Source organism: Secundilactobacillus hailunensis (assembly GCF_005405185.1).
Classification (GTDB): domain Bacteria; phylum Bacillota; class Bacilli; order Lactobacillales; family Lactobacillaceae; genus Secundilactobacillus; species Secundilactobacillus hailunensis.
On sequence record NZ_BJDO01000018.1, the window covers coordinates 1 to 48026 of the forward strand.

The following is a 48026-nucleotide window of genomic DNA, read 5'->3' on the forward strand; positions in this document are numbered from 1 at the left end:
ATGTCATCAAGGTTCATAGCAATTTAATTCAAGGAAAAAGTGGGCTTAGAATAGATTAGTGAACTGCCTGAGCTATATTACGAAACTAGCACTACGCGTTACTTTAGTCTTTTTTATACAAATTAAGCTTTTAACTGTTCCGTATCGATCAACGTATAGGTGCCCGCATTAAATTGTGGCGTCCAGTAATCCACTTCGGGGAAAAAAAGTTGATTGATAATGCGCAGTGTCCCCCGATGTGCAACGATGAGCACAGCTTGTTGACTTTGATCATTGATAATTGGCTTGACAGTTTCAATCACCCGCTGTTTAAACGCCATAAATCCTTCTGCCTGCGTTGGCACGACCTTAAAGGGACTATCTAGCCAGGCTTGCCACTTAACCGGGAATTGCGCCTGAATTTCATTAGCATTCAGGCCTTCCCAAGCACCAAAGTCCATCTCGTTAAGCCCCGGTCTTCGAATCACCGGAACCGGCGCGTGCTGGCTTAAAATAATCGTTGCCGTTTCTAGCGATCGTTTCAGACCGCTGATATAAACGGTAGTAAATTGCTTATCAGCCAGCTGCTGAGCAACTGAGCGTGCCTGTTTAATTCCCGTATCATCTATTGAAACGTCCAAGGACCCATAGAATTTTCTTTCACGATTAAGGGTCGTTTCACCATGTCGTGTTAAATATAATTTCATCCGAATAGCCCCTGACACTTCAGCTGCAGACCGGCATACACCAGTAAAAAGATTGCTTGACTGAGTTCGGCGTAACAACCGACCGTGTCCCCGGTCAGGCCGCTGAAAAGCTTATAGAAAAAGTGACGGTACCCAACCGAAACGATGATCACTGCAGCGTAGCTCACAATGCCACTTAAACCAAGCAGCCAGCCGATGAGCAGCAACGCAATCACTTGGTTGACGATCAGTCGCCAAGTTTTAATGCCTTCCCAGATACTAGCGAGCCCACCGCTTTTCCCCGCATAGTGCATGTGGAAGAAAAGCAGTGAGATCCCGCATTTAGTCAGCATCACACAGATAATGGCTAATTTGGTAATGGCTAAAACATTGGGCTGATGGTTAATGATCGTCAGCCCAGCGCCAATGACGATCAAATAAAAGTAAACCAGCGCTAAGCTTCCCATGGTACCCAGCCGGCTATCCTTCATAATGGCCCGCATCTTATCCACCCGACGCGATGAAAACAGCGCGTCTGCGGTGTCCGCTAAGGCATCCAAGTGAAAGCCGCCAGTGATCAGACCGTCACCAATCCAAAAGAGCACCCAAGCGAACCACAATGGAAAGATCTGGGCCCACACAAAGAACAGTGCGCCTTCAAGCAGCCCCAGTAACGCGCCAAAAATAGAAAAAAACTGCATATTATTTTTAAACTGGTCACCAGGATTGTTAATCTCTACCGGAATTGGCAGTCGGGTAAAAAATTGCGCGTACAGTATTAATGCCTTGATCATAGAATAATCCCAGCTTTTTTAAATAGTTAATTAGGCTTTCAAATCAGTGACGTAGCCGGCATCGGAAAAGGCGTGAACAAACGCCTGACTGCCGCTTTTCTTAACGCCCACTAGGACGACCGTAGCTGGCCCAGCCGATTGGCGATAATAAGCATCCGCTAAGGCTTCTCGATCATAATTTAGTAGCTGATTTGTCTGCGCCATTTGGCCAACCTCGTAGGCAATGCCCTTGGAGCCCACCGGTAGCATATCAACCACGGCTGGCTGTTGGCGAATCCGCCGTACCTCATCGTATGAAATCAACGTTGCCAAGCTCGTTAAGCCAACGCGGGGTTCACCAAACCGATAGACACTTATAGCGCCATCAGTCTGGTGAGCAACATGTTCATTTTGCGCAATCGCGGTAATCCCCACCGACGTGGTTAACGTCGCCATGTTGTCCTCGGTACTGCCGTTTAACGGTACGTCCGCCAGACCGGCTGAAGTCAGCTCCGTCTTCAACGCTTGAATCACCTGAAGACCGGTTGGATCCATCTCATTACCTAAGGTATCCACCACGCAAAGCAGTTTAGCACCAAAGCAAATCAGTTCCAGTAGCACCACTCGTAGCGAGCCGGCAGCCACAACGTTAATCGGTGACACCACAGCATCGTCTTGCTTGACGCCAATCCCAGCACTGACATCACAGGCGATCACTAAGGCATCACCTGAGGGTAAATCAATGAGTGTTAAATCTCGGAAACTTTCCATTCCGCTCACCACTTTAAAAAACTAATTCATCTCTGATTGTTTTTCATCCAGGTACATCTGATGCAGTGACTGAACCAGCACACCTTGCCGTTTGACCGGGCAAAATACCTGGTTACCATCAGCCTGTATCACGTTGAGTGTACTTGGCCCCAGAGTATAGTAGCGCCGCACGTCAAAGTTTTGCGGTCGTTTTTGCATGATCTGCGTCAACCGCTGATAACTAGATGGGCTGGTCACTAGCACCCGGGTAATCCGATGCTGACCGATCAAAGCCATCACCTGTGCCATCAGGTCAGCATTCCATTCATTTCGATATACCTGAACCGTCTGAATGTCGGGAAAGCGCGTCAGCAAATTATGCTTCACGCTTAAATTACCCCTTAGCCAAACCACGTCATGACCGGATACCTGTGCCAATAGTGGTTGTAAGCCAGCCTGATTTTCAGTTTCAGCAACCCTGACCCGGTCAAAATGATGCTGTTTTAATTGGCCAGCCATCTTTTGACTTAGTACCAAAACGGTGCCGGTTATCGCATTCGCCGGGAATTGATCCAATAGACATTTCAACCCAAACGGACTGGTAACCACGACGTATGGGACGTGTTCGATCAGCTGTTGAGCTTCACTTGAAATTGTAACCGCCTGCAGATGACGCAGTGGCACATATAGTGGCCGCGTCACTTGAGCGAGCTCACGTCGCGTCGCCTCTGGTACTCTTTCTTCAGGATAAGTAATTAAAAAAGCCAACTTAACAACTCTCCTCTCCAGAAGATCACTTCAAACGTTGCGGTAACCCGCTGATCACAAAATAGACGCTGTCAGCAGCCTGTGCCAGCCACTGATTGACCTGACCATAAAGATCGCGGAGCACTCGCGTCTGCTTAGTCGCAGGCACGATGCCCAAGCCCACTTCGTTGGTGACAATGATCATGTTTTGATCCGTTTTTCGAAGTGCTACAACGATGTGCTGCCACTCCGCTTGCATCCGCGTGGTCACTGCGTTTAAGTCATCACGACTGAGCGATTCAATTAAGGCATCCAGTTCAACGTGCTGCTGTTTGGCCCGTGCCAACATATCATCATAGAACAGATTCGTGATCAGCATCGTTGCATCATCCAGTAAGAACCCATCGAAGTGATGTGCCGTGATAAAACCTGCCACATCACGGTAGCGTTCCTCTGTGTGCCAAGTATCTGGCCGGCGTTTTTGATGCGTCATAATACGTAGCTTCATTTCCGGATCGGGACGTTTCATCACACCGGTTGCCAAGTAGCAGATATGCTGACTCCTCGATAATTGCTTTTCGGCAAAGACCGACTTGCCGCTTTTAGCGCCACCCGTAACGACCATTAGCTGTGACATTTGTGAACCCCCTCTTAAATCCGTTTAGCCTTGTTTTTGGACCGCATCAAAAGCGTTGTTGAAGGCCTGAATCGTTTTATCAATTTCAACATCGGTATGCTTGCTGGACATGAAGTTCGTTTCAAACTGTGATGGTGCGGTGTAGATACCTTGTTGCAGCAACTGCTTGAAGAACTTAGCAAAGTAGTCGGTATCACTGGCTTTAACGTCATCAAAGTTATTGACTGGACCAGCGTTGAAGAAGTAGCTCCACATCGTCCCTACGCAATGAACGGTCATTGGTACCCCGTGATCATCCGCAGCCTGCTTAATGCCGGCCATCAAGCGTTTCGTGTTCGCCGTCATCTTAGTGTAAAGGCCTTCTGATAGCTGGTTCAGCGTGCTAAGTCCACCAGTCATCGCTAATGGGTTCCCTGACAACGTCCCAGCGTGGTAGATTTTACCGGCTGGGGTAATGTTTTCCATGAGGTCTCGGCGACCGCCAAAGACCCCAACGGGCAGTCCACCACCAACAACTTTACCCAAAGTCGTCAAGTCTGGTTTAATATGGTACAAACTCTGAGCACCATGGTAAGCAGCCCGGAAGCCGGACATCACTTCATCAAAGATCAAAAGTGAGCCAGATTTGGTGGTTTCATCTCTTAACGTCTGCAGGAATTCTTGGGTCCCTGGAATGACACCCATGTTCCCAGCAATGGGTTCAACGATCACACAGGCGATTTCTGAACCATGTTCCTTGAAGAGTGATTTAACCCCTTCAACGTCATTGTAAGCCACCGTTAAGGTATCGTAAGCCAAGGCATTCGGGACACCTGGCGACGTATTGATGTCAAAAGTCGCCATCCCAGAACCAGCATCCACTAGTAGTGAATCACTGTGACCGTGATAGTTCCCAATAAACTTGACAATCTTATCACGCTTCGTCACACCACGTGCTAAGCGAATCGCACTCATCGTGGCTTCAGTCCCAGAAGAAACCATCCGCATCTCTTCCAATGAAGGCACAATGGACTGAATCTTCTCGGCTAGTTCCGTTTCCAGCTCGGTTGGGGCACCATAACTGGTTCCGCGAGTGGTGGCGTCCTGTAAGTCCGCAACCACCTTGTCGTCAGCGTGACCTAAAATCAATGGTCCCCAAGACAGCACGTAGTCAATGTACTTATTGTGATCAATATCTTCAATGTAAGCACCCTTGCCCTTGGCGATGAACAGTGGGTCACCGCCGACATTCTTAAAGGCACGAACTGGGCTGTTGACACCACCCGGCATATATTTATTGGCTTCTGCAAAAGCCCGTTTGGAATTACTAAAATCTTTCACGTTTTTTTCCTCCAGCTAGTTCATTCGTTTAGCAACATCTTTGGCAAAGTAAGTAATAATCAGATCAGAGCCGGCACGCTTCAGGCCAACCAAAATTTCATTAACGATCTTTTCTTCGTCGATCCAGCCGTTTTGAGCTGCAGCCTTGACCATGGCATATTCACCGGAAACGTTGTAAGAAACTAATGGCAAATTAGTTGAGTTACGCACATCGCGAATAATATCAGAAAAGGCCATACCGGGCTTAACCATTACGAAGTCAGCACCCTCTTTTTCGTCACTGGCAACTTCACGCAAGGCCTCCAAGCGGTTAGCAGGATCCATCTGATAGCCCTTCCGATCACCAAAGGTTGGGGCACCATCCGCTGCGTCTCTGAATGGACCGTAGAAGCTAGAAGCATATTTAACCGCGTACGACATGATCGGCAGCGTCTTAAAGCCGGCTTTATCCAAGCCTTGGCGAATAGCAGCCACGAAACCGTCCATGGCGTTAGAAGGTGCGATAATATCAGCACCGGCCTTAGCTTGGCTAACCGCCGTCTTGGTCAGGTATTCAAGTGACTCATCGTTGATGACTTCGCCATCGCGAACAATACCGCAGTGACCAGTAGACGTGTATTCACACATGCAGGTATCGGCGATCACGATTAAATCTGGATAAGCCGCCTTGATCTTGCGGATGGCTTGTTGCACGATGCCATCGTCTTCCCAGGCACCGGTACCTTCGTCATCCTTGTGATCCGGAATACCGAAGATAATGATCGATTGAATGCCGAGGTCAACAATCGTTTTCACTTCGTCCAAGATCGTGTTTAGACTGAAGCGGTAAACGCCGGGCATAGACTTAATTTCTTCCTTGTCCGTAATGGTGGCATCAACGAAGACTGGCATGATCAAATCGGATTTCTCCAAGTGGGTCTCACGTACCAGATCCCGCATTGCTGCACTGCTTCTTAAACGACGGTGACGATCAAAAGTTAACATAGTTATATATCCTCTTTCTGAAAAATTATTTGATTAAATCTAAAGCGCCTTCATCAATTAACGTTTGCGCTACCTGTGATCCAACCGGACCGTCGATAACACCTTGCTGAGCCTTTTTAAACAGCTTGTGGCCGTTGGTCGAAGCCACTAAACCGGTAAACTGAATCTTCGCATCGGCCTCATAAGCGTAACTGCCGATGGGGTAGTTGCAGCTGCCGCCCAGCTTGCGCAGGAAGGCTCTTTCTACCGTAACACACTCGCGGGTCTGCTGATCATCAATTGTTGCCAATAAGGCTCTGGTGTCCGCATCCGCTTGACGGCATTCGATCGCAATGGCACCTTGACCAGCAGCCGGCAGGATCGTTTCCTTCAAACTCAATTGATAGAAGTCCGACAGGTCAACCCCTAACCGGTTAAGCCCGGCTTCAGCTAGGACCACACCGTTCAAATGCTCAGTTGCAATCTTCTTGAGCCGAGTATCGACGTTACCCCGAATTGGCACGATCTCTAGGTCCGGTCGCAAGTAGAGTAACTGCCCCTGCCGTCTCGAACTGTTCGTCCCGATCCGGGCGCCCTTTGGCAAGTCGTCCAAACTTTGATAGGGCTGCGCAGAAACCAGACAATCATACGGTGATTCCCGTTCTGGATAGGCACTGATCATCAGCCCATCTGGTAAGACGGGTGTAACATCCTTTAGGCTATGAACCGCAAAATCGATTTTTTGATCGATCATTTCCTGTTCAATTTCCTTAATGAAAACACCCTTACCAGCGATTTTTTGCAGACTGTCCTTGAGATTCCGGTCGCCTTCCGTCACGATTTTCTTAACCGAAAAGGAAGCTTTGGGAAACTTTTTTTTGAGCAGCTGAATCACAATCTGCGTTTGCCGCATCGCCAGTTTGCTTTGCCGCGTACCAACGATAAAATCAGTCTTCATGGACGCCAGCCTCCTCTTTTTTCTTCTCAACTTTTTTCTTCTCAACCGCCTTTAGCCCAAAGATCTGGCAGAAAAACGCCAGATCAACCTGGGCATCTTCCTGTGCGGAGAGTTCTTTCACTTCTTTGATGGGTTCTTTGATCATTTGGTTGATAATACTCTTCATATGCTTACTGATCACTTTACGTTGGTGGGCGTCCAGTTCCGGCAACTTATGCAGCAGACTGTCATAGACCTGTTTTTCGGTCGTCAGCGCTGATTCACGCAACTGTCGAATGACTGGCACCACGTTAAGCTGCCGCTGCCAAGCGTAAAAATCAGTCACTTCATTAGGCACGTGACTCGCCATTTGCCGCAACATTTGCTGGGTCAGCGCGTGATTGCTGGAAATGATCTCTGAGAGATGATCGATGTCGTAGTAATCAACGTTAACGGATAATTTCTTCGACGCCACGTTTCGTGGTACACCCAGGTCAGCAATGATCTGTAGACGGGCATCACTGAGATCACCGTCTTGCAGTAACGGCTGTTTAGCAGATGTTGCCATGATCACGGCATCCGCCTGGTTCACCGTCTCCTGCAGCGTTTGCCACGGCTGCATCTGAACGTTATCTTCGTACTGCTTAGCCAGTTCTGCAGCTTTTTCGTTGGTCCGATTCAAAATAATGATCTGCTTAAATTTCATCGTGCTGGCGTTTTTCAAAACGTGCTGACCCATTTGACCCATGCCGACAATAACCAACGTTTTATCTTCTAAGGCCTGCAGTTTAATTTTAATCTGGTGCAAAGCGGTCTGACCGGACGTTTTCGACAGTTCACTGACCCGGTATTGCGTATGCATCTTCTTGGAAAACGAAATGGCCTGCTGGAATAGGTGATCTAAAATCACACCCGTTGTGTGGAAGCTCTGTGCCGCAAAAAAGGCCTGTTTAACTTGGCCCAAGATTTGGGGTTCACCCCGATCAAGTGATTCCAGACCAGTTGATACCCGCATCAAATGCGCAACGGCGTCTTCTTTTAAGTCGATCACTGCCCAATCACTGATCTGATCGAGATCAATATGAAACCAGTTAGCTAAGAAGCGCTTAATGTAATAGCGACCGGTATGGATCTGGTCAACGACCGCGTACACTTCCGTTCGGTTACAAGTTGACAGAATAACTTCTTCCAGAATACTTTTTTCTGAGCTCAGTAATTTATTCGCTTTTTCAAGCTCTTTTTTGCTGAACACCAGCTGCTCCCTAACATCAATGGGTAGCTGCTGGTAGTTCAGGCTCACGCATACGACGTACATACTAACTTTCCTTTCCGTTAAACCAATCGTTTTGGTTTAGCCATTCTTTTAATTTGTTTTTGATGAGTTTAGCCTTTGAAGGTGAAGCGCCCTTGGTCGATACCGTTAGCAGCAAGTCTGGCGACTCCACTCTAGCAACGTTATAAAAGTTCGACCGCGATTTATCACTGGCATCATTGACCAGTTGAAAGTGCGTGGTGGCTGCCACCACCATCCGGTTAACGGCGCTATCTGACGTACAGATAATGATCATGTCCATCTCTTTGATGTCGGCCGGCTCAAACTTCTTGGCCTTCCAAGTCACAGCGTTCTGGTCAATGGCGGCATCAATTTGCGGGCTGATCACCGTTACGTTAGCGTGGGCCGCCAACAAACCCTTGACCTTACGGACTGCCACGTGGCCGCCACCGATGACTGCCACCTGTTTTTTAGATAAGTCGATCACCACCGGATAGGGGTGTTCCATTGCGCTCACTTCCTTACATCAGAATCAGAATCAGAATCTGCGATAATTTGCTGAATCTTTTGCATATCAACGTGCTGCTTGAAAACCTTAGCTAATTTCTCGTACTGCTGTTCCTTGTATTCCGCCATTGATTGATGAACCTCCGTCAGCGACTTCAGCCCCTTTTTATGGCGTAGCTGATCTAACAGCTGCCGGGCCCACACGGTGTTGTCAAAAATGCCGTGCAGATAAGTTCCCCAAACACTGCCATCTGCGTTAATAGCGCCATCTTCACGTTCAGTCGCCTGACCGTTGTTTTCAGTGATTACGGAAAATGGCTTGGCCTGACTGCCTAACGTGGTCTCACCCATATGGATCTCATAGCCATATAACACTTGATCATGGCGTTTAGCCACCGCTTGAGTCGTGGTTTTTTCTTGAGTAAAGACCGTCTTGGTATCCAGTAAATTCAGTCCTGACTGAACTTTCCGGTTAGATTCAACGTGGTGTTTATCGACCATTTCAGTACCCAGCATCTGATAACCGCCACAGATACCGACGATTTGCGTTCCTGCTTCGTGCAATTTTTGAATGGCTTCCACAAAACCGTGGCCTTTCAGATAGGCCATATCCTCATTGGTGTTCTTGCTGCCGGGTATGATCAATAGGTCTGGCTTCCCCAGTTCACTGGTGTTGAGAACATACCGCACCGAAACGTCCGGCTGAATCTCCAAACTATGAAAATCAGTAAAGTTGGACAATTTTTGTAACGCTAGCACGGCAACATCGAGGTCCTTGGTGTCATCTTTGACCCGCGATTTCCGCTCCAGTGCCACACTGTCCTCTTCATCCAGGTCAATGGTCGTCATCGGCAGAACGCCGATCACTGGCACACCGGTCAATTTTTCAATCATTTGATTGCCCGACTCCAGCAGCGATTCATCGCCACGGAACTTATTGATAATGATACCCTTGACCCGTTTCTGGTCTTCCGGCGGCAACAGTTTAATTGTACCGTAAATAGCAGCAAAGACGCCACCCTTATCGATATCAGCAACTAAAATAACTGGACTGTTTGACATTCTGGCCATACCCATATTGACGAGATCTTGGTCATTCAGATTAATTTCAGCGGGACTGCCGGCACCTTCCAGCACCATGACATCGTTTTCCGCTGCCAGATCATCATAAACCGCCTTCACTTTGTCTTTGAGCTGTGGCTTAAAGTTTTGATACTCGACTGCACTCATGTTTTTTAGAACGCGGCCCATAAAGACCACCTGAGATTCAGAATCAGTCGATGGCTTCAGCAATAGCGGGTTCATCCGCACGTCTGGCGCGACACCAGCCGCTTCAGCCTGAAAGACCTGCGCCCGGCCCATTTCCTTACCATCGTCAGTGATGTAAGAATTTAACGCCATGTTTTGTGATTTAAACGGCGCCACCTTTAAGCCCTGCTGTTTTAATATTCGGCAAAGTCCAGCAACGTTCCAGCTTTTACCAGAATCCGAAGCGGTTCCCTGAAACATAATCGATTTTGCACACATATCCGTACCTCCCATAACGCGAAATTCGCAGAGTGATCTGCTTCATTATGTAATGGCCAATACCCATAGCTACAGCTACGAGCACTGGTACGCCGCCTATTCCAACTTCGCTAATTTAGCTCTTAAAGCCTTGTCAGCAAACAGTTCTTCTTCATTGGAATAGAGCGGTAAATGCAGTTTTTGATGAACTTTAACCAGCCATGGCTGATCAAGCTTCGTCTCCAACAGCATTTTTTCATCGTCAAAGACGGTTTCTTTTTTACCTGATTTCACGAACTGACCATCTCGTAAAATGTAGAAGTAATCACAGACCTCATACATAAAGTCAATGTCATGACTCGAGAGAATAATCTTTTGACCACGGCTGACTAGATGCTTGATCAATTCGACCATGCGCCGTTTACCATCTGGATCAAGACCTGCAGTCGGCTCATCTAACAACAGCCATTCCGAGTTTAAAACTAAAATACCGGCAATGGCGACCCGCTTTTTTTGACCGCCACTGAGATATTGAATCGGCCGGTCTTTTAGTTCGCTAATATCGAGTTCCCTCAAGATCGTATTCACTCGGCGCTTGATCTCATCTTCAGGCACGTTTAGATTATGCAAAGCAAAGGCCACATCGTCTTTAACAATCGAGTAAAAGATCTGCTGGTCAGAGTTTTGAAAGACGATCCCAATTTTTTGGCGTAGCTGATTCAAACCTTTTTTGGAATAGTTGATTGGCTGATCATCTACCAGGATTTGACCGCCAGTGGGTTTTAACATTCCCACCAGGTTCAAAAACAGGGTCGATTTACCAGTCCCATTTGGCCCGATAACACCTACAACATTGGAACCTGTCTCACCGAATTTAGCTGAAATATCCTTTAAGATCGGATGATTTTTTTCATACGCAAAATCAAGGTGTTTGAGTTCAATCATCAGCTAATCATCCTCTCCAACTTTAAATTCGCCATCGTACAGCTTCGCATCCAGCGCATACACCATTTGTTGGTAATCGATCATGACTTGCTCAAACAGCATTTTGACTAACACGCCTACTGAATGCATGGATAAACGAAAGGTGCGGTAACCCAAGCGTAATTTTTGCGCCCGATAGATCTGTTCGCAGGCTTCAACAAAGATAAAAATAAACCGGTACATCAGCATGACCTCTTCGATCATCAATGATGGCATATGAATGGCCTTGAGGGTCAAAATAATCTGCTGGAACGGTGTGGTTAGGGCAAACCAGTACGTGCAGACAACCGCTGTGGATACTTGTACACCCAGTCGCAGCCCTTTAGGCAGCATCACTTTGGAAATACCAAAGTAATTACCAAATAGATGAATTGGATAATAGATCTGATTGGCCTTGGGTGCCATGGTGAACACAATGCCAATAATACTCAGCAAGAGGAAGGGCAATATCGCGTAGAACCAATGCAGATAAACTCGCCCAGACATTTTCGTCACGTAGAGGGTATGCCAGACGACTACCACGATCAAAACCAGCTTGATCGGAATAATTGGTTGAAAGGCTAAAATAATACCAAGTAGCCAAAGCAGCCCCTTTAATTTGGGTGACCACTTAACGATTCGATTTGAATAAGCATACTTATCAATCACTAACATTTTATCACCCTAATCTTAACGACCATTAGCTGCACTAGTTTCAGTATGCGCTTTACCAGCTTCATTTTGAGCGTGGATCTGACGTTCACGCTCTTTTTTACGTCCATGTGCACTGCCCAGAATATAGGCAATCACACCGGTACCAAGACTGCCTTGAACCGTGAACAGCAAACTTTCAATTTCGGCTGACGGCGGTGTCCATAGCGGATGGGCCCAGACTTTATAATGCGGATCATTCTTTTTGATTTGGGCAGTTCCTTCATCATCGCTACCAGCAAATGAACCGCCCTTAGCAACGAAGAATGGCGTTATGACAAGCACCAAGACTATCAACAACATAATCAGATTTTGTTTAGTCTTTTTTTTCATCCTAGCGCTGACTCCTTCCAAAGGTTGTTACTGATAACCAAGTTGTAGACGATAACGGTCAAGAAACCTTCTGCAATGGCCAATGGAATTTGGGTTATTGCGTAGATGCTTAAGAACTTGATCACCGCACCACCGACACCGTTGGTCGGGTCAGGGAAGACAACTGCTAACTGAAATGACGTGGTCACATACGTTGACCAATCAGCGAGTACCGCGCATAGGAATAAGGAAACTGAACGGTTCACCTTAAATGCCCGGCAGATCTTATAAACAGCAAAGCCAACAAATGGACCGACGATCGTCATTGAAAAACAATTGGCACCAAGGGTCGTTAACCCACCATGCGCCAGCAGCAAAGCTTGGAACAGTAAAATAATTACCCCAAGTACTGACATGACACCTGGTCCAAACATCACGGTGCCTAACCCCACACCAGTTGGATGGGAACACGAACCCGTGACGGAGGGCAGCTTGAGTGATGAAAGAACGAACACGAACGCCCCGCAAAGTGCCAGCATAATTTTGGCATTTTGGGTCGTTGACGTAACGATCTTCTTCATCCGGTATAACCCATAAATGAAGAACGGTGCGCTAACTGCAAACCAGAAGATGCACCATTTTGGCGGTAACATGCCTTCCATAATATGCATTGCGTAGGCATCGCGCGGATACAACGCAAAGAACAGTAATGAAGACAAACCAATAATAGTGCTGACCTTTGGTACCATATGTTTTTTAAAGACTTTTTTCATTTGTTTCACCCCATCTGATGTTAATCAAAATTGGTATTTTTTCTTCAATATCAACGTTGAAAAGTAAGGCAATTTGGTTTCTTTGGTCAGCTCAGCCACCTTAAACGATTGCTGATTGGCCATTGAAGCATTTGAAATCACAATTGCCTGACCCAATAATTTTTTTGATGCGAGCAACCCAAAGATTTCTGACCAATGCGTCGCCACTTTCATGAGGACCACATTGTCATTGATGTCGACTGCTTTTTCAATCAGCGACATATCCGCGGTTGCAGGAATAACTTCTAAAAGTTCGTCATCTAACACTAACGGGATTGATGTAGCTGCAGCAATCTGCTGAAACGATGAGATACCGGCAATCGTTTCTACTGGAATCTGATGATCGATCAAATCAAGCAAATAACTGTATGTGCTGTACACTGATGGATCTCCCAACGTAATAAAACCAACATTATGACCGGCTTTAACATCATCAATAATTTCCGAAACAATCACTTTCCAGCTTTTTTCCTTTTCGGTTAAATCCAAAGTCATTGGAAAATGGCGTCTCTTAATCACAAGGTCCGCCTTAAAGTACGGCGAGGCAATCTTCTCAGCCACACTTCGCTGACCCTTGTGCGCAAATGGCGTATAAATGATATCAAGGCTCTGTAGCGCCTTTACAGCCTTCATTGTTAGCAGTTCACTATCTCCAGGTCCCACCCCAATTCCATATAGTTTAGTCATCTGCTATCACTTCCTCTCAGCATTTTTTAGATGTTCAATAAACATATTTTGAATCGTCGGGTATGCGCCCATGCCCTGTAACTTGGCAGAAACACTGAAACCAGCTTGTTCCAGCTGCGATTGCCAGGAACCGGGACGCTCAGACGCCATGTCGCGATGGGCGTGATTACCGGCGACTAACATAAACGGGTGCAAGATCACTTTTTTGGCCCCGTCTTGCTTCAACCGGCCAATTTCAAACTGAATGTCAGGATAGCTTTCAACGGCGCCCATGTAGTGCTGACTGCCCATTAACATGTGGTCTAAACAAGCATAGGCGGTAAAGCTGGAATGCGCGGTACCGTGCCCCATAAACAGGACAGCTTCATCAGCTGATTGCGGCTGAACGACATCCTTTAGAAAAGCAACTACCCGCTGATAATCCTCAAAACTCGTTAGCAGCGGTTTCCCCACGGTGACCTGCTTAAATTGACTAGCCACTTTATCCACTTGATCCAGCAATTGGTTATATTCGATGCCTGGAATCAGGTGCAGCGATTGAACCAGTAACGTGTCATAGCCGGCTGCAATAATCTTGGCCAGTGCTTCCTTGGGGGTATCAATTGCGATCCCCTCATTTTTTTTGATCCGCGAGATCACGATCTTAGACGTAAACGCGCGGAAGAAATCGGCGTCTGGGAACGACTTTTTAAAGGCATTTTCTGTTGCTTCGATTGTTTCCTGACGCGTTTGCGGATAAGTTGTTCCGAAACTAACGATCAATAACGCTGTTCGACTCATCATCCAAAACCCCTTTTAACTTAGCGATAATTTCTTCGGGTTCAGCTGACGTCAGCTGAACCTTTTGCATCCCGTTTTGCTGGCATTGCTTGAGCACGTGACGGCCCATGGCAAGACATGGCAACGTCACTAACTGCTTTTTAGCTTCATCCGAAATACCGGCAAATAAATCTTGAACCGCCAGCGAACTCGGGAAGACCACACCATGGAAATCATTAAGATCAATCTCGTGGGTCACCGGTACCCGTTTATAGGTCACGATTTGCGTTTCATTTTCCGCAAATTTTTCACGGGCAAGCTGATTGGCTTCACCAATAACAATGATGGCGTCGGCCTTAGGCAATTGATTCCTAACGATCAAACCATCGGTAATGATGCCCAGCTGGCGAATCCGGCTTTGAGCAACGGTGTTGGTAACCAGTAGCCGCCACTTGTTTAACCGCCGTGAATCAATGTTATGGGCCAGTAAAACATCCAAGAAGACCTTAAACGCTTCTGCGTCTTCGATCACCAACGTCTCTGGTTTATCTAAGTCTGGAATATCAAAGGGCAATGGCTGTTTAGTGGACCGCTCAAAGTAGTCCACACTAGCGCCCTGATCCTTTAATAGTTCTGATAACTTAGAGTTGACCTTATACGGGATCAAGATGTGCTTACCGGATAATGGCAGACGCACGTTCAGCTCATCTCTCAGCTTCACGACTTCACCTACCACGATCAGTGCCGGCGCCCCAATTTGCGCTTGATTAGCAATTTCAACAATGTTACTCAAATTCCCCGTGACGGTTCGTTGCTGCCAGCGGGTCGCCCACTGAATAATAGCAACGGCTGAATCGGCAGGACGGCCGTTTTTAACAAGTTCGTCCACGATCACTGGTAGCTGCTTCATCCCCATTAAGAAGACTAAAGTGCCTTCCTGCTGAGCGACGTTTGCCCAATCTAACTGGCGGCCATTCGCCTTACGATGGCCCGTAATGATGTGAAAACTAGATGCCATATCACGGTGGGTAATGGGAATGCCCGCGGCAGCTAATCCGGCAATGGCACTGGTGATTCCTGGTACAACCTCATAGTCAATGTGGTGGGCGCACAAATACTGGGCTTCTTCACCGCCACGGCCAAAGACGTAGGGATCGCCGGCTTTAAGCCGGACTACTCGCTTACCCTGAGTCGCCAGTTCAACCAGCAGTTCATTGATCTTATACTGACTGAATTTATGGTGGTTCGGCATTTTACCCACGTCGACTTTATCGGCGCTGGACATCATAAACAATGAAGGATTGACCAGCCGATCATAAACGATCACATCGGCTTCCAGCAACCGTCTGCGGCCTAACACCGTTAACAGTTCTGGATCACCGGGTCCGGCCCCGACTAATGAAACAAATCCACTCATCTTAAGCCCTCCAATTCCTTGTCAAGCGCGGCAATCTCCGTTACCTTTTTCGGGTAGCTGATCTCTGGCCGCTTGATCACGACACAGGGAATGTTTAATTGCCGGCAGGCTTGAATTTTTTCCTGAACACCGCCCTGCTTGCCGCTTTCCTTGGTCACGACAGCAACTGCCTGGGCGTGTTTAAAGAGTTCAACGTTCAATTCAACTGAAAACGGTCCCTGAATGGCATCAATCTGGTTGGCTTGATACCCGGCCTCCGTCAGCAATTTCATAACCCGTTCCGTTGGTAAGACCCGGACATGCAGCCGACTGACATCGAGTCTTTCAGCGTACTCCGGTGCGGTCTTACTGCCCGTTGACAGATAGATATTCCCTTGAAATTTCAATAAGTATTGACAGGCTTCTGCGGTTGACCGAACTAATTTGAGCCCCTCTTCTTGACCTAGAAGACCAGTTCGTTCGTATCTAATGTATGGAATACCCTCTTTTTTGGCCGCTTCGATCACGGTCTGAGAAATGACCCGCGCAAACGGATGGGTCGCGTCTACGATAACGTTGATGTGATTTTCAACAAAGAAGTGATGAAACGTTTCTGGTGTTAACGTTTGTTTGCAAACGTTTTGGGCATGCTTTAAAGCCAATTCGGCACCGTAATCAGTTGTAACGGATAAAACGAATTGGTAGTGATGGGCATTTAAATCATCCGCAACCGCTAAACTTTCACTTGTGCCTCCGAGAAGCAAGATCATAGTGTATATCCCCTTGGTGTAATCATGTGACCATCCGCAACGTAAGTGTTCTTGTTACCAACGATGACGATTGATGTCATATTGATCTCAGTTTCATCCAGATCCTTAATGGTCGTGGTCTTGATAATTTCACGTTTTCTGGCAACGTCTTTACCAATGCCGACCACTGTGTTTTCATCCTTGTATTTCAGCATAATGTCGAGGGCTTCGCGCAAGTTATTTGGGCGGCCTTTACTGCGTGGATTATAGAGACAAATCACGAAATCAGCCTTAGCAGCAGCGTCAACCCGCTCCTTAATGACATCCCAAGGGGTCATTAAGTCGCTTAAACTAATGTGGCAAAAATCGTTCATCAAGGGTGCACCCAAGGCGGCAGCAGCACCGATACTTGCGGTCACTCCTGGTACGACCTTCACGTCAATGTGGACGTCTTCCTTAGCCGCTAACTCTAAGACTAGGCCGGCCATCCCATAGATACCGGCATCACCACTGGAAATAATGGCAACGTCTTCACCAGTCTGCGCAATTTCAATGGCCTTCTTAGACCGTTCGATTTCACCGCGCATCCCGGTAACCACTAACTTCTTGCCCTTAAGCATGTCTTCAACTAAATGAATATAAGTCACGTACCCAACGATCGTATGGGTATTTTTGATGACGTCAATGGCTTCTTGAGTCATTAATGCCTTGGAACCTGGTCCTAAACCAACAATGTATAACATACCGTTAACCCTCAATTTCTATATATTTTGACGACTTAATGCGATGGTAACTTCATGTGTTGAGAAGCGCGGTGTCAGGGTTTGTGTCCCAGCCAGTACCTCGGCCGAAGTGTTGGCAACGTTGCCGACCCCCACCGTTTGCTTCACAAACTTAGACTCTGGATAATGATCAGCAACTTTATTCAGCTCCGCAGCTGAATAAAAGGTCGCTGAAATGCCAAGCGTGTCCGCCAAATAATGAATGGCATTTTCATGCTGCTTGCGGTCGATGGAGCTGATCCCGCAAATCGAACGCCAAGACAGCTGATACTGCGTACAAAATTCCGTGAACGCCTGCTGCATCATGTCATAAGACACCGCTTTGCGACAGCCGATACCTAAAACGTTCACCCGTGGGACGACCTGGACACTGTTTACAAATTTATCGGTCAGTGCCTGATCAGAAACGATCACTAACGGCACCTGCGCATCACGCTGACTGAGATCAGCCAAAACGTGGAACCCGCGTAGATCTGAAAGCGTGGTCTTAAAAGCCGGTGCCACGTAAATTTCAACCGGTTCTCCAGCCGCCAGCAAACTATTGATCTGCTTCGTCCGGTATTTAAACTCGGGATAGTAGCCGTGAACCCGTTTCGCTAAATTATCTAGCGCTTGAACGTGCTCGGTATCCGTGGCCGTGGTGATCACCGGATCCGCACCCAGCAGTTTGGCAATCTTTAACGTCCACGCATTGGCACCGCCAACGTGACCGGATAACAGACTGATCACGTGATTGGCCTTTTCGTCAACGACTAGAACGGCCGGATCTTTAGTCTTGTCCACCAACAAGGTAGAAACCGTTCGCACCACGATGCCCGTAGCCATGATGCAAACTACACAGTCCATGGTTCGAAACAGTTCACGAAAGGTCGTTTTAAACCCACCGCGGGCAAATGACCGTTCGTGTGCCTGGGCATACTTTGCCGGTACCACCAACGTCAACTGCTCATTCTTAGCACATAGCTGACGGCCAAGTGCTGAACCGACTTTGGTTAAGGCAATGACCGCCACTGCGCCGTTTTCAGAATCACTTGTCATCCTTGATGCCCTTCCGATACGTGTGGGTAAAGTGGGCGTCGTATAACTTGGAATTGTTATAGTCCTTGCCTAAGAAATCACCCACCATGATCAAAGCCGTTCTGCTGATATTGGCTTCTTTAACCTTTTTAGCAATGTCGGCTAAGGTGCCACGAACAGACTTTTCATCGGCCCAAGTTGCTTTGTAGATCACTGCTGCCGGCGTCGTTTCTTTATAACCGCCTGCCAATAATTCACGAACCACCTTTTGAATCCGCGAGGTGGATAAGAAGATGACCATTGACGTATGGTGGCTGGCTAACGCTTGCAGGTTTTCACCTTCTGGCACTGGTGTCCGACCCGCGATTCGGGTAATAATGACACTTTGGGCAATCTCTGGCACGGTGTATTCAACACCCAGACTGGAAGCGGCACCTAAGAAGGCACTGACACCGGGAACGCATTCAAATTCAATGTTGCGCTTCTTCAGTTCCTCAACTTGTTCACGGATGGAACCGTAGATCGAGAAGTCCCCCGTTTGGAGCCGAACCACTTTTTTATTAGCCTTGATGCCCTTTTCCATGTTTTCAATAATGTCTTGCAGCGTCATGCTGGCACTGTCTAATTTTTCTGCTTCTGGTTTGCAGTAATCCAATAGTTCTGGATTAACTAATGAACCGGCATAGATCACAATGTCGGCATCCGCTAACCGCCGATACCCCTTTAACGTAATTAACTCCTTGTCGCCAGGACCTGCACCTACAAAACTTACAACTGTCATCTCGTTCATTCCTTCCTTGTTGCACTAATTATTAGCGTTGGATTCTGTGGCTTAAAGTAATGCCCTTTGCCTAATCCATGCCACTTTGAAACTCTGACCTCAGACATTTCTAGTGTCACTGACTGGTTTTGATCAAGGTAGCTGAATGCCTGCATGGCGTTTTCCTGAAGAATAAAGTTCAGTACTAAGGTGCCATCAGCGTTTAAATGACTCAGTGAAAAATCAATAATTTCTTCAAGATTTGACCCGCTGCCGCCAACAAAGATGGCATCGTAACGCTGATCTGGAATATCAACCGGTGCTTCACCCTTAACCAGGTCGATGTTGGCCGTCTTAAACTTATCCATGTTTTGCTGCATGATATCGATCGCATCATCATGGTGCTCAACGGACGTTACTTGCAGGTCAGGGAACTCTAGCGCGGCTTGAATGCTGACGCTGCCAGTACCCGATCCAATATCCAGCATTGAGTGCTTGCCTTGCAGCCGCAGTTTATCAATGCTTAATGCCCGTACCTCAGACTTCGTCATGGGTACTTTTGATCTTAAAAACACTTCATCCTTCATCTTTTATAATCACCACATTCATTTGATAATCGCGTTTTTCAACCGTTGCTTCGGTGTAACTCGAAATTCGTTCATCGGGATAGCTTAGCCGTTCACCCACCAAAATGGTGCGGTGCAGATGGCGCTTTTTAATCGCTTCACCAATCTCAAAGGGGCCAATCTGGCTATCAGTGACCATGCCCACTACCCGATGCGTCAGCAGGAAGTCAAAGTCCGGCACGCGCCCGTGGCTGCTGGTCAAGTAAACATCGTTCATCGACAGCCCCACCGTGTTAAACATGTACTGAATGGAACTGATTCCTGGCACTAACCGCACCGCGTCACGTCCAAATTGGGCAATGGTCCAGTTCCCGATACCGTACAGGATCGGGTCACCGGAAGCCAAGATCACGACGTTTTTACCGGCTGCCAGCCAGTCATCAATGGTCTGTTTCAGTTCACTTAACTTGGTAAATAATTTTTCGGTCGCCTGACTGGTATCAAAGGCATCAAGCTGCCGGCGTGAGCCAATTACGAGATCGGCCTGATCGACCCATTTTTGACTGCCATTGAGCCGCAGACTGGCCCGCCCTGGTCCAATTCCTAAAACGGTTATCATTTCCACTCAGCCTCAATTTCTTCAATCGGCTTGGTTGAAGCTAACAGCTTCGTTTTCTGGGAAAAGACCACGGCGTCAATATCCACGTGTGGCTGCCGGTGAGCCAATAATCTGGCAGCCCGCTTTTGAATCTTATCCACGATCACTTGATAGACCGCTTGGTAGCCTGCTTCATCGATCAGATCAACCATTTCAATAGTGGTAATCGAGTCATTGACCTTTTTCAGCAGATCAAGTGGTGCCCCTAGCAAGGCTAAATTGGCTACCATAATTTCTGCTCGGGCATCCGCGTCGCGACTATGCGTCGAGAAGATTCCGCCAGCAATTTTAATGAATTTACCCATATCACCAACTAATAATAGCTTGGTAAAGCCTAAACGCTGGACTTCTTTTAGCACGTAGCCCACGAAGTTGCTCATTTGAACTTGCTGAGTGTTCGGGATGTGCATCTGCTGCGTTAAGAAGTCTTCACCGTAATTACCGGGAGTCAAAATGATTCGGGTATCACCACGCTGTTTATGGATGTTCATTTCAATCGAAATCGACTTTTTCCAACTCTCCACGGACATTGGCGTCACGATACCGCTAGTGCCAAGAATTGAAATTCCGCCGACGATTCCCAGCTTAGGGTTATAGGTCATCTTAGCGACCCGTTCACCCTCCGGCGCTGAAATCACAATATCGGCCCCGGCTTTATCCCCCAGTACTTTGCGCACACTGGTTTTGATCATCTTGCGCGGTGTGGGGTTGATGGCCGGCATACCTGGCGCATTCGCCAGTCCTTTTTGAGTCACGCGACCGATTCCCTTACCGCCATCCAGCGTGATCTGGTCATCATCTCGTAAGGTCACGGTGGCGTAAATCAGCATGCCATCAGTCGCATCCTGATCATCACCGCCGTCCTTTTTGATTGCCACGCTAGCTGAATGCTTATCAAAGGTACAATCCACAATATCGAACTGAACTTTTTGACCATTGGCCGCCAGCACTTCAACGGTGACTTGATCAGCTTGATCTAAAATTGCTTTGGTTGCCGCTACCGAAGCCGCTGTCGCCGTGGTTCCGGTCGTATAGCCCTTTCTTAACTTTCGTCCATTGTAGAAGACGAAATCATTTGCTGTATCTGCTGTTTTTGGCACATCTTCCACCACCTATTACTTTAAATCTAAATTATAGAGCACCGCGTTGACTAACGCAGCGGCTAGGTTACTGCCACCCTTACGTCCTAGGGCCACGATTGCTGGAATCTTGCTGTCATAAAGCGCCTGTTTACTTTCAGCCGCTTCCACAAAGCCAACTGGAACACCGACAACCGCTGCCGGATCCAGCTTACCGGCCTTCGTCATTTCAATGATCTTGTACAGTGCAGTTGGTGCATTACCGACTACGAATAACTTTTCGGTATCGGCCTCAGCCGCCATTTCAATCGCTGCCATTGACCGGGTGATTTTCCGGTCTTCAGCGATCTTAAAGGTCTCAGGCTCACTGATGTAGCAGTGGTAATGACAGCCAATGGCGTTGAGCTTGCGTTTATTGATTCCTGACAAGGCCATGGTCGTATCGGTGAAGATGGTGCCGTGATGCGTTAAAACATGCTGCATTTTTTCAATGACGTCACCGGAGAACTTGAGGTTCTTCAAGTAGTCAAAGTCCGCGGTCGTATGAATGGCCCGCTTGATAATGGCTTCTTCAATGGGTGACTTAAACTGATAATCAGGATCAATCTTGTCAATTTCGTCTTGAATCATCTGAAAACTTTTTTCCGTTATTTTATTGGGAATCGTAATGTACTTTTCTGTCAAAAGAAATATCCTCCTAGCTGATACACACCTATCCAAATGAACGTGAAGATCAAAAAGCTTAACACTGCAGCGACGTACAGTAATCGCAAGGTACTGGCAATCGCCCCGACGTCAGCCGGATTACCATTGGCATTGCCAATATAGGGTTTATCGACCCGCTGACCAAAATAATTATGCGGCCCGCCCAGTCTCAAACTTAACGCGCCGGCGACCACTGCTTCAGAAAAGCCGCTGTTGGGGCTTTTATGGTGCTCCCGATCACGAAAACCAACGCTGACAGCCTGCCGGGTATCAAATCGTAACAGCACGGTTGACAGTACTAGAAACAGCCAGCTTAAACGTGCCGGAATGTAATTAAAAACGTCATCAATAATTGCTGATACCCGGCCGATTGCCCGGTACTTCTCGTTTTGATAGCCGACCATGGAATCCAGCGTGTTAACTGCTTTATAGGTCAGTCCGAGCACCGGACCGCCAATGAAGAGAAACATCATCGGCGCAATCACACCGTCACACGTATTTTCAGCCACCGTTTCAATGGTGGCCTTGCAGACCTCTTCATCCGTTAACTGAACGGTATCGCGGCCAACAATCATGCCGACTTGGTAGCGCGCCTTGATCAGATCGCCTTGTTTCAGGCTTTTCATGATCTTATGACTTTCAATCGCGAGCCCTTTGACCGAAAGGCACGTATAGCATAAATAACTCGCCACAATAAATTGCAGCCATTTATAGTCCTGTACCGCCCACATGATCAGGGCCGTTACGCCAGCGGTAATGCCGATCACCGCGATCCACATAACTGCTCCCAGCCACTGCTTCGCCTTATCGGAATAATTCTCCCGGTTAAACCATTTGGTGAACAGGGCAATCAGCTTACCGATCAGTTTTACCGGATGCGGCCAGGTTGGCGGGTCGCCCAGTATGAGATCGGCAACTAGCCCACAGCCTATCCAACTAATTAACATCAACGACATCAGCCCCTAAGTTACGCAGCAGTTTCGCAAAAAACTGCCGCTTTTGGTAAAAATGAACGTGCAGATAGCTGGCAAACGTTTGGCGAACCTGATACCCGCCGGTCCATTCGTCCACTACTTGGCCATCCCTGATCTTACGCATTTTTAAAACTGAAGTATCCTGCGCGTCATCTGGTGTAAAAATCGAATGGTGAAATTCATGGCCGCGGATCCGTTCACCCTTTGACCCTAAAATGACATCCTTGACCGGTACCGCTTCGCAGTAGCCAAATCGCTTCAGACGCGGTGTCATTTCACTGCTACCTTTAAAGATGCCGATCATGTCGTAGCTGCCAGTTTTCGTGATCAATTTTTCGCCCAGATACATCAGCCCGCCGCACTCGGCATAAATCGGTTTATTGGCTTTAGAAAAGGTCCGAATAGCGGCTTTCATTTCGTGATTATCAGCCAGCTCTTCTGCGAACTCTTCTGGATAGCCACCACCAAGATACAAAGCATCGACTGGTGGTAATTGCTTATCCTTTAAAGGACTGAAATAAACTAACTTAACGCCGGCTTCTTTTAGTAACGCCAGATTGTCTTGATAGTAAAAGTTAAAGGCTTCATCGGAGGCCACTCCCAATGTGAGTTTCACATGGTGTTGAACAAACGGTTTGATCGGCGCTGATTCGGTACTGGAGCCGGCCAGCGATAAGACCCGCTTTAAATCAATGTCTTCACTGGCAAGCTGACCCAATCCCGCGATTTTCTTATCGACACTGGGAATTTCATCATCGGGCACTAGTCCGAGCTGCCGCGATGGCAGTGACAGTTCCTTCTTATACGGTAGATACCCTAAAACGGGAATCCCGACGTAACGGTCAATGGCCGCCTTGATCAGGTTAAAATGATTCTGGCTCATCACGTTATTGATCACCACACCCACGATGGGAACTGCCGGATCAAACTCCACAAACCCCTTCACGATGGCAGCAACCGAAGTGGAAGCTGACCGGCCATTCACAACCAGGATCGTTGGAATCGACAACTTCTTAGCAATACTGGAAGTAGAATGGGCATCCTTGTCCGTTCCTAAACCGTCATAGAGTCCCATGACACCTTCGACTACGGCCAAATCAACACCCTGATTATTGCGTTCGAACAGGTATTTAAGAACTTGATCATCAGGTACCAGAAAACTGTCAAGGTTCCGCGAATTCCGGCCGGTGATCCTGGAATGAAACTTGGTATCAACGTAATCTGGTCCCACCTTATAAGGTTGAATCGTATACCGGTTGCTTAGCGCAGAAAGAATGCCCAGCGTCACACTGGTTTTTCCTGAACCACTCGTCGCACCAGCAATCAGAAGCTTCTTCACTTTCGTCATCCCTTTTCAACTAATTTTTATAACAGCGCTTTCAAACCCGCAATCAACTGCTGATTTTCTTCATGCGAGCGCACCGCTACCCGATAGTAATGACCATCTAGGCCCACATAATCGGAACAATCTCTGATCATGATGCCTGATTGCCATAATTTTTCTCTGAGATTCACGATGTCACTACGGAACAAATAGTAGTTGACCCGTGACGGAAAGACGGTAAGGTAGCTGATCTGCTGTAACGCATTAAATAGATACTGTTTTTCCTGACCTAACCACTGCTGCGTTTTAGTAATGTATTCGGTATCCTGATACATTTTTTCACCAAACCGCTGGGCAAAAATATTAACTGTCCACGGTTCTTCTTGTTCTGATAATTTCGTTCTTAAGACTGGATTCTTCGTCACTAGAAAGCCTAAGCGCAGCCCCGGAATGGCGAAGAACTTAGTTGCAGAACGGATCACGACAACCGGGTCTCGGTCGTCTAAGTGCGGGATCACGCTCAATCGATCCCCCTCCACAAAGTCCATGAACGCTTCATCAACAATCAACCAGATATGATGAGTCCGGCAATATTCCGCAATGGTCTTAACGTCTGCCGGCAGTAACATCTGTCCCGAAGGATTATTCGGGTTGCACAAACAAATCAAATCGACCTCTGAATGCGCATCTAAAAATGTTAATAACTTATCAACGTTAATTGCAAAATCATTTTCCGGTTTCAGCTTAAAATGGCTGACGTGGGCACCTGCGCGGGTCAATGAGCGTTCGTATTCACCAAACGTTGGTACTAGAACCAGCGCTTCACGGGCCTTCAGTGCTGTTGCAGCATCGAAGATCATCTGAACCGCACCGTTGCCAACGAAGACATTGTTGGCGGTTACATTAAAGTGCTGTCCAATGGCTTGTTTTAATTCCGGATAATCTGGATTGGGATAATAAACTACTTCGTCCAAGGCATCCGCTAAAACCTGTTTCATTTTTGGGGAAAGACCCAGCGGATTGATATTAGCGCTAAAATCCACTAATTTATCCGCAGCGATTCCCGTCTTTGCTGCAATTTGCTCACGGTTCCCACCGTGTTTTACTGTCATCATCTTTTATCACCCCAGAAATGCTGCGTGTGTTACACGATCTGACATTGCAACGTACAACAGCTCTTCCCATAACATAATGAGATAGAGGGAAACTGCTTCGATCAAACGGTAATGGCATAGCCAGCAACGTAATATTAGACCCAACGACATACAGCGCAATCAATATCGCCGTGAGTGCTAACCGTTTTAGCCAATCTGAATTATCCAAGGAAAGTCATCCTTTGTGAACTAACCACTTTGGTTCAAAGCTATTCCCAACGCAACATTCTTAACTAATTTCATTTTATCGTACAATTCTGAGCAAACTCGCAGTTTTGTAGTATTCAGCATATCTAAGGCAAAGTAAGGCGAACATGTGCTAAATTACTAATATAATTCGTCTCTTTCACAAGTTTTAGCATTATTTTGTCATTGCAAAATAATCATGACTAAAAAGAGCTAAATCCCCCTTAATTGTTTCCAGCAGACAAACAGCGTCCGGACTAGGTTTCTCACTTTAAAGAAACCTGTCCGGACGCTGTTTATATCATTAAAAACTCAGCGATGACGGTATTTGTTACCCAGTCTATTCTGCTTTCCCATCATCAAACATCGCAATGCCTAACGGTGTCACAAACTGCGGATAGTCAGGTTTATAAGCTGGCAGTTTAAGTGTCTTACTAAACGTTGGGATGAAATCCTTAAAATTAATGGCACCGCCAACGACGATTACTGGCTGCTTGACCCCAGTTTTCACCGCCGTTTTGGTAATAGTTGCCATCTTCTCGACTACTGGCCGAATCACGCCGAAGACTTCATCTTCATTGGCGGGGTCGCGCTTGATGAGTTCTGCCTTATCAGCCTTGATGTGCTGATTGCCCGCTAGTACCAGCGTCATATGAAAACCACCAGTGGCTTCATCCAGTACTTCAACCAGCTTACCGCGCTGAAACACACTAATACCAGTTGTCCCACCACCAATATCAACCACCGTACCGTCTTGCATCTGCAAAAACTTAGCAGCCGCCGTTGGTTCGTCAACAATTGCCGGACAGATGAAACCAGCAGCTTCAATGACGTTTTTAACGATCTTGGCACTGCCTTCACCAGTCTTCGGTGGAATCGCACCGCAAGCTGTCGTCAACGGTACACCTAACACGTCTTCGGCTTTCTGTTTTAATTTTTCCAAAATTCGAACGGATTCCATGTAGTTTACAACCAGACCATCACGAACGGCATGGTCGTACTCAAACGCCCCGTATATCGGCTTATCCTTGCTATCCAAAACGGTTAACACGATTGAGGAAGTCCCCAGATCGACGCCAGCCCGTAATTTTTCTTGAGGTGTGACCTTTCTCATCGCCTTTTCGCTGTTAACAACTTGATCAAATTGATCAAGCTGCTGGTTAACTGCATCGAGGTCCATCTTTTGTTTTTTAGTCATCTTTAATCCCAGCTTCCTAAAAGTATGTCAATCATTTGATATAGCGCTTACATTTATAAGTAATGCTTATTACGGCTAATTTCGATGACTTAAACCTTTGTGAATAGACCACTATCCCCTTTAATCATATAGGAAGTAAACGTGATTTTTAGACTTGAGCGATTCCCATTAGCCATTGTGAAATAGTATTCATTTAATATCTTATCATGAGAAGTTACATTCCGTAAGCGACATATATGTTCTATCTTGACGCCTTTGTATCAATTTAAGTTAGTTACTGGTAGAAATTAGACTACCCTTCGCAATAAAAAAGACTGCACATCACTGGGCAGTCCATCTTTAAGCTTTATAATTATCAATCAATTGCGTTAAAGTCTTGATATCCTGGTCAATATCAATGTTAGCCAATATATCCCGGTTCTTCACAAAGAAGTCTGGATCCAGTTTACTAAAATCAAGTTTCAGCAACGCTTCAATCGTTGCCGGTTTAAACCGATACTTGATCACCTTGGCCGGATTACCGCCCACAATGGCGTATGGTGGGACGTCCTTGGTCACAATACTGCCCGCAGCGACCACTGCGCCCTGACCAATGTTAACGTCAGAAACCACCGTCACGTTAGCGCCAATCCAAACGTCATCGCCTAAAGTGATTGGCCCCTTGGCCTGCACATCCGCCTGCTTGGTCACAAAGAACGCATCGTAGGGAAAGCTCAAGAAGCGTTTGTAGTCATGCTCCCCACCCATTAAGAAGGTCACGTTATCAGCGATAGAACAAAAGTTACCAATGGTCAGCCGTTCATTATCCGCATCCCAGGAGCGAATATCCAGGTTGCCGTAAGTAAAGCTGCCCACGGTCACTTTGTCGATTGGAAAAGTATAATCGGCCACCGTAGTCGTGTTGTGGCCGTTGCGCTCACGCCACTGTTTTCTAAAATCTGCCAATGAAAGTTCAGTGTTCATCAAAATCCCCCGTCTAAATCTATTTTAAGTCAATAAGCCGTTTATTTTCGAGATACTGCCACATCTGTTCTTCTGCGGTTTGAATCGTGGCCGCAATCTCACATTGCTCGCCCGCACCTTCCAGCGCGTCTTGGTAATCGGGCCGGCCATCCAGCGCCTCAATAATCATCGCAAAGGTAATCTTGTCGGGCTGCTGGGCAATGCGGTAGCCACCCTTCACACCGGGAACCGATGTGATCAAATTAGCCTTCGTTAGCCTAGTCAATATTTTGGATAAGTACGTTGGCGACACTTGAAAGCGGTCCGCCAACTCTTTAATACTGGTATTTTGCTGGGACTGCTTTTGAACTAAATAGGTCATTACGTGCAGTCCCATATTGGTTGCCTGTGTGAATTTCATTTAATCGCCTCTATTATAGATAACGTTTATCTACAATATCTTAATTTAGTTTAAATGTCAATCACTCAATCCAAAAAAATGCGTAAAAGTTGATTCTTAGTCTTACGAAAGTAAATGGTGTATTTTAAGTACAATATACTGTACTTAATCAACAAACATGATATACTCAACTTAAATATAAACGAGGTGATTAATATGGACACAGTCACTTACAGTAACTTTCGGCGCAATTTAAAAGCTTATATGCAAAAAGTAAATGACGACGCAGATAGTTTGATTGTTACCACTAAAGAACCGGATAATTCCATTGTCGTTATGAATAAAGATGATTATGATGCCATGCAGGAAACGATGTACGTTCTCAGTAATCACAAATTAATGGATCGAATCCGTGAAGGCGATGACCAGTTTGCTCAAAACGATGGTCATCAACACGAATTATTGGATGATGAGCAATGATTAAATCATGGACTGATAATGCCTGGGATGATTATATGTACTGGCACAATCAAAACGATAAAAAAACCATTCGTCAGATCAATAAGCTTATTCATGATATTGACCGACACCCATTTGAAGGAATTGGTAAACCAGAACCACTTAAACATGAGTTACGAGGTAAATGGTCTCGGCGAATCACGCAAGAACATCGACTAATCTATAGTATCGATAAACAAACGATTCGCATCTACGCCTGTCGTTATCATTATTGATGAATTTAAACTAAAAACACCCAATCTGTTGACTGGGTGTTTTTTGACTATTTATCGCTGAATGGAAGTAACGTGGTTAGCCTTACAATTCGTCGTTTTCCGTCCACTCATACTGGACATTTTCTGGATCTTTTTCAGAATCATAGTCCACAACCAGATCATAGCCGGCAAAGAACCATAGATCATCTTTTTCAATGTAGAAAGTAACACCATCTTTTACCACTTTAACACCAAAGTTATGCGGATTTAACTCCCTTGCCAGCGCAATTGAAAAGCCGTGATGCACTTTGGTACGTCCATATAACTTGCCGTAAAAACGAATCGCTGCGCTTTGATCCGCGCTCACGTTCATTTCATCTTCAAACCACTTCGCTGCAGCATCGGTAATTTGTAATTTCATAAAAGATATCCTCCTTGGATAACCTGTTTAACTGCCATTAAAGTACGCATCATTCTTGCGTCAGCTTCAATATACCATACCCTAACAGCGGGGTGAAAAATAATACTTGTGTTTTATTTAATTTGTGTACAATTGATTTTATCAAAGCTTTAAGCTACCGGTACCAAGTGGATGTGAGCATGAAAGACCTTCTGGAAAGCAGCTTGACCAACATGGCTAAACACTTGATAACCGCGGGGATGATACTGCTCATCTAAGTAATCTTTAGCCTGATCCAGTAAATCGATCATGGCGATCTGCACGTCTCGTGGCGCATCAAAGAAGGTTACGTAATGTTCCTTGGGGACAATTAAAAAGTGGCCCGGTGCCACCGGATGAATATCGTAGAAACCCTTCGCCAGCTTATTTTCGATAACGGCTGGTTTGCTGCAGAAAACACAGTTATCATCAATCATTTCAATCACCTATTCTCTCAACTGACCAGTCATTTACCCTAGTCAGAAACTATTATTCATACTTAATTGTACCACCGTTATTATTTCTGATAGAACTAAAGCAGATTGTTTGTAAAAACGCTTTCAATCACGTACAATTTGAAAGTACTCTATTAAAAATAACTTGGAGGTTTCCCGATTATGACAAAAGTTGCAATGGTTACAGGTGCTGCTCAAGGAATTGGTGCTGAAGTCAGTTTACACTTAGCAAAGGCAGGCTTCGATATCGCGGTGGCCGATTTACCGGCACAAGAGGAAAAAGCCCAAACGGTGATTGCTAGCGTTAAAGATGCTGGTCAAAAAGCCATCTTCGTTCCCGTTGACGTCACGGATCAAGCTGCGGTTGCCAAAGCCGTCGACCAAGCTGCTGATCAATTAAACGGCTTTGATGTGATGGTCAACAATGCCGGTGTTGCCAAAGTTGATAAGTTTGAAGATATCAAACCTAAAGATCTGGAATTCAGCTATAAGATCAACGTCTTTGGTGTCATCTACGGGATTCAGGCTGCGGCCAAGAAATTCAAGGAATTAAAGGTTCCGGGCCGAATCATCAACGCGTCCTCCATTGCTGGGATGCACGCCTTCCCAGTCTGGGCAACTTACTCATCAACGAAAGCCGCAGTTATCAGCATCACTCAAGACGCTGCCTTGGAATATGCTCCTGATCACATTAACATCAACGCCTATGCACCAGGTGTCGTTGGCACAACTGGTATGTGGGATGAGATTGATGCGAAAATGTCTGAAATTAACGGCAAACCATTGGGACAAAACAAGAAGGATTACGTGGGTACAATTCCGCTAGGCCGAACCGTTGAACCTAACGATATCGCCAACATGGTCACCTTCTTAGCCAGTCCAGAAGCTGAATTTATCACTGGTCAGACTTACGCCGTTGATGGCGGTGGCCTGCTTTAAAATAAACTTTAAACGACTAAAAAAACGTTCCTGCAAGCTAATTCTTGTAGGAACGTTTTTATATTTGCATCACCTTTAATCAATCAGAAATACCTTTTCTTGAATACTTCATTTAGTGTAAAATGAGTCTTATACAAATATTATTCAAAGGATGTCATACATATGAATCGTCACCGTGCTTTTTGGCTGATGCTACTGGTAACCGCCTCTTGGGGAGCGTCCTATATGTGGATGAAGATTGCCCTCGTCAGTGTCGCGCCCTTATTCTTGGTTGGTCTGCGCTTTACAGTAGCATTTCTAGCCACCATCATTATTTTCGCTAGAGTTTTAAAACGCCCTTCCCATCAGGAAGTAGCAGCCAGTTTTATTTTAGGAACCCTGTTATTTTGCGCCTTCACCCTTGTCATGATTGGTCTGCAGCATACCGATGCCTCAACTGCCGGTTTCTTGCTGAGTACTACCACGGTCTTTGTGGCGATTTTTGGAGCGATTCTTAAGAAACGCTTTCCACGGCTGAGTACGGTTATCGCCACCATCGTTGTCGTTATTGGTCTGTACCTGCTGGTGGCGAATGGTGCGGGATTAAAATTGAATTTCAACGCGCTGCTGTGCCTCGCCTGTGCTGCCATCTACGCAATCTACATTATCGCCTCTGATATCTTGTCAAAGAAACATTTAGTCACCTTCAGCGTCAGCATCTGGCAACTGGGCGTCGCTGGTGGTGAAGGGCTCATCTTCGGTGGTCTACTGGACGGCATTACACTGCCGCAAACCACTTCCCAATGGGGTGCGGTATTAGCGCTAGGTTTGATCTGCAGCGCCTTTGGTTTTGTTGCACAAACGCAGGTACAGCACTATCTGGCACCAGATACGGTGGGCCTCATTTATTCACTGGAACCAATTTTCTCCGCAATTTTTGCCTTCCTAACCTTAGGCGAAGTCTTATCTGGTCAGCAATATTTCGGAGCAGCCATCATTTTTCTAAGCGTGGTTGCTTCAGAGATTGTGAAAGCCCGCTGGCCACGAACTGAAAGTTAACTATCATTTAAATATGCTTTACTTAAGCTACCAAAAAGCGCCAATCTTTCAGAAATGGGTTGGCGTTTTTCGCTATCTAGTTTCGCTCTCACGAACGAGAACCTAATTTTCCTTCAGCGCTTCTACCATATCCACGTGCTTGAGTTTCTGATGGGTCACCCACATGACGATCAGTGTAAAGGCTACCATCAATAACGTGGCCACCACGAACCCCGGCCAACGAATAATCACGGGGAAGACCACCTGCGCAGTCGTCGCCTGATTCAAAATAAAGCTTAGCAGTCCCCAACCGGCACCGTATCCAAGAATAATGCCAAAGACCGTCAGCAAAATATTCTCTCGGAAAACGTACATGGTTACTTCATTATCAAAAAAGCCGAGTACCTTCACCGTTGACAGTTCGCGAATCCGCTCCGAAATATTAATATTAGTCAGGTTATACAGCACCACAAATGACAGTACACCAGATAGTAAGATCATGATCAGGACAATCACGTTCATGGAACTGCTCATGGTCTTGATCGTGGTTTCTTGATCTGAAGCAAAGCTGGTGCCAAGCGCACCACCATGCTTCAGTAACTGTCTGGCCAGCTGTTTTTGCTGCCGATCAGATTGGCCGTTCAGTTTAACAAACAACGTATTCACTACCGGCTCAACATTGAAGGCATGATGATAGGCGGTCGGACTCATATAGGCAAACACGCCCATGTAATTCGGGGTAACCGCCGCCACTTTCAGGGCCGCTTTTTGACCAGTTGTGGTGGTGAAATTAACCTTATCGCCAGCCTTTACATCAAGTTGAGACGCAATCTTCTTACTGATCACCAACCCTTTTGTGTTGAGTGAATGACTTAGTGTGACATATTTTTTGAACTGCTGCTGATTATTCGGGGTGACTAAATTAACATCGCTGATTTGTTTAGCATTGGCTTTCACTTTACCAGTGGTCATATTGACCTTCGTCGCACCCTTATAGGCAGCCGACTGATTCAAAATTGTCATTGCCTTTTTACTCTGATCATTATGGACCAGCGACACGGTAGCTGAATAGTGAAAGATCTGGCCATACTGCTGACTGGCAGTTGAGCCAATCGAATCATTAAGGCCAAACCCCGTCAGGATCAGCGCGGTCCCGCCAGCGATACCAATGATCGTCATCCACATCCGACTTTTATACCGAAATAGGTTCCGATACGAGACTTTCTGATTAAAACTCATCCGCCGCCACAATGGCGTGATCCGTTCCATTAAAATACGTTTAGCTGATTTAGGCGCACGGGGCTGCATCAAAGCGGCTGGCTTCTCCGCCAGTTCACGCCGGACAACGATAATCGCTGCCCCCACCGTTGCTAACAATGAGAACGCCACGGCTAGTGTGATCACCGTCCACATCACTGGTATCACCGTCGTTAGTGGAATACTCATGTGATACATTGAAATCACTAATCGCGGCAGTGTCACGTTGCCAATTGCACTCCCTAAAAGAGCACCAATCAAGCCAGCCATTAAGGCATAGGTCAAATAATTTCGCGCAATGGCCCACTTAGTATAGCCCAGCGCTTTAAACGTCCCGATTTGACGGCGTGCTTCCTCGACCATCCGCGTGATCGTCGTGAATGTGATCAGCGCTGCAATAAGGAAGAAGAACACTGGAAATATATTAGCAATCGTCGCGATACGATCCGAGGTGTCGCCAAATGACGTAAACCCCGGGAGGTCTTCACGCGTCTGCCAAGTATAGGTCGTCTGCGTCCGGGTGTTAGCCCTTTTCAAGGCTGCGGTGAGCTTGGCTTGATTCTTCTGTAGTGCTGCCTGCTGCTGGCGAAGTGCTGCAGACTCTCCGGCTGCTTGTTTTAACTGCGCTAACTGCTGTGAGGCCCGCGTTAATTTTTGCTGTTGCGGCGCAAAGGACCGTTTTACCTTTGCTGATAGCTGCCAATCACGCTGCTTGGCGCGTGGTTTGAAGGCAGTCTTCAGCGCACTCACTTTTTTATTCACCGCAGTTTGGTAGTCATTACTAAATGCATTCAGTCCCTGCAACGATTTAAACCTAACCGTTAGCACCGTGGCAGTTGAAAGGTTCAACTGCTGCGGTTGAAGATAAGCGAAATAGGCCACCGTCCCATCGCCAACGTTCGCTGCACCACGGGTGGTGTAATCAATATACCGCGGTGAATCTGCAAAACCGACAATCTGATACGAACGTTGCTTGAGGTTGGCCTGCCGGTTAAACCGGTAAGTGTCCCCTAAATGATAACCGTAATTCCGTTTGGCCCGTTCATCCAGTACGATCTGATGAGCTGATTTGGGTAAATGACCGCTGCGTAATTTTAACTGATTCTGTTTGGCACCGGATTGGTAGCCATACAGCGCAACCACGTCTTCATCCTTGCCACCGGTGACATCTTTAAACTTGCTGATTTCTGCTTGCGCGCCACTCACTTGCTCGGCCGTTTGGACGTCTTTGTGGGTAAAACCAGTTGTCGAAAATAACTGCACATCGCTTAGATGCTCAGTCTTAACCGTGGTATCCATCGAGTCATTCAAACTGGGACCGGTCGCTTTAACACCCACAAAGATCAGCGTTCCTAGTAAGATAATCATAATAATGGCAATGAAACGCCCCTTATTAGCAGCAATCTCTCGCCACATATTTTTCGTCATTGGCTTCATGCTGATCACCACACAATCTGCTCAACGGGAACTGGCGTGGGGTTATCTTCAACCGAGCGAACTTGGGCATCGTTAATGCGGATGATGCGGTCCGCCATTTTAGCAATCGCCGCGTTATGGGTGATGATGACCACCGTCTTGTTGTCCCGTTGACTAGCCGTTTGCAGCAAGCTCAAAACTTGCTTACCGGTTTCAAAATCCAAGGCGCCGGTGGGTTCATCGCAAAGGAGTAACTTCGGGTTCTTAGCTAAAGCGCGAGCAATTGCTACCCGTTGCTGTTCGCCACCGGAAAGTTGGGACGGAAAATTATCTAAGCGATTACCCAGTCCCACTTCCCGGAGTGTTTCTTCCGCATCCAACGCGTCAGCCACGATTGAATTAGCCAGTTCAACGTTTTCCTTGGTCGTTAAGTTCGGAATCAGGTTATAGAATTGAAAAACAAAGCCCACGTCACTGCGCCGATATGCCGTTAACTGGCGGTCGTTAAATTTAGCAATATCGACGCCATCAATCAAAACTGCACCGCTCGTTGGCGTATCCATGCCGCCTAAAATATTCAGTACGGTTGACTTACCAGCACCGCTTGGTCCTAAGATCACGGTCAATTGGCCCTGTTCACACGTAAAATTCAATTTATTATTGGCAATAATTTCAGTTTCACCCATTTGATATTTTTTAGACTCATCTTGCACCTCAATGTAACTCATACACACCCACCTCATTTAAGCTTTCTTATATTGAGTATCGCTTGACCCACGTTGAAATTCAAGGCGAAGTTTGGTGAACACTGGGATGGTCACCTATTGAACTAACTTAATTATCGAATCAGTCCCTATTTTTCAGACTAATTACTTGAATGACGCACCAAACTAACCATTCAATCATCCAAACAAACCAATCGTTTGCAATCGTTAACCATTTTCACCATAATCGGTGGTAAGTAAAAATTTAATTTTAAAAGAGGGATTGTTATGTTCAACACAAAAGTTGCACTTGGTACCTGGTCTTGGGGCTCTGGCTTAAACGGCGGTGACCAAGTTTTTGGTAATCATTTAACTCAAACTGATCTCCAAGCCGTAGTTGATTCAGCTATGGCAAACGGTTTGAATTTCTGGGACACAGCCGCTGCGTATGGTGAAGGATCTTCCGAAACCTTATTAGGCAATTGTCTGACGGCTTATAACCGTGACGACTACTTTCTGTCAACGAAGTTCACACCGCGTTTTGCTGGATCGGGTGAGAATCCCGTTGGCGATATGCTAGCCGGCAGTTTAAAACGACTGCACACAGACCACGTTGATCTGTACTGGATTCACAATGCGGAGGGTGTTGAAAAATGGACACCAATGATTATTCCACTTGTCAAAAAGGGACTTATCAAACACGTTGGGGTTTCTAACCACAATCTGCAACAGATTAAACGGGCTAGAGAAATTCTGAATGCTGGCGGCGTTGAACTTGATGCTGTGCAAAACCACTACAGTCTGCTCGATCGTAAATCTGAAGATGAAGGAATCTTAGATTACTGTCACGAAAATGGCATTACCTTTTTCCCTTACATGGTTCTGGAGCAAGGGGTACTAACGGGTAAGCACGATGCTGCTCACCCATTTGAAGGTGACAGTAACCGGGCAAAAAAGTACAACCCGCTGTTGCCAAAGCTAAATGAACTATTGGCCAAAATGATTGAACTGGCTGGTAAATACCACGTTGCAGTGGCTGACATCGCTACTGCGTGGGTCATTCAAAAGAACACCACCCCGATCATCGGTGTCACTAAGCAACACTACATTGCCGATACTAAACGTGCCCTTTCGCTTAATTTAACGTCTGACGAAATGAAGGCATTGGAATCTTTGGCCGATCAAGCACATGTGAATACCCAGGGTAGTTGGGAACATAGTATGGATAAGTGAACGAATAAGGAGGCTTAGATTGTAGCCTCTACAGGTCAATCTCGATACCTCTGACGAATAACTAAAATTAATAGTTACAGTTAGCAAAAAAAGAACCAGCCCAATTAAGGACTGGTTCTTTTTCAAATGTTCAGTTATCCGTTAAAGAAAATTACTTCTTCAGTGGAGTCCATTGCCATTTAGTGAATTCTTCAATATCGCGACCTTCATCACGAGTAACCTTGAAGTGTTTTGCTAAGATGTCATCCATCTTCTTGTCAAAGGCTTTACCGGCAGCTTCGTCGATAACACCATTGGCCATCAATGTATTAACAGCATCTTTAGATTGGTTGAAACGATCAAGTTCAGAGTAGACACGCATATCATATGCAGTGGTGATATCACCATCTTCACGGTAACCGTGAACGTGTGTACCTAAGTGTTGACGTTCGTAGAAGATTGATTCGATCAAATCTTCGTAACCGTGGAAACCAAAGAGAACTGGTGTCCCTGATTGACCGAAGAGTGCTTCGAACTTGTCATCTGACAATGAACGTTCTGCGTTCAGAGGGCCGTTCTTCTTTTGAAGACGTCCAAGTTCAACAACGTTCACATAACGCATCTTAACTGATGGGAATGCATCGTTGATCATGTCGATTGCAGCTAAGGTTTCAATAGTTGGTTCAACACCAGCTGAAGCAAAGACGATATCTGCATCTTCACCTTCAGCAACGGTTGAAGCCCAGTCAATGGTCTTGATACCTTCAGTAGCTAATTCTTCAGCTTCATCGATTGAGAACCATTGTTGACGAGGTTGCTTAGAAGCAACGATGTGGTTAAGCTTTTGACGGTCACGGAAGGCACGGTCAAAGACAGCTAACAACGTGTTACCATCGGCTGGCAGGTACTGACGGATAAAGTCAGACTTTTTTTCAGCCAAGTGGGTCAGCATACCTGGGTCTTGGTGGGTGTAACCGTTGTGGTCTTGTTGGAACACAGTTGAAGTTGAGATCAGGTTCAATGATGGGTAATCATTGCGCCATGGTTCAGCAGCTGCTTGACGAATCCACTTGAAGTGTTGAGTGGTCATTGAGTCAACAACGCGCAGGAATGATTCGTATGAAGCAAAGATACCTTGACGACCAGTCAGAGTGTAACCTTCAAGCCAACCTTCAGCTTGGTGTTCTGACAATTGAGCATCTAAGATACGGCCTTCTGGGGCTTCGTATTGGTCATTAGGTTCCTTGACCTTGCTCATCCATTGACGGTTAGTCATCTTGAACATATCCCAGAGACGGTTTGACATGGTTTCGTCAGGACCGAATACCCGGAATGATGTTGGGTTCTTAGTGGCAACGCCAGCAAAGAATGATGACAGCACGTTCATATCCATGTTGCGGTTACCATCTGATAATAACGTACCGCGGTTGTTTTCGTTGATGTCGTTAGCTAAGCTCTTCCAGTCAGGTAAGTCAAGCATAGCAGGCTTTTCACCACGACGACGGCCACCGTTAGTTACGGGGTTAGCTGCCATCCGCTTGTCGCCCTTAGGAGCAAAGTCAGCAACTTCAGCCTTCAATGAACCATCAGCGTTAAATAATTCGGTTGGCTTGTATGAGTTCATCCAAGCTTCGAATGCTGGTAATTCATCGAGGTTGTTTTGGCTTAAACCAAGTGGAACTTGGTGAGCACGGAATGAGTTTTCGATTGGTTCGCCAGCTGGGTTAGTCTTAGGACCGCCCCAACCTTTAGGCAAACGTGCGATAACAACAGGCCAAGCTGGAATAGTACCATCTTCGTACTTGCCGTTTTCGCGAGCATCTTTTTGAATTTGTTTAATATCAGCAATTGCTTGATCAAATAACTTAGCCGCTTTTTCGTGGTAAGTCATGAAATCATGAATATCATCGTTTTCAAGGAAACGAGGTGACCAGCCAAGGCCTTCGAAGAACTTAGCAATCTTGTCATCGCTCATTCGACTGAAGAGGGTTGGGTTGGAAATCTTGAAGCCGTTTAAGTCAAGAATTGGTAAAACGGCACCGTCGTTCTTAGGGTTCAAGAACTTGATTGAGTTCCAAGCAGTCATTGCAGGACCGGTTTCCATTTCACCATCACCAACAACAGTAAAGGCGATTTGGTCTGGGTTATCCAGAACGGCACCAGTTGCGTGTGAAAGTGAGTAACCAAGTTCGCCACCTTCATGAAGTGAACCAGGAGTTTGGGCAGTCATGTGGGAACCAATTCCACCAGGGAATGAGAACCGCTTGTAAAGACGTGACATCCCTTCAAGGTCCTGAGTGATTTCAGGGTAAGCGTCGGTGTAAGTACCGTCCAAGTAAGAGTTAGTTACCATTACTTGGCCACCATGACCGGGGCCACCAACATAGAACATGTTCAAACCGTACTTGTTGATCAAACGGTTGGCGTGGGCATACAGGAAGGTTTGTCCTGAAATAGTCCCCCAGTGACCGATTGGCTTAACTTTTACGTCGTCCTTTTGGATTGGTGTGTTCGTAACTGAGAACAATGGGTTGCTCTTCAGAAAAATCATACCACCGGAAAGATAAGTTGTGGCACGCCACCAGGCGTCAACTTTTTCCAAATATGATTTGGAATCATAATCTACTGTCATGAATTTGTACACTCCTTCATCTTGAATAGCTTTCTTCTAACAATTAACGAAAAATCGTTATGGTCCATTTGCTTTATTAATAATATCAATTTCTGCCAAAAAGTCAACAACTTTTTAAATTGATACGGTCCAATTATTGAAAATGTACTTAATTTCGCATTTTCACAAAATGATCAGCAATTGAAACCAATCTAATTTCTCGTGCTTAAATCATACTATGTACGGCAGAAATTCGATAGTTAATTTTGAAATAAATTCATGATTTTCTGCCTAATTTGATTTTTATTTACTTCTTTGCTTTATCAACTAATTGATTCAACCGCTGTACTTTTTGTTTAGCAATTTGCATTGAAATGAACCAGACAATAATATAGATAATAACGAATTCAATAAAGTAGAAAATTAAATAACTCTGAACTGGAAACCACCCAGCGAGGAGGGCTAACGGCGTGAACAACGCAAAGGTCACAATAAAGTGAACGATCGTCTGTCGGGTAATGCTCCATTGCGTCTCAAAAATCAGGTAACTGCCAACGTCGAATACAATCCCCATCAGCGCCCACAAACCAGCGGAAGCAATTGTTGCTATCAAAGAATTAGGAAATTGGTTAATAAAGTCTGGTGTTGATGACATAAAAACCGTTGTATGATTCAGCAGTGAAAAGCTGAGTGCTAGTAAAAAACCAATTGTAATGCCAGCTGCTGCTCCTGAAATTGTGTGTGAGATAATTTTCATTTTAAAAACGCCTCCTTAATGTGGTGTACATAACGTCTAGAAGTGTACGTGGTCGCGCCGGTCGTTAAATGAATCTGGTAACTGCCGCTATTAGTCAGTGAAAATGATTTGATTGCCGTTTTATTAACGATTTCAGCATTTGACACGGCAATGAACGTTGATTCTGAAAGCTGCTCTCTGAGTTCATACATCCGTTGCCGAACTTGGTAAGTGCCCGCCACCGTCTCACAGGCTACGTGTTTATCCTGTGTGTAAAATCGAATGATCTGATAGAATGGTACGACGATTTGCCTCTCATTCTGGTAACCTATAATCGTCATGTTATTGACCAGCTGATCAATTTCTACAGAAAGCTGTACCAGTTCTCGGTTTTCTTTTTGTGCGTTAATACTGATGAACGGTTTAACGAACTTTTCTGCTAAGTTGAAGATAACATCCATGTTGGTTTCCCCTCCTTTCAAAATTAGTTTAGCTTCTTCCCATATTGATAGCCAGCTGATTAGCATAACTGGTCGGTTTCAGCAGATAAGTGGTCAAAAATGACCGTTAGCACTCGAGGCTAACGGTCATTTTGGCGTGTCATTTAAAATCTATAGCTACCACTGCTGTTAACAGAAACAGTCCGTTGTCCTTTAGGCAATAGCGTTTTGGCGTGAATAAACACCTGGGCTGACTTCAACTTCGAGCCGGTAACATTCCATAGCAAAACAGATTGCGTCTTTCCATTAACCTTATGGGTCACGTGCCGGAAATACATGTAATCGGCCTTCGTCCAACCAGCTCCGGCTACCGCTTGATGCTTGTTCTGGGCCATTTTAGCCATTTGCCCGACGTTAATCCGGTACCAGCCGTGAACTTTGCTGATTGTTGGCAGGTAGCCGAAGTTACCCGTACCAGATGGAAACGAATGCCAAGCTAACTTATGGGTTGAAAACGACACCTGTTCACCCGCTTTTTCCCCACGATAGTGAGCAGTCGTCGAATACCAAGTCCCGCGAACTGACTTCGAAGCCGTTCCCGCTGATTTAGCGTTCGCACCCACTCCTGACAAACTAAGCCCAGCAATCAAAACCCCTGCAGCAAGCATCAATTTTTTCATTGAAAGCACTCCTGACCTTTTATTTATACCAGCATAAGCATACTGCTATTGCAATCTTTCAGCAACTTCTACTAAAGCTAGCATCATTTCTGCCTCTAATTTAGTAATCCTTTCACCCCTTTTATTCATCGAGTAGCATTTAATTGACAGCTATCAATTATTGACTATACTGTATTATCATAGATGAAATTAAAAAGTTAGTTTTGAAAGGAAGTTACCATTAATGTTGTTTGAAGAAACACGCCCCCAAACCCATAATGCACAAGAAATGCTGGATAAGTACCAGATTACGGAGTTAGTTCACTATGAACGCTACGCCCGCGACTACGGTCTGTGGGATGGCATGGCGACCTGCTACACCGATGACGCCACCATTGAGATTTCTTGGTATAAGGGCCCCATCAAGGGCTTCTTGGAAGCTTCCAAACCAGGTCCCGATGCGCAAACGGATTCCTTACCAGCGCACAAAATGCACGAAACCTTAGTCTGGCTGAACGGTGATAAAGCCGTAGCTATTGTAGTCACTACCATGACTGGCCGAACACCGGTTCAGGGGCAGACCATGGACAACTTGATTTATGTCCGTTTGGTTTACTCCCTCAAGCGGGTCAACGGTGAGTGGAAAATCTATTCCATGACCCCCGTTTACGAGCGCGATACCCTGTTACCCGTTACACCGAAGGACATCAAACCAGTTGAAGGCGCTCGCGACAGCTACAAGAACCTCGCCATCGTTCTAAAAGATCTCGGAGCCAAAACCAGCGATGATCTACCTGGTCTGGATCAGCCAGCCAGTGTTCAAAAATTTCTTGGTGGTGTTCAAGATTGGTTCGAAAAAAAGGAGTAGCCTAATATGACAAAAATAATTACCGTTGAAGAACACTTTGAACTCGACCCAAGTCAATCAGCACCACAGGGCAAGCAAGAGACTAAAGTTGACCCGAAAGGCCCGCAAGCTAACATTGTGGATCAGTATCTGCACAATTTTGACAAACGCCTTGAATACATGGATAAGTACAAGATCGATATGCAGGTCCTATCTAACCCTGGTGGTCCGCAGCAGGCAGGATCCGATAAGCAAGCCATTGCCAGTTGCCGCCAAATCAACGATTTATTGAGTAGCGAAATTAAAAAACACCCAACTCGATTCGCTGGATTAGCAGCCTTACCAGTTAACGTTCCAGACGCTGCTGCACAAGAATTAGAACGTGCGGTTACCCAGTTAGGCATTAACGGTGCCATCATTGGCGGTTTAGCCAATGATCATTTTCTAGATGAACCGCAGTATTTTCCCATCTTCGAAATGGCTGCCAAATTAGACGTCCCCATCTACTTGCACCCTGGTATGGTGAGAGAAGCCGAACGGAAAATGCTCTACCACAGTCCGTCATACTCTGACCAAGTTGGCGACATGATCTCACTAGCCGGCTGGGGCTGGCATATGGAACAAGGTATTCAGATGCTGCATCTGATTCTTTCCGGCATTTTTGACAAGCTGCCTAACCTGAAACTGGTTTCGGGTCACTGGGGTGAATTTGTGCCTTACTTCTTGGAACGTCTCGATGAATTTACCGGCATGACGCCGACTCATTTGGACCGGAAATTCTCCGAATACTATCGCAACAACGTTTACGTCACAGCATCGGGGATGTTTACCCAGCCGCAAATGAACCTGGCCCTAGCTGAAATGAGGCCTGATCACGTTCTCTGGGCAGAAGACTTCCCGTTTCTCAGACGTGAAGACCAGGTCGCTAACTTCTTGGAACAGGCACCGATCAAACAAGACGTCCGCGAAAAGATCGGTCACGGCAACGCTGAAAAACTGTTTAAGTTAAATTAATTGCTACGCTAATAAAGCCCCAAGCATTGTTCTCGTCAGAGTAATGCTTGAGGCTTTATCAATCTATTCAGTTAATCAAAGCTGACCCATTTCGCAAATCCCTTTGGTTGTCGGCTACGATAACTAATCGCGACAATCAAAATGGTTGCCAACAGACCAAGACCAGCTACTAGCCAAAGTGCTGTGTCGAAGGCACCAGTCTGACCGCCACCATATAAAGCATTGAATGACAGGTAGACACCCTGATACATCGGGGCATGATAGCTCAACCACTGATAGAAGCCGCCCATGGCTTTTCTTGGGATGATTGCACCACCAGCAATAACTTGTGACACCATCAGCGGTAACTGCACAATGATCGATGGTAGACCAAACATCAGCAATGCCAAGGCAAAGCTTAGTTCAAAGGCACCTAGGCCAAATAGCCACTCACTGCCCCAAAGCGTCAGAAACGAACTCCCAGAAAATTGAATGAAGCAGCGTAACGTCAAGATGGTGATTAACGGTCCAATTACCGTTCCTAGAACACCATTGATCTGAGCTGCTAGAAAAGCAGTCCACTTTCCCATCGCAAACCGGCCGCCCATAAACATGAGCGTTAGGATAATCCCCATGATCATAAAGCCTAAATAAAGACCTAGATTTAAGAACATCGGTGCCATCTGATATTGATAATTATCGCCTAGCTTGTTCAGATGAGTCGTGTGACTGACTGGCGCAGCTGTCAGTTTTTTGGCAGCTCGCTGTGCCTGAATCTGAGTCTGTTTCGTTACTGTTTGTTTAACCTGCTGCTGCATCTTTTTCATCATTGCAGGTGGCATTTGACCACCGGCTTTAGCCGCCTTGGCCTGCGCCTGTGCGCTGGCCTTTTTAGCGATCTGCGGACCAATCTGTTCCGCCATCGCACCCGTAATGCGTCCCGAAGTCAGCTGGGCGGCAATTTTATCTTGAATTGCTGAGATTGCTGAACGCGAAATGTTATTTTGCAAGAGGCCGTTGGAATCACTTACGTAGAAGTTGAGTTTCGGCTGTTTGCCAGTTTCAACCGACTTCGTGAACCCTGCTGGAATTGCAACCGTCATGGCATCCGTCCGGTTAGATAACCGCGTTTTAGCAGCGGACAGATTCGTAGTAGTGGTGACGTGCTTAAACGGCACGTTATCCTTTAACCCCGTCGTCATTTTCTTCGTGACCGTCGTCTTATCCTGATCCACGATCGTCATGCGTAACTGGTCAGTGGAATGAGGTAATTTATTAAATCCCGGTACTGCTGAGACAATAAACAGCACACCGGTGATAACCGAAATCAGCATCGCCACGTATGCTAATGGGTGTTTAAACCATTTTTTCATAAAATTCTTCTCCCTTATAGTTGTAGTTATATCTAGTATGGAACACCCTGTCAGTGGTCACAATCTGCAAAAAAGCGTGCAGTGTCCGATAACGGACATTGCACGCTAAAAAGTACGATAACCAACACTTTAACAATAATTAATTACTTGGTATTTGGATAAGTATTTAAGTTACCACCATAAATACTCCGAATCATTTTTTCACTTAAACCAGCGGCGTCATCACTCATTCCATTTTGCAGCGACCAGCGAATATAGTTTAAAACAATCGCGGACTCTAGGTTGGAAACGAAGCCTTCTGGTGCCTGCCGATCTGCGCCATAGCGCTGATTGACCCGTTGCCAGGTTTCACTCAGACACTGTTCCCAATTGGACAGCAGATCTAAATGATCCTCGTGAATTGCCAGCAACACATTTAAGGCTTCGCGGTGGTCCTGTAAGGTGACCGCAATTTTTGAAATGGATAATACGTGGGTCTCCTGATTAATGATCTGAGTTGCCCGTTGCTTGTCCAGCTTTTGAAATAACAGTGTGTACTGTTTTACCAGCTGCCCCAGCAGATCGTATTTATCCTGAAAATGTTCGTAGAAGGTAGAACGAGAAACCAAAGCTTGATCACAAACTTGGTTAACGCTGATTTTCTGAAACGGGGTCGTCTTCAGCAGCGTCAAAAAGGCCTGCTTGATATCCCGTTCTGTTTTGATGATCCGTTTATCTGTCAATTCAACTTTCACCTAGTTATTACCATTATTTTAGTCACTTGCTGACTTATATCATAGCATAGTCTTGGAATCGCCAGGTTAGAAACTGAGATCACCTACTGCTGCTTAGTCTTTGCTAAAGGCTCACCCAAATAAGCGGTTAATTCGTCATTAGTTGGGTACTTGCCCGTTTTGACGATTTTGCCATCATTAAAGGTAATTGGCAAACATGCCATCCCATCCGTTTCGAGTAAGTTGACTACCTGCCGATTACGGGCAAAAGCATGGGGATTTTGAGCTAAATTACGCCGAACGATCATGGCGTGTCCACTATGATTCACGGAACGCTGAAAAGCAGTTAGACGGACTAGATTCTGATCCACGCTGGGCCCGCATAATCCTGTGGGACAGCAGAGTGCTGGTTCAAAAATTTCAATTTTTTTCATCTTATTCACGACCTTCGTTTAAACCGTTAAATTAACTTGCTCATAATTGGACTGCCACTTTTCAACGGCATAATATCCGTTGGAAACAGCCTTTACTTGATCGATCCACTTCATTTCACCTTTGGCCCGCGCCTGAAGAATGCTGTTTGTAGTGTTGACCGCCAGCATACTTTGATTAACAACCCACCATTTATGCGGCATCTTGGCTCGCTCCAGGTCAGCATTTAACCGCAGCGATTCAGCAATTGGGGTGGTTTCAGGCAACGTGACCGTAATGATTTCCGTCTGCTTGGCATCCTGCAGCCGCGGTAACAGATCACGAACGGCTTGCGGTACTTCACCCGTTGTCCGTTTAACTTCTTTGGCATAGTTTTCCGTGGAATTCAGCAACAATAACGTGTGCCCAGTTGGTGCGGTGTCTAGCACGACTACATCACTATCACTTTGCGCCACCACGTTAGCAAACGCCCGAAACACCGCAATGTCTTGGGTGCAAGGTGACCGCAGATCTTCAGCGATATAATCCACATCGTCCGCAGACATGGTCTGTCTGGATTTGGCTAACACGTCATCTTGATAATCCTTTAAAACTTGCTGTTCATCAATGTGGCTGACGGTGATGGCTGGATCATCGATTTTAAACAGCGACAGGTGATCAGCCGGATCCGTGGTGGCTAAATGAACCGTTTTATGGTGGGCCGACAGTTTCTTAGCCAGTTGCACCGCCACCGTGGTTTTACCAACGCCGCCCTTACCCATGGTGAAGACGATGTGCTTGTCTTCTCTGATGAGATCAGTGACGATCCGGTCAATCGATGGAAAGGCGATGTGCTGGCCAGATTGAACGGTGATGGTTGGTTGCTGAACCTGCAATAACGCTCTAATGTTTGTTAAACCGGTGACGTTGTACGCTCGCAGTGGGACTTCAGCACTTGGTAGCTGACTTAATACGCCCGGCATATCTCGTAAGTCAGCTTGTTGCTGCCCATAGATGGTCTGAGAAGCCGCGTCAGTTGGCTCCTCTAAAACGCCGTTAACAATCAGGCGCTGGTTAGTCATCCCAATTTCGGCCAGTTCGTGAGCTGCCCGTTTGGTCTCAATCAAAGAAGCCCGCTGCGGTCTGGTGACCAGCATTAAAGTGGTGAGATCCGCATTATTCAGGGTTTCAACCGCCTTTTGATAGGTGGCTTTTTGCTTGCCTAAGCCAGCTAACTGACCGAGACACGAAGCTCCCTCCTGATTGTGATCTAGGTAATTGCTCCAGGCGCTAGGCAGCTGCAGCATCCGTAAAGCGTGGCCAGTGGGAGCCGTATCGAAAATAATATAGTCATAGCGCTGATCAATGGTCGGATTCGTCAAGAATTTTGCGAATTCGTTAAATGACGCAATCTCAACCGTACAAGAACCGGATAGTTGTTCCGACATATTTTGAATCGCTGCTTCCGGTAAGACACCCCGGTACGGTGCAACCACTCTATCACGGTATTCTTTTGCAGCAACGATGGGATCAAAGTTGGCGGCATCAAGTCCGGCAACTCCTGGCACTGGTTGCGGCTGATTCGTCAGTTTGGTTTCAAACACATCTTGTAAATTGCTGGCTGGATCCGTGGAAACGATCATTACCCGCTTACCAGCGTCCGCTAGTTTGACCGCCGTGGCCGTTGCCATGGTGGTTTTACCAACGCCACCCTTACCCGTGAAAAATAAGTAGTGGGTCAGATTGGCTGTTAAAGGATCATATAAGTTCAATTTATCGCCTCCAAATCGTTCAATTAGTAAGCGCTTACAAGAATTTCTAAACTAATTACTGCTTCATACGCTCGATTGCCTTAATTATAGGTGGCAATCCCGCCAAAATCAAAAGGGCCACCCACCCTATCTGTGGTATTCTCTCAAACAACGAACTGCGAGTGCACGTCATCCGCCTGAATATGCAGGGATTAAGTCCATTTTCAAAACTGCAGCTGAAACCGTTATCAAATTAATGGCATTTTAGTGAGCTAGATAGTGGTACATTGCCCCCGATTGTTTTAAAATGACGGCACATAAAAGTTGATTCGTACCGTTCGCACACATTCACCTAAAGGGGGTAACACGATGTTTAACTGGGAAATATTGGAACCTGCTGAATATCAGCGTTCAGTTGTTCCAGAACTCGTTGAGTTAACTACACGTAGCTATATCACTGCAGAAGGCCGCACTTCAAGCCACACCGCAGATGACACTTTTTTAGCCTTGGCAACAGCCGTTGAAAAATTGGCAGCAACCATTGCTGACAGTCCGAATATTGGCATTGAAGTTGACAGTTTTAAATCCTACCGTCCCTACCCAGTTCAAGCAGTTTGGATTGCCGATGGTGATGGCGAACGGTTTAAGATCTGGCTCAAACAACCGTTATTTATTCACGAAAATATCTTTGAGGCCGCTAAAAAGATTGCTAACTTGGCACCTGCTTTGGCTAACCAGATACACTTTGAACACCTGACTGAAGGTACTGAGATTCAGGCAACGGGTCACGGTGAAGCAGGTAGCCAATCAGCCGCTTTACAATCGCTTAAGACAGCAATCGAGCAGGCAAGTTATCAGCCCCGTAATCTCGATACCTACCGTGAAGTTTATTTAGACGGGCTACCACTAACCGACCACAGCGACGTTTTGTTCCGGTTAGAAATTGATCCGTCAGTGGGAAATCCTAAACCTAGAGTAAGTAATTAGTTGCGGTATCGATTAATCAACACCAGCAAAAGGCCCAGATCGTGCACTATGCCCTGTCAAGTTGACAAATGAAATAATATAAAGTTTTATGTGTTCCTAAGCGGCTTCACTCCAGTATTCGTCTGGAGTGAGGCCGTTTCT

At 46.2% G+C, this 48026-nt stretch carries 52 protein-coding genes; 8 read left to right on the forward strand and 44 right to left on the reverse strand.

What is annotated here, in order from left to right:
• Window positions 1-122 precede the first annotated feature (122 nt).
• The 32 genes from FFM73_RS06275 to FFM73_RS06430 all read right to left on the reverse strand — a co-directional run bounded on the left by FFM73_RS06275 (window position 123) and on the right by FFM73_RS06430 (window position 28233).
• Window positions 123-686 carry a histidine phosphatase family protein gene (locus tag FFM73_RS06275; protein ID WP_137630924.1) on the reverse strand — a complete coding sequence of 188 codons (564 nt, stop codon included), beginning with the start codon at window positions 684-686 and terminating at the stop codon, window positions 123-125.
• Complete coding sequence (cobS, locus tag FFM73_RS06280; protein ID WP_137630925.1) at window positions 683-1459, reverse strand: adenosylcobinamide-GDP ribazoletransferase; 777 nt, start codon at window positions 1457-1459, stop codon at window positions 683-685. The genes FFM73_RS06275 and cobS overlap by 4 nt, the downstream gene beginning before the upstream one ends.
• 30 nt (window positions 1460-1489) lie before the next feature.
• Window positions 1490-2209 carry a hypothetical protein gene (locus FFM73_RS06285; RefSeq protein ID WP_137630926.1) on the reverse strand — a complete coding sequence of 240 codons (720 nt, stop codon included), beginning with the start codon at window positions 2207-2209 and terminating at the stop codon, window positions 1490-1492.
• A 21-nt stretch (window positions 2210-2230) separates the two neighbouring features.
• Window positions 2231-2956 carry a uroporphyrinogen-III synthase gene (locus FFM73_RS06290; RefSeq protein ID WP_171001223.1) on the reverse strand — a complete coding sequence of 242 codons (726 nt, stop codon included), beginning with the start codon at window positions 2954-2956 and terminating at the stop codon, window positions 2231-2233.
• Between the two features lie 25 nt (window positions 2957-2981).
• Entirely contained in the window at window positions 2982-3572 is a 591-nt protein-coding gene (locus FFM73_RS06295; RefSeq protein ID WP_137630928.1) for a bifunctional adenosylcobinamide kinase/adenosylcobinamide-phosphate guanylyltransferase, read from the reverse strand.
• Window positions 3573-3596: 24 nt separating this feature from the next.
• On the reverse strand, window positions 3597-4892 hold the full coding sequence (gene hemL, locus FFM73_RS06300) for a glutamate-1-semialdehyde 2,1-aminomutase (protein WP_137630929.1): 1296 nt from the start codon (window positions 4890-4892) through the stop codon (window positions 3597-3599).
• A gap of 15 nt (window positions 4893-4907) precedes the next feature.
• A complete protein-coding gene (gene hemB / locus FFM73_RS06305; RefSeq protein ID WP_054656021.1) occupies window positions 4908-5876 on the reverse strand; it encodes a porphobilinogen synthase in 969 nt (322 codons plus the stop codon).
• A 25-nt stretch (window positions 5877-5901) separates the two neighbouring features.
• A complete protein-coding gene (gene hemC, locus FFM73_RS06310; RefSeq protein WP_137630930.1) occupies window positions 5902-6813 on the reverse strand; it encodes a hydroxymethylbilane synthase in 912 nt (303 codons plus the stop codon).
• Window positions 6803-8107 carry a glutamyl-tRNA reductase gene (gene hemA, locus FFM73_RS06315; RefSeq protein ID WP_137630931.1) on the reverse strand — a complete coding sequence of 435 codons (1305 nt, stop codon included), beginning with the start codon at window positions 8105-8107 and terminating at the stop codon, window positions 6803-6805. Before hemA ends, hemC begins: the two co-directional genes overlap by 11 nt.
• A 1-nt stretch (window position 8108) precedes the next feature.
• Window positions 8109-8573 (reverse strand): precorrin-2 dehydrogenase/sirohydrochlorin ferrochelatase family protein, encoded by a 465-nt coding sequence (locus FFM73_RS06320; RefSeq protein WP_137630932.1) that lies wholly within the window; start codon window positions 8571-8573, stop codon window positions 8109-8111.
• 5 nt (window positions 8574-8578) lie between these two features.
• On the reverse strand, window positions 8579-10099 hold the full coding sequence (locus FFM73_RS06325) for a cobyric acid synthase (protein WP_137630933.1): 1521 nt from the start codon (window positions 10097-10099) through the stop codon (window positions 8579-8581).
• A 96-nt stretch (window positions 10100-10195) separates the two neighbouring features.
• Complete coding sequence (locus FFM73_RS06330; protein ID WP_137630934.1) at window positions 10196-11023, reverse strand: energy-coupling factor ABC transporter ATP-binding protein; 828 nt, start codon at window positions 11021-11023, stop codon at window positions 10196-10198.
• 3 nt (window positions 11024-11026) lie between these two features.
• Window positions 11027-11716 (reverse strand): cobalt ECF transporter T component CbiQ, encoded by a 690-nt coding sequence (gene cbiQ / locus FFM73_RS06335; protein WP_137630935.1) that lies wholly within the window; start codon window positions 11714-11716, stop codon window positions 11027-11029.
• 15 nt (window positions 11717-11731) lie between these two features.
• Complete coding sequence (locus FFM73_RS06340; RefSeq protein ID WP_137630936.1) at window positions 11732-12085, reverse strand: energy-coupling factor ABC transporter substrate-binding protein; 354 nt, start codon at window positions 12083-12085, stop codon at window positions 11732-11734.
• Window positions 12082-12837, reverse strand: coding sequence for an energy-coupling factor ABC transporter permease (locus FFM73_RS06345; protein ID WP_137630937.1), 756 nt, complete (start codon window positions 12835-12837; stop codon window positions 12082-12084). The genes FFM73_RS06340 and FFM73_RS06345 overlap by 4 nt, the downstream gene beginning before the upstream one ends.
• A gap of 24 nt (window positions 12838-12861) precedes the next feature.
• Window positions 12862-13563 carry a cobalt-factor II C(20)-methyltransferase gene (locus FFM73_RS06350; protein WP_137630938.1) on the reverse strand — a complete coding sequence of 234 codons (702 nt, stop codon included), beginning with the start codon at window positions 13561-13563 and terminating at the stop codon, window positions 12862-12864.
• A gap of 6 nt (window positions 13564-13569) precedes the next feature.
• Entirely contained in the window at window positions 13570-14343 is a 774-nt protein-coding gene (locus tag FFM73_RS06355; RefSeq protein WP_137630969.1) for a sirohydrochlorin cobaltochelatase, read from the reverse strand.
• The gene (gene cobA, locus FFM73_RS06360) at window positions 14315-15739 is read right to left on the reverse strand and encodes a uroporphyrinogen-III C-methyltransferase (protein ID WP_137630939.1); all 1425 of its coding nucleotides are present in this window, start codon (window positions 15737-15739) and stop codon (window positions 14315-14317) included. The genes FFM73_RS06355 and cobA overlap by 29 nt, the downstream gene beginning before the upstream one ends.
• Window positions 15736-16488 carry a precorrin-6A reductase gene (gene cobK, locus FFM73_RS06365; protein WP_137630940.1) on the reverse strand — a complete coding sequence of 251 codons (753 nt, stop codon included), beginning with the start codon at window positions 16486-16488 and terminating at the stop codon, window positions 15736-15738. The genes cobA and cobK overlap by 4 nt, the downstream gene beginning before the upstream one ends.
• Window positions 16485-17210, reverse strand: coding sequence for a precorrin-3B C(17)-methyltransferase (gene cobJ, locus FFM73_RS06370; protein WP_054656030.1), 726 nt, complete (start codon window positions 17208-17210; stop codon window positions 16485-16487). The genes cobK and cobJ overlap by 4 nt, the downstream gene beginning before the upstream one ends.
• A gap of 18 nt (window positions 17211-17228) precedes the next feature.
• A complete protein-coding gene (locus FFM73_RS06375; protein WP_137630941.1) occupies window positions 17229-18287 on the reverse strand; it encodes a cobalt-precorrin 5A hydrolase in 1059 nt (352 codons plus the stop codon).
• The gene (locus tag FFM73_RS06380; RefSeq protein ID WP_137630942.1) at window positions 18277-19047 is read right to left on the reverse strand and encodes a cobalt-precorrin-4 methyltransferase; all 771 of its coding nucleotides are present in this window, start codon (window positions 19045-19047) and stop codon (window positions 18277-18279) included. The genes FFM73_RS06375 and FFM73_RS06380 overlap by 11 nt, the downstream gene beginning before the upstream one ends.
• A gap of 5 nt (window positions 19048-19052) precedes the next feature.
• Entirely contained in the window at window positions 19053-19613 is a 561-nt protein-coding gene (locus FFM73_RS06385; protein WP_137630943.1) for a decarboxylating cobalt-precorrin-6B (C(15))-methyltransferase, read from the reverse strand.
• Window positions 19603-20211, reverse strand: a complete 609-nt coding sequence (locus FFM73_RS06390; RefSeq protein WP_137630944.1) for a cobalt-precorrin-7 (C(5))-methyltransferase — start codon at window positions 20209-20211, stop codon at window positions 19603-19605. Before FFM73_RS06390 ends, FFM73_RS06385 begins: the two co-directional genes overlap by 11 nt.
• A complete protein-coding gene (gene cbiD / locus FFM73_RS06395; RefSeq protein ID WP_137630945.1) occupies window positions 20208-21350 on the reverse strand; it encodes a cobalt-precorrin-5B (C(1))-methyltransferase CbiD in 1143 nt (380 codons plus the stop codon). The genes FFM73_RS06390 and cbiD overlap by 4 nt, the downstream gene beginning before the upstream one ends.
• A gap of 15 nt (window positions 21351-21365) precedes the next feature.
• Window positions 21366-22013: a cobalt-precorrin-8 methylmutase gene (locus tag FFM73_RS06400; protein WP_268920506.1), complete on the reverse strand. Its 648-nt coding sequence runs from the start codon at window positions 22011-22013 to the stop codon at window positions 21366-21368.
• The gene (cbiB, locus tag FFM73_RS06405) at window positions 22010-22981 is read right to left on the reverse strand and encodes an adenosylcobinamide-phosphate synthase CbiB (protein ID WP_137630971.1); all 972 of its coding nucleotides are present in this window, start codon (window positions 22979-22981) and stop codon (window positions 22010-22012) included. The genes FFM73_RS06400 and cbiB overlap by 4 nt, the downstream gene beginning before the upstream one ends.
• Entirely contained in the window at window positions 22971-24347 is a 1377-nt protein-coding gene (locus FFM73_RS06410; RefSeq protein WP_137630946.1) for a cobyrinic acid a,c-diamide synthase CobB, read from the reverse strand. The genes cbiB and FFM73_RS06410 overlap by 11 nt, the downstream gene beginning before the upstream one ends.
• Before the next feature lie 26 nt (window positions 24348-24373).
• On the reverse strand, window positions 24374-25447 hold the full coding sequence (gene cobD / locus FFM73_RS06415; RefSeq protein WP_137630947.1) for a threonine-phosphate decarboxylase CobD: 1074 nt from the start codon (window positions 25445-25447) through the stop codon (window positions 24374-24376).
• Between the two features lie 565 nt (window positions 25448-26012).
• Window positions 26013-26870, reverse strand: coding sequence for an ethanolamine utilization protein EutJ (eutJ, locus tag FFM73_RS06420; RefSeq protein ID WP_208994775.1), 858 nt, complete (start codon window positions 26868-26870; stop codon window positions 26013-26015).
• 339 nt (window positions 26871-27209) lie between these two features.
• A complete protein-coding gene (locus FFM73_RS06425) occupies window positions 27210-27833 on the reverse strand; it encodes a CatB-related O-acetyltransferase (protein ID WP_137630948.1) in 624 nt (207 codons plus the stop codon).
• A gap of 19 nt (window positions 27834-27852) precedes the next feature.
• On the reverse strand, window positions 27853-28233 hold the full coding sequence (locus tag FFM73_RS06430) for an Rrf2 family transcriptional regulator (protein ID WP_137630949.1): 381 nt from the start codon (window positions 28231-28233) through the stop codon (window positions 27853-27855).
• A gap of 195 nt (window positions 28234-28428) precedes the next feature.
• Between FFM73_RS06430 and FFM73_RS06435 the strand changes: the two genes are divergently transcribed.
• Entirely contained in the window at window positions 28429-28692 is a 264-nt protein-coding gene (locus FFM73_RS06435) for a type II toxin-antitoxin system Phd/YefM family antitoxin (protein WP_137630950.1), read from the forward strand.
• Complete coding sequence (locus FFM73_RS06440) at window positions 28689-28946, forward strand: Txe/YoeB family addiction module toxin (protein ID WP_137630951.1); 258 nt, start codon at window positions 28689-28691, stop codon at window positions 28944-28946. Before FFM73_RS06435 ends, FFM73_RS06440 begins: the two co-directional genes overlap by 4 nt.
• An 82-nt stretch (window positions 28947-29028) precedes the next feature.
• On the opposite strand, the gene FFM73_RS06445 is transcribed toward FFM73_RS06440, so the two are convergent.
• Together FFM73_RS06445 and FFM73_RS06450 are read right to left on the reverse strand one after the other, a co-directional pair.
• A complete protein-coding gene (locus FFM73_RS06445; protein WP_137630952.1) occupies window positions 29029-29346 on the reverse strand; it encodes a HesB/YadR/YfhF family protein in 318 nt (105 codons plus the stop codon).
• 149 nt (window positions 29347-29495) lie between these two features.
• Window positions 29496-29801 (reverse strand): HIT family protein, encoded by a 306-nt coding sequence (locus tag FFM73_RS06450; protein WP_137630973.1) that lies wholly within the window; start codon window positions 29799-29801, stop codon window positions 29496-29498.
• A 180-nt stretch (window positions 29802-29981) separates the two neighbouring features.
• Here FFM73_RS06450 and FFM73_RS06455 point away from each other — a divergent pair, with 180 nt between their 5' ends.
• Entirely contained in the window at window positions 29982-30758 is a 777-nt protein-coding gene (locus tag FFM73_RS06455; RefSeq protein ID WP_137630953.1) for an acetoin reductase, read from the forward strand.
• Window positions 30759-30920: 162 nt separating this feature from the next.
• Entirely contained in the window at window positions 30921-31796 is an 876-nt protein-coding gene (locus FFM73_RS06460) for a DMT family transporter (protein ID WP_137630954.1), read from the forward strand.
• A 102-nt stretch (window positions 31797-31898) separates the two neighbouring features.
• Here FFM73_RS06460 and FFM73_RS06465 read toward each other — a convergent pair whose 3' ends face one another.
• Window positions 31899-34469, reverse strand: a complete 2571-nt coding sequence (locus FFM73_RS06465) for an ABC transporter permease (protein ID WP_137630955.1) — start codon at window positions 34467-34469, stop codon at window positions 31899-31901.
• A 5-nt stretch (window positions 34470-34474) separates the two neighbouring features.
• Window positions 34475-35176, reverse strand: a complete 702-nt coding sequence (locus FFM73_RS06470; RefSeq protein WP_137630956.1) for an ABC transporter ATP-binding protein — start codon at window positions 35174-35176, stop codon at window positions 34475-34477.
• Between the two features lie 264 nt (window positions 35177-35440).
• On the opposite strand from FFM73_RS06470, the gene FFM73_RS06475 reads away from it, so the two are divergent.
• Complete coding sequence (locus FFM73_RS06475; RefSeq protein ID WP_137630957.1) at window positions 35441-36385, forward strand: aldo/keto reductase; 945 nt, start codon at window positions 35441-35443, stop codon at window positions 36383-36385.
• A gap of 151 nt (window positions 36386-36536) precedes the next feature.
• Here FFM73_RS06475 and FFM73_RS06480 read toward each other — a convergent pair whose 3' ends face one another.
• From FFM73_RS06480 to FFM73_RS06495, 4 genes are all read right to left on the reverse strand, one after another.
• On the reverse strand, window positions 36537-38996 hold the full coding sequence (locus FFM73_RS06480; RefSeq protein WP_137630958.1) for a phosphoketolase family protein: 2460 nt from the start codon (window positions 38994-38996) through the stop codon (window positions 36537-36539).
• Between the two features lie 286 nt (window positions 38997-39282).
• Window positions 39283-39732 carry a DUF3021 domain-containing protein gene (locus FFM73_RS06485; protein WP_137630959.1) on the reverse strand — a complete coding sequence of 150 codons (450 nt, stop codon included), beginning with the start codon at window positions 39730-39732 and terminating at the stop codon, window positions 39283-39285.
• On the reverse strand, window positions 39729-40172 hold the full coding sequence (locus FFM73_RS06490; RefSeq protein WP_171001224.1) for a LytTR family DNA-binding domain-containing protein: 444 nt from the start codon (window positions 40170-40172) through the stop codon (window positions 39729-39731). The genes FFM73_RS06485 and FFM73_RS06490 overlap by 4 nt, the downstream gene beginning before the upstream one ends.
• 143 nt (window positions 40173-40315) lie before the next feature.
• The gene (locus FFM73_RS06495; protein WP_137630961.1) at window positions 40316-40831 is read right to left on the reverse strand and encodes a hypothetical protein; all 516 of its coding nucleotides are present in this window, start codon (window positions 40829-40831) and stop codon (window positions 40316-40318) included.
• A gap of 223 nt (window positions 40832-41054) precedes the next feature.
• On the opposite strand from FFM73_RS06495, the gene FFM73_RS06500 reads away from it, so the two are divergent.
• Together FFM73_RS06500 and FFM73_RS06505 are read left to right on the forward strand one after the other, a co-directional pair.
• Window positions 41055-41678 (forward strand): nuclear transport factor 2 family protein, encoded by a 624-nt coding sequence (locus FFM73_RS06500; protein ID WP_137630962.1) that lies wholly within the window; start codon window positions 41055-41057, stop codon window positions 41676-41678.
• A gap of 6 nt (window positions 41679-41684) precedes the next feature.
• Window positions 41685-42671, forward strand: a complete 987-nt coding sequence (locus FFM73_RS06505; RefSeq protein WP_137630963.1) for an amidohydrolase family protein — start codon at window positions 41685-41687, stop codon at window positions 42669-42671.
• A gap of 71 nt (window positions 42672-42742) precedes the next feature.
• Here FFM73_RS06505 and FFM73_RS06510 read toward each other — a convergent pair whose 3' ends face one another.
• From FFM73_RS06510 to arsA, 4 genes are all read right to left on the reverse strand, one after another.
• On the reverse strand, window positions 42743-44023 hold the full coding sequence (locus FFM73_RS06510; protein WP_137630964.1) for a YhgE/Pip domain-containing protein: 1281 nt from the start codon (window positions 44021-44023) through the stop codon (window positions 42743-42745).
• Between the two features lie 143 nt (window positions 44024-44166).
• Window positions 44167-44745, reverse strand: a complete 579-nt coding sequence (locus FFM73_RS06515; protein ID WP_171001225.1) for a TetR/AcrR family transcriptional regulator — start codon at window positions 44743-44745, stop codon at window positions 44167-44169.
• A 95-nt stretch (window positions 44746-44840) separates the two neighbouring features.
• Complete coding sequence (gene arsD / locus FFM73_RS06520; protein ID WP_137630966.1) at window positions 44841-45170, reverse strand: arsenite efflux transporter metallochaperone ArsD; 330 nt, start codon at window positions 45168-45170, stop codon at window positions 44841-44843.
• Window positions 45171-45188: 18 nt separating this feature from the next.
• Entirely contained in the window at window positions 45189-46919 is a 1731-nt protein-coding gene (gene arsA, locus FFM73_RS06525; RefSeq protein ID WP_137630967.1) for an arsenical pump-driving ATPase, read from the reverse strand.
• A gap of 348 nt (window positions 46920-47267) precedes the next feature.
• On the opposite strand from arsA, the gene FFM73_RS06530 reads away from it, so the two are divergent.
• Complete coding sequence (locus FFM73_RS06530; protein WP_137630968.1) at window positions 47268-47885, forward strand: hypothetical protein; 618 nt, start codon at window positions 47268-47270, stop codon at window positions 47883-47885.
• Window positions 47886-48026 lie beyond the last annotated feature (141 nt).

What these genes read in the sequence shown, in the direction of transcription:
- FFM73_RS06445 (WP_137630952.1), bottom strand. Translation starts at nt 29,346, where the DNA reads ATGAAATTACAAATTACCGATGCTGCAGCGAAGTGGTTTGAAGATGAA.
- FFM73_RS06435 (WP_137630950.1), top strand. Translation starts at nt 28,429, where the DNA reads ATGGACACAGTCACTTACAGTAACTTTCGGCGCAATTTAAAAGCTTAT.
- FFM73_RS06390 (WP_137630944.1), bottom strand. Translation starts at nt 20,211, where the DNA reads ATGATAACCGTTTTAGGAATTGGACCAGGGCGGGCCAGTCTGCGGCTC.
- cobD (WP_137630947.1), bottom strand. Translation starts at nt 25,447, where the DNA reads ATGATGACAGTAAAACACGGTGGGAACCGTGAGCAAATTGCAGCAAAG.
- FFM73_RS06425 (WP_137630948.1), bottom strand. Translation starts at nt 27,833, where the DNA reads ATGAACACTGAACTTTCATTGGCAGATTTTAGAAAACAGTGGCGTGAG.
- FFM73_RS06500 (WP_137630962.1), top strand. Translation starts at nt 41,055, where the DNA reads ATGTTGTTTGAAGAAACACGCCCCCAAACCCATAATGCACAAGAAATG.
- FFM73_RS06465 (WP_137630955.1), bottom strand. Translation starts at nt 34,469, where the DNA reads ATGAAGCCAATGACGAAAAATATGTGGCGAGAGATTGCTGCTAATAAG.
- hemA (WP_137630931.1), bottom strand. Translation starts at nt 8,107, where the DNA reads ATGTACGTCGTATGCGTGAGCCTGAACTACCAGCAGCTACCCATTGAT.
- FFM73_RS06475 (WP_137630957.1), top strand. Translation starts at nt 35,441, where the DNA reads ATGTTCAACACAAAAGTTGCACTTGGTACCTGGTCTTGGGGCTCTGGC.
- FFM73_RS06505 (WP_137630963.1), top strand. Translation starts at nt 41,685, where the DNA reads ATGACAAAAATAATTACCGTTGAAGAACACTTTGAACTCGACCCAAGT.
- FFM73_RS06455 (WP_137630953.1), top strand. Translation starts at nt 29,982, where the DNA reads ATGACAAAAGTTGCAATGGTTACAGGTGCTGCTCAAGGAATTGGTGCT.
- arsD (WP_137630966.1), bottom strand. Translation starts at nt 45,170, where the DNA reads ATGAAAAAAATTGAAATTTTTGAACCAGCACTCTGCTGTCCCACAGGA.
- FFM73_RS06345 (WP_137630937.1), bottom strand. Translation starts at nt 12,837, where the DNA reads ATGAAAAAAGTCTTTAAAAAACATATGGTACCAAAGGTCAGCACTATT.
- hemB (WP_054656021.1), bottom strand. Translation starts at nt 5,876, where the DNA reads ATGTTAACTTTTGATCGTCACCGTCGTTTAAGAAGCAGTGCAGCAATG.
- FFM73_RS06355 (WP_137630969.1), bottom strand. Translation starts at nt 14,343, where the DNA reads ATGAGTCGAACAGCGTTATTGATCGTTAGTTTCGGAACAACTTATCCG.
- FFM73_RS06285 (WP_137630926.1), bottom strand. Translation starts at nt 2,209, where the DNA reads ATGGAAAGTTTCCGAGATTTAACACTCATTGATTTACCCTCAGGTGAT.
- FFM73_RS06480 (WP_137630958.1), bottom strand. Translation starts at nt 38,996, where the DNA reads ATGACAGTAGATTATGATTCCAAATCATATTTGGAAAAAGTTGACGCC.
- FFM73_RS06470 (WP_137630956.1), bottom strand. Translation starts at nt 35,176, where the DNA reads ATGAGTTACATTGAGGTGCAAGATGAGTCTAAAAAATATCAAATGGGT.
- FFM73_RS06495 (WP_137630961.1), bottom strand. Translation starts at nt 40,831, where the DNA reads ATGAAAAAATTGATGCTTGCTGCAGGGGTTTTGATTGCTGGGCTTAGT.
- FFM73_RS06485 (WP_137630959.1), bottom strand. Translation starts at nt 39,732, where the DNA reads ATGAAAATTATCTCACACACAATTTCAGGAGCAGCAGCTGGCATTACA.
- FFM73_RS06375 (WP_137630941.1), bottom strand. Translation starts at nt 18,287, where the DNA reads ATGACAAGTGATTCTGAAAACGGCGCAGTGGCGGTCATTGCCTTAACC.
- cobJ (WP_054656030.1), bottom strand. Translation starts at nt 17,210, where the DNA reads ATGTTATACATTGTTGGTTTAGGACCAGGTTCCAAGGCATTAATGACT.
- FFM73_RS06380 (WP_137630942.1), bottom strand. Translation starts at nt 19,047, where the DNA reads ATGACAGTTGTAAGTTTTGTAGGTGCAGGTCCTGGCGACAAGGAGTTA.
- eutJ (WP_208994775.1), bottom strand. Translation starts at nt 26,870, where the DNA reads ATGACTAAAAAACAAAAGATGGACCTCGATGCAGTTAACCAGCAGCTT.
- FFM73_RS06320 (WP_137630932.1), bottom strand. Translation starts at nt 8,573, where the DNA reads ATGGAACACCCCTATCCGGTGGTGATCGACTTATCTAAAAAACAGGTG.
- FFM73_RS06350 (WP_137630938.1), bottom strand. Translation starts at nt 13,563, where the DNA reads ATGACTAAACTATATGGAATTGGGGTGGGACCTGGAGATAGTGAACTG.
- hemC (WP_137630930.1), bottom strand. Translation starts at nt 6,813, where the DNA reads ATGAAGACTGATTTTATCGTTGGTACGCGGCAAAGCAAACTGGCGATG.
- FFM73_RS06490 (WP_171001224.1), bottom strand. Translation starts at nt 40,172, where the DNA reads ATGGATGTTATCTTCAACTTAGCAGAAAAGTTCGTTAAACCGTTCATC.
- cobA (WP_137630939.1), bottom strand. Translation starts at nt 15,739, where the DNA reads ATGAGTGGATTTGTTTCATTAGTCGGGGCCGGACCCGGTGATCCAGAA.
- FFM73_RS06510 (WP_137630964.1), bottom strand. Translation starts at nt 44,023, where the DNA reads ATGAAAAAATGGTTTAAACACCCATTAGCATACGTGGCGATGCTGATT.
- FFM73_RS06330 (WP_137630934.1), bottom strand. Translation starts at nt 11,023, where the DNA reads ATGATTGAACTCAAACACCTTGATTTTGCGTATGAAAAAAATCATCCG.
- cbiB (WP_137630971.1), bottom strand. Translation starts at nt 22,981, where the DNA reads ATGTTAATTAGTTGGATAGGCTGTGGGCTAGTTGCCGATCTCATACTG.
- cbiQ (WP_137630935.1), bottom strand. Translation starts at nt 11,716, where the DNA reads ATGTTAGTGATTGATAAGTATGCTTATTCAAATCGAATCGTTAAGTGG.
- FFM73_RS06275 (WP_137630924.1), bottom strand. Translation starts at nt 686, where the DNA reads ATGAAATTATATTTAACACGACATGGTGAAACGACCCTTAATCGTGAA.
- FFM73_RS06460 (WP_137630954.1), top strand. Translation starts at nt 30,921, where the DNA reads ATGAATCGTCACCGTGCTTTTTGGCTGATGCTACTGGTAACCGCCTCT.
- FFM73_RS06340 (WP_137630936.1), bottom strand. Translation starts at nt 12,085, where the DNA reads ATGAAAAAAAAGACTAAACAAAATCTGATTATGTTGTTGATAGTCTTG.
- FFM73_RS06530 (WP_137630968.1), top strand. Translation starts at nt 47,268, where the DNA reads ATGTTTAACTGGGAAATATTGGAACCTGCTGAATATCAGCGTTCAGTT.
- FFM73_RS06385 (WP_137630943.1), bottom strand. Translation starts at nt 19,613, where the DNA reads ATGAAGGATGAAGTGTTTTTAAGATCAAAAGTACCCATGACGAAGTCT.
- cobS (WP_137630925.1), bottom strand. Translation starts at nt 1,459, where the DNA reads ATGATCAAGGCATTAATACTGTACGCGCAATTTTTTACCCGACTGCCA.
- FFM73_RS06440 (WP_137630951.1), top strand. Translation starts at nt 28,689, where the DNA reads ATGATTAAATCATGGACTGATAATGCCTGGGATGATTATATGTACTGG.
- FFM73_RS06295 (WP_137630928.1), bottom strand. Translation starts at nt 3,572, where the DNA reads ATGTCACAGCTAATGGTCGTTACGGGTGGCGCTAAAAGCGGCAAGTCG.
- cobK (WP_137630940.1), bottom strand. Translation starts at nt 16,488, where the DNA reads ATGATCTTGCTTCTCGGAGGCACAAGTGAAAGTTTAGCGGTTGCGGAT.
- FFM73_RS06325 (WP_137630933.1), bottom strand. Translation starts at nt 10,099, where the DNA reads ATGTGTGCAAAATCGATTATGTTTCAGGGAACCGCTTCGGATTCTGGT.
- FFM73_RS06430 (WP_137630949.1), bottom strand. Translation starts at nt 28,233, where the DNA reads ATGAAATTCACACAGGCAACCAATATGGGACTGCACGTAATGACCTAT.
- FFM73_RS06450 (WP_137630973.1), bottom strand. Translation starts at nt 29,801, where the DNA reads ATGATTGATGATAACTGTGTTTTCTGCAGCAAACCAGCCGTTATCGAA.